Genomic DNA, 57671 nt, shown 5'->3' with positions numbered 1-57671 from the left:
GCGCTGAGGCCGGTTTCGCGGATATCGACCATTACGAACATGCCGCCGTCGGGCTTGAGCGCCTTGACCCCCGGGCACCCGGCCAGCTGTTCGCACACCAGGTCGCGGCGCTGGCGATAGGCGTCGCGCATCGCCTCAAGGGCAGGCAAGGGCTGATTCAAGGCCACCACGGCGGCGTCCTGGATGAAGTCCGGCGAGCCATACAGCATGCACAGCGCCAGGTTTTCCAGGTGCGTGGCGAGCTCAGGCGAGCCCACTACCCAGCCCACGCGCCAGCCGGTCATGGCGTGGGATTTCGACAGGCTGTTAAGGGTCGCGGTGCGCTCGGCCATGCCCGGCAGGCTGCCTGGGCTGACATGCTCGCCCTCGTACAGCAGTTCGCTGTACACCTCGTCCGAGATCAGCCACAGGTCGTGGCCGATGCACAGCTCGGCCAGCGCCTCCCAGGTCGACCGTGGCAGGCTCGCCCCCGAGGGGTTGTGCGGGCTGTTCAGGGCCAGGGCGCGGGTACGCGGGGTGATGCGCGCGGCCACATCCTGCGGGCACACCCGAAAACCGTTCTCCGGCTTGACCGGCACCGGTACTACCTTGGCGCCGCAGGCACCGAACACTGCCTCGTAAGTGACGTACATCGGCTCGGCGACAATCACCTCGTCACCTGGGTCGAGCACGCACTGGGCCACGCAGAACAAGGCGCATTGGGCACCGGCCAGCACCGTGACCTGCTCGGCACTGACGGCCTGGCCGCTGCGTTGCCGGTGGCGATCGGCAATGGCCTGGCGCAACGCCAGCTTGCCGCGTATATCGGCATAGTGGGTGTGGCCGGCACGCAGGCTGTCGATGGCAGCCTCGACGATGGGTGCCGGGGTGTCGAAGTCCGGGTCGCCCACCGACAACAGCACAATGTCCTTGCCCTCGGCCTGCATCGCCAGGGCGCGGTAGTGGATGTCCCAGGCGGCGGCGCCGTCGCCGGCGATGCGTTGGGTCAGCTTGGCGTAACGCATGGCAATCTCCCTTCAATACTGGGTCAGTCGACGAGAATTTTTGGGTTCGAGCTGCCCCACACGGTGTAGAGGTCGGCCAGCAATGCACCGTTGATTTCCTCCATCTCGCCTTGGGTGATCTCGCCACCGGCCTGCTTGCCGAACAGCACCACCTCGTTGCCGTTCTTGACGTCGGGGAAGTCGGTGACATCGACCATCAAGGTGTTCATCGACACCTTGCCCACCACCGGCACGCGGTGGCCGTTGATCAGCACATGGCCCTTGTTGGTGAACACCCGGCGGTAGCCGTCAGAGTAGCCAACGGTGATATTGGCCAGGCGCGAGTCCCGCGCCAGGGTGTAGGTGCGGTCATAGCCGACGGTGTTACCGGCCGGGTAGCTGTGCACCGCGGCCACCCGCGACTTGAACTGCATGGCGCGCTTGTATTCGGTGCGCTCAGGCACGGTGTCGCCGAACAGCGCACCGCCGGTGCGGACCATGTCCAGGCGCGCTTCCGGCACTTCCAGGGTGGCGAACGAGTTGGCCGCGTGCAGGGTCAGTTGGCGGCGGTCGAGCTTGGCATGCTTGATCAGCCAGTCGGCCTGCTCATTGAACGCTGCCAGGCCCTTGCGTACATCGTCCTTGTCTTCCACGGCGAAGTGGGTCATCAACGCCACCAGCTTGAGGTGCTTCTGGTCGGTGATCTGCAGCGCTTCACCGCGCCCGCTCCAGCTGGTCATCTCCACACCGTTACGGCTCATGCCGCTGGCGTTGAGCGCGAGGTGAATGCGCAGGGTCTTGCCATGGCGCTCGGCGATGGCGTCGGCCTGGCGGGCGAATTCGGCGCTGCCGACCAGTTCTTCCATGTCGTATTGCAGGGCATCTTCCAGCTCGCTCAGGCTGGCCAGGCGTACCCGCACCAGTTGCCCGGTGAAGCCGCTGGCACGCACCACGCGGGCTTCTTCGTTGCTGGCCACCGCCACGCAGGGCACGCCGAGGGCGATTACCGACGGCATCACCAGGCCGATACCGTGGCCGTAGGCATCGGCTTTGAGCACGGCGCACAACTTGGACTTGCCGCCCAGTTCCGCTTGCAGGGTACGGATGTTGTGTTGCAAGGCGCTTGCGCTCACCTCGACCCAGGCATTGCTGTTTTGCACGGTCATCGTGTTGCTGCCGTTGTCCATCGACAGCGGCGGTGCGGCATACAGCGGGGCTTGGCCGGTGATCAGCAGGGCCAGGGAGGCAGCGAGGAGCGTGCGGCGAAATTGCATGGTGGTTTCTCTTGTTATGGATGATGCGCCGCTGTCAGCAGACGCAGGTATGTTTGAGTTCGATAAAGGTCACGCCTGGCGTGGCGAAGCCGCTGGCCAGGTCAGCCTGCAAGGCATCCAGGTCACGCGGCTGACGCACCGCGCAGCCAAACGCACGGGCCAGGCCAATGAAGTCGGGGTTGCGCGGCAGTACGCCGACCGGCTCGATGTCCAGGCCGAGCATATCGTCGCGGATCTGGCCAAGCGCATCATTGTTCCACAGCAACACCACCAGCGGTCGGTCCAGTTCTTCGACTGCGGTGGCCAGCTCCTGGGCGGTGTAGAGGAAGCCGCCATCGCCCACCAGCACCAGGCCAGGGCGATGGTCAGTGGCGAACATGCCACCGATACCCGCCGGCAAGCCATAGCCGAGGGTGCCGTAACCGGTGGGGTGTAACCAGCTGCGTGGTGCCCGGCTGGCAAAGGCGTAGTTGCCGGTGTAGGCCAGCTGGGTCATGTCGCTGCTGATGACAGCGTCGTCCGGCAGCACTGCGTCGATGCGGTCGAGGATGGCCTGATGGATGGCCTGCAACGGCGCGTGCCCGGTGCGAATGGCCTGGCGCAGGGCGGCCACCGCGTCGATGGCCTGGCCAGGGTCGCGCTCGACTTCGGGCAGGTGCTCCAGCAAACCGGCGAGGGTCTGTCGAGCATCGCCGTGCAAGGCCACGGCGCATGGGTAGAAGTCGTTGAACTTGCGTGGGTCGATGTCCACGCGCAGCAACGCCCCGTTGATTGGCAGGCGCTCGCGCCAGAAGTCGGTGTCGGCCATTTCGGTCCCCACGGCCAACACCACATCGGCTTCGCTGATCATCTGCCAGCCCGGCGCCACGCACAGGCTCGAACCCGCATTCAATGGCGCCTCGGGGGGCAGCAGGCCCTTGCCGGCGACGCTGGTGAACAGCGGCGCTGCCAGGCGGGTGCTCAACTGTTGGAGTTGTGCGGCGGCCTGCAGTGCGCCACCGCCAGCGATGATCATTGGCCGTTTGGCTGCGGCCAGTTTCAGCGCGGCTTGGCCCAGCGTGTCACGGTCGGGCTGGCCGCGCCCGGGGCGGCGTACCACCTCGTGGCTCCAGTCGCGGGCAACCGGCGCTGCCAGCACATCCAGCGGGATCGAGATGTGCACCGGGCGCGGGCGTTCACTGTCGAACACCGCCCAGGCACGGGCAATCAGCTCGGGCAGGTCTTCGGCGCCCAGGGCCACGGCGGAGAATGCCGTGATCGGTGCGGTCATGGCGCGCTGGTCCTGGGTTTCGTGCAGGCAGCCCCAACCTTTGCCCAGGCTGGCAGTGTGGTTGACGCTGGAAATCACCAGCAGCGGGATCGAGTCGGCATAGGCCTGGCCAATGGCAGTGGCGGCATTGGTCACGCCTGGGCCGGTGATGACGAAGCACACGCCCGGCCTGCCGCTGACCCGGGCGTAACCATCGGCCATGAAACCTGCGCCCTGCTCATGCCGGGTCAGCACATGGCGGATGCCGCTACCGGGCAGGCCGCGGTACAGCTCCAGGGTATGCACCCCCGGGATACCAAACACGGTATCCACCCCATAGTTGGCCAGCAGCCGTACCAGCGCCTGGCCGGCGGTCATCGGTTGCTCATTCATGCTGATCTCCTTGCGGCTGGCCGAGGCGGATCAGCGCATCGACCGCGGTGGTGCCGTGGGCACCGACCATCAATGGGTTCACATCCAGCTCCAGCAAGTGCCCGGCATTTTCGCAGGCGTAGTCGGCCACGGCGCGAATCGCCGCCACCAGGGCATCCAGGTCGGCAGCCGGGCGACCCCGAAAACCGCGCAGCAGGCTCGCGCTGCGCAGGCCAAGCAGTGCTGCACGAATGGCGCTGTCGGTGGTGGGCAGCAACAGGCTGACGCTGTCTTTGAGCAGCTCCACCAGCACACCGCCAGCACCGATCACCAGGGCGAGGCCGAAGTCGTTTTCACGCTTGATGCCGACGATCAGTTCGGCCAAGGGCGGCGGCGCCATGGGTTCGAGCAATACCTGGTCAAACGGCACGCCCGGCGCATAGCCGGCGATGCGCTGACGCATCTGCACCAGGGCGGCCTGCAGCGCCGTGGCATCACGCAGGTTAAGCGCCACCGCTCCGGCTTCGGTCTTGTGCGGCAACTGCGCGCTGACCGCTTTGAGCACCAGCGGGTAGCCCACTCGCGCAGCATCCTCCAGCGCACGTTGCGGGGTACTCAACACCCCGGCCGGCACCGGCAGGCCAAACGCACTCAAAGCCTGTTTGGACTGCCATTCATCCAGCAACCGGCTATCGCCTTCGAGTGGCCGTGGGCACAGCGGCACCTGCGCCGCCTCGCCGCGCTCCAGCAAGCGCTGGCGATTGCGCTGATAGGCCACGATCCGCCCCCATGCCGCCAGGCCATCCTCGACCCCTTGCAGCGCGGCAATGCCTCGGGCATGCAGGCGCTCGCGGGCCGATGCCGGCAACAGTTCGGGGAACGCCGAGGTAACGAAACCGATCTTGCCGTGGCGCTCCAGGGCATCGCAGTACAGCGCCAGCAACAGGTCGCATTCTTTGCGTTCGCCAGTGAACTGCGCGGGGTAGTCGAGCACCAGCATGGCGGCATCCGCCTCGCCGCACAGGGTGCTGTCGAGCATGCGTTGCAGGGCCGCTTCATCGCCCCAGATCGCCGTGGTGAAATCCAGCGGGTTGACCAGGTTGGCGTAGGCTGGGAGCACCTGGGCCAGCGCGGCAACCTGCCCCTGCTCCAGGCTGGGCAGGCTCAGCTGGTTGCACTCGGCGTAGTCGGCGATCAAGCCGGCGTCACCGCCCGAACAGGCCAGCGCGAGCAGCCGGCCATTGGCGGGCAAGCGGCCACAGGCGGCAGCCTTGAGCGTTTCGACGAAGCTCACCGGGCCACTCACGCGGATCACACCCAGGCGCTGGAACAGGCTGTCGTACAACGCATCGGAACCCGACAGCGAACTGGTGTGGCTGAGCGCCAGTTCAGCGCCGATCTGCGACACACCCGTCTTCAGGGCAACGATTGGGGTGCCCTGCTGCAGTGCCTTGTACGCGGCGCGGGCAAAGCCAGGCACGTTTTTCAGGCCCTCCAGATGCAAGCCAATGGCGGTCACTCGTGGATCGTCGAGCAGCACGTCCATTAGCTCGGCGACGCCCAGCTGCGCCTGGTTGCCGACCGATGCCATGTAGGCCACCGGCAGCGAGCGGTCACTCATGGACAGGTTGTAGGCGAAGTTGCCGCTCTGGGTGAGGATCGCCACGCCCTGCTCCACCTGCTTGCCACCGTGGGCCACCGGCCACAGGGCCGCGCCGTGCAGGTAGTCGAGCAGGCCATAGCAGTTGGGGCCAAGCAAGGCCATGCTGCCGGCCGCCTCCAGCAAGCGCTGCTGCAACAAACGGCCTTGCTCGCCGCTCTCGGCAAAGCCCGAGGCATAGCAGATGGCGCCACCGGCGCCGAACGCGGCCAGTTCCTCGACACACTGCAGGGTCAGTTCGCGGTGGGTGGCGATGAACACCGCGTCCGGCGCACAGGGCAAGTCTGCCACCCGCGCCACGCAGGGGATGCCTTCCAGGCTCGCGTGCTGCGGGTTGATCAGCCATAGCGGGCCGGCGAAGCCGCCTTCGGCACAGCGTTTAAGGGCACGGGCCATGCTGCGCCCGCCAACGAAGGCCAGGTGCCGTGGCGCCAGCAGGCGTTTGAGGTTGTCACGAATCGAATGCGACATGCGGGTTCTCCAGGTCGATCAGCGCAGCAACGGGCGCAGCAGTTCGCGGGAAATAATGTGCCGCTGGATTTCCGATGTGCCTTCCCAGATCCGCTCGATGCGGGCATTGCGCCAGATGCGCTCGACCGGCCCCTCGTCCATCAGGCCCATGCCGCCAAAAATCTGCACGGCTTCGTCAGCGACCTTGCCCAGTACTTCGCTGGCAAACAGCTTGGCCATGCCCGCCTCGCCATCGGTCATGCTGCCCTGGTCCATCTTCCAGGCGGTGTGCAGGGTAAGCAGTTCGGCGGCGCGGATCTGCGTGGCCATGTCCGCCAGCTTGAACGACACACCCTGGTAGCTGCCGATAGGCTGGCCAAATTGCTTGCGGTCGGCGGCCCATTGCAGGGAGGCGTCCAGTGCTCGCTGGGCCTGGCCGACGCAGTTGGCGGCAACCATCACCCGGCCAGCGGTGAGCCAGGCGTTGGCCACTTCCCAGCCCTTGCCGACTTCGCCCAGCACGTTGCTGGCCGGTACCCGGCAGTCATCGAAGAACAACTCGTAGGTGTGATAGCCGCGGTTGCTCACGCACTTGGGCCCACGGCGGATGGTCATGCCGGGGGTGTCACGGTCGACCAGCAACGCGGTAACCGCATTGCGCTTGCGCCCGTTGTGTTCGTAGGTGTCGGTCACCGCGAAGACGATGGCGAAGTCGGCGTGCCCGGCGTGGCTGATGAAGTGCTTGCTGCCGTTGATCACGAAGTCATCGCCCTGGCGCACGGCGCGGGTCTTGATGGCGTTGGCGTCAGAGCCCGCGCCGGGTTCGGTGAGGGCAAAGCAATCGGTCTTTTCGCCCTGCACGCACGGCAGCAGGTAGTCGGTTATCTGCTGGTCCTTGCAGGCCATGAGGATCTTCGACGGGCGCGCGACGAACACGTGCAGCGCCCAGGACACCTTGGACAATTCGCGCTCGATCAGCGCCTGGGACAGGTAGTCGAGGCCACCACCGCCGACTTCTTCAGGCATGTTGAAGGCATAGAACCCGGCGGCGATAGCCTTGCCACGGATGTGCGCGGCCAGCTCTGGCGACACGGCATCGGCGCGGTCTACCGCCTCTTCATGGGGCAGCAGTTCCTTGGCCACGAAGCTGCGTACCGCATCCACCAACATTTCTTGTTCTTGGGTCAGTTGGAAATTCATCTGCGAAGGTCCTGAAGAGGTAACGGGTTATTGGCCGACGAAGTTCGCTGGGCGCCTTTGCATCGAGGCCCGGAGTGCCTCCGCGCCGTCCTGGCTGCGCCCGCACAGCAGGCCGGCCTGGCGCTCGGCCTCCAGTTGCGCGGCCAGGGTGCGCTGGGCGCCTTCGCGGATCAGCCGCTTGGTCTGCGCGTAGGCGAAGGTCGGGCCATTGGCGAGGCGGCTGGCCAGTTCGGCGGCCACCGCAGGCAACTGCTCGTCGGCACAGACCTCGCTCACCAGCCCTGCCGCCAACGCACGCTCAGCGCCCCACAGTTCGTCGAGGAACAACAGGCGTTTGGCTTGCTCGCTGCCAATCAGCCGTGGCAGGTGCCAGCTGGCGCCGGCGTCGGGGCTGTAGGCCATGCTGGTGTATCCGGCTTTGAAGCGTGCCGAAGCAGCGGCGATGCGTAGGTCACAGCACAGGCTCAAGTCCATGCCGCCGCCGACGGCGGTGCCGTTGATGGCGGCGAGGGTCGGTTTGTCGAGGCTGTGCAGGCGCAGCATCAGGGCGTGGGCGGTCTCGGTCCAGCCGTAGCTTTCCAGCGCCCCACGGGCTTCGGCGTCGGCCCACTCGGCCAGGTCGGCACCGGCACAGAAACTGCGCCCGCTACCGGTCAGCACCACCACGCGGACGGCGGGGTCGCTGTTGCAGGTGTCCAGCAAGGCGTGCAGTTGCTTGAGGGTGGGAATGTCCAGCGCGTTGCGCTGCTCGGGGCGATAGAGGGTGATCCAGGCAACGCCGGCTTCGACCTTGCTCAACACTGACGATGACGGGGTGGTCATGGGAGGCCTCACTGTTGTTGTTGGGGTTTGAGGACGTGACGAGGGAGATACTAAACGAGTGTTCAACAAGGCGGGATGCGTTGTTACAACTTCGCACAACTCGGGTGTGCCGCGAGAATGCTGGGGCCGCACAGCGGCCCCAGCTATCGATTGCCCCACGCTGCAATCAAACCCCAGGCGCACTCGGCGCAAAGGCCCCCTGCCGCCGGCGATTCACCACGTAATACGCTGCATAGCACAGGGCAATGAAGCCAAAGCCCCAGTACAACGACGGCCGCTGGGTCTCGTCGATGGCCAGGAACACGAACAGCGAACAGCACAAGGTGATGCACAGCAGCGGCACCAGCGGGTACAACGGCGCCTTGTACTTGAGGTCCTGCAGTTGCCCGCCATCACGCAGGTACGCCTTGCGGAACCGGTACTGCGCCAGGGCGATGACGATCCAGGTCACGGTGCCAGACATGCCGCTCACCGCCATCAGCACCATGAACAAGGTGTCGGCGGCCACGAAGCTGGTCATCAGCGATACCAGGGCAAAGCACAGGGTGATGCTCAGGGCACGCAGCGGCACACCGCGCTTGCTCAAGGGCGACAGACTCTTGGGTGCCATGCCGCTCTTGGACATGGCCCAGAGGATCCGTGTGGAGGCGTACAGCCCCGAGTTGCCCACCGACAGGATCGCAGTGAGGATGACGAAGTTCATCAGGTCGGCCGCATAGGGAATGCCGACCATGTCGAACACTTGCACGAACGGGCTTTCCATCAACCCGGCCTGCTCAAACGGCACGATGGCCGACAGCACGGCAATCGCCAGCACATAGAAGATCAGTACACGGAACACCACGTTGCGCACGGCGCGGGGGATGCTCTTCTCCGGGTGTTCGGTCTCGCCGGCCGCAACGCCCATGATTTCGCACCCCTGGAAGGCATACACCACGGTCATCATCACCGCGAACACCGCCGACAGGCCGTGGGGGAACAGCGACTCGCCCACCAGGTTGTTGAGCATCGGCGCCGGCGCGCCGTTGTTCAGCGGGATGGCACCGAAGATCACCAGCACGCCGACCACGATAAAGCCGAGGATGGTCGCCACCTTGATCCCCGAGAACCAGTACTCGGCCTCGCCAAAGGCCCGCGTGGCCAGGGCATTGAGGCCGAACAGCACGACCACGAACAACGCCGACCAGTACCAGATCGGCACCTCGGGGAACCAGCGAGTCATCAGCATGCCTGCGGCAGTGAACTCCAGGCCCACGGTGGTGGCCCAGCTCATCCAGTACACCCAGCCGATCATGAAGCCCGTGGCCGGGCCGATGAATTTGGTGGCGTGGGCCTGGAATGAACCGGAAACCGGCATCTGCACCGACAGCTCGCCCAGGCAGACCATCACCAGGTACATCAACAACCCCGCCACCAGGTAGGCCAGGATCGCCCCCACCGGCCCGCCTTGGTTGATGGTCACGCCCGAGCCCATGAACAGGCCGGTGCCGATCACGCCGCCCAGCGACAGCATGAAGATGTGCCGGCTTTTCAGCGCGCGGGTCAGCTGGATTTTGCCTTCGTGGGTGTCAGTCATGGTTCACCCCGCTGTAGCAGAGGGTGCAAAACGAGGGGGCTAGGACGGGCTGAGCGCTACGGCATGTCATTATTGTTATCTCCAATAAGCCTCATGGACCGCGTGCAACACGGTTGCCATCGATTATTGGAAACGGATGTAAGGTGCCGTTGTACGAACCGATCAAAGATGTAAAAAGTCGTAAGTATTTTGTACGTCAGCCCTGGATCAACTGTTTCAGGGTGGTACGGGCCTGTTCCAGCTGTCCCGTTAATGGCTCGCCGAGCGCCAGCAACGCCTTTTCATCGTGACGCTGGGCGGCGTCCTCAAGGCGGCGCAACACACAAGCCAAGCCAGCAAAGCCGAGGGAGTCGCAACTGCCCGCCAAACGGTGCGCCAGGTGCGACACCTCTGTGCAATCGCGTGCTTGCAAGGCATCGGCCAGCGCTGTGGCGTGCTGCTCGATCGACTGGCGCAGTACCGCCAGCAGCTGCTGCAGCTTCTGCTCGCCCAGCAAGCTGCGGTGGGTCTGCAGCAGTGACCAGTCCATGCATGAGCCCGGTGCGGCCACCTCGGCAGGCGTTACCTCGGCCAAGGCCTGGCGCAGCTGCTCCAACCTCAGCGGCTTGGCCAGCACGCCGTGCATGCCAGCGGCCAGGTAATCGGGGACTTGTGCCGGTTGCACCCCGGCAGTCAGCGCCAGGATCCGGCTGCCACGGTTTGGCCCAGGGGTGGCGCGGATCCGCCGGCACAACTCCACCCCGTTCATGCCGGGCAAGTGCACATCCAGCAGGATCAGGTCGAAGCGGCGCTGGGCACAGGCTTGCAGGGCTTGCCTGGCATCCTCGGCAAACTGCACTTTATGGCCATCGCGCAACAGCAACCCGCCCGCCACCTCACGGTTCAATGCCACGTCCTCGACCACCAGGATATCCAGGCTGGCCGACGCCGAGCGGGCCTGCTCATGGACAACGGCGGGTTGCCCACGCGCCATGTCGAGTTCGAACCAGAAGCAACTGCCCTGCCCTGGCACGCTGTCCAGGCCGATGCAGCCGCCAAGCTTTTCCACCAGGTGCTTGCAGATCGCCAGGCCCAGGCCAGTGCCGCCGTAGCGTCGGGCCACGGCTTCGCTGGCCTGGACGAAACGGTCGAAAATCTTCGCCTGCATGGCCGGCTCGATGCCGATGCCATTGTCACTCACCGACACCCGCAGGCGCTGCCCGTGCTGATCACTGGCCAACACCTGCACCCTGAGCGTGACCTGGCCGTGCTCGGTGAACTTGATGGCGTTGGCCAGCAGGTTGCTCAGCACCTGGCGCAGGTACTGCTCGGCGCCATGCTGATGCGCCGCCAGTAGCTCATCGACCTCCACGTGCAAGGTATCGCCGCGTTCCAGGGCCATCGGTTCGAGCAATGCCAGCACCTGCGCGCACAGCTGGCGCAGCGAAAAACCGAGCAATTCGGCGTGGCTCTCGCCCTCTTCGAGACGGGCAAAGTAGAGCACCTCGTTAAGAATGGCCAACAGCCCTTCGCCCGCCTTGTACAACGCCTCCAGGCGTTGCCGGTCGAGCGCATCGAGCCTGGCGCCACGCAGCAGTTCGGCCATGCCGAGGATGCCATTGAGCGGCGTGCGCAGCTCATGGCTCATGGTCGCCAGGAAGCGTGACTTGGCCAGGTTGGCGGCTTCGGCCTCGTCCTTGGCTCGGGCCAGGCTCGCGGTGCGCCGCTCGACCATGGCCAGCAGCTCGTCGCGCTTGTCCTGCAAGGCCACGCGGTCAAGCTCGCGGCGCGCGATGTCGCTGAGGATGGCCCGGCGCATGTCGTCCAGTGCATGGGCCACGGTGTCGATCTCATCGGCATGCGCCGAGCGGCGGCGGTCCAGCCGTAGCGGTTCCTGCCAGTGCCCGGCACCGATGCGCCCGGCAAACTCGGCCATGACTTGCAAATGGCGCGTGACCAGGCGGTAGAACAACCCGGACAACGCGACCGCCAAGCCACACAGAAACACCCCCATCCACAGCAGGCTGGCCAAGCCCGTGGCATAGAGCCGCCGGTGCACCGCCCCCAGGTCGATGCTCACCTCAAGCTCGCCAAGGTGCCGAGCCGGCCCCGACGGTGGCTGGTAATCCAGCGGGAAACGCTCGATGCGCAGTGGCCCCTTGGGCTCGGCATCGCCGCGTAACAGTGTGAAGTCATCGCTGAGCAGGCGTACCCGCGCCACGTCGGAAAAGTCCACCAAACCACGCAGCTGTACGTCCAGTTGCGCCTCGTCGAGGTCCCACAGGTTGCGCTCCAGGCTGGCCAGGTAACCGGCGCGGATCAACGCCATGCGCGCCTCGATGTCGCGCATCTCGCGGCGGTATTCGAAGTACAGCTGCACGGAACTGGCCAGCACCGTGAAGCACAGGCTGAACAGCAGGATGAACAACAGCAGGCGGCGCAACAGGCCGTCGGTGCGCAGGCGGATCATCGAGCATCCGCCGGCAGGTTGATCATGTCGCGGTAGGTCACTTCACTCTGCTCCAGCCAGCGCTCGATCTCGCCCGCCTCGCTCATGCGCCGCAACTGTTGGTCGATCTCGCCCATGTGCTGGCTTAGCGGTGACCGGCGCGACACCGCCACGCGCAGGTAGTCCACGCTCAGCGCGGCCGGCAAGGCGCGGATGTCTTCGGCGCCGGGCAGATGCTCGATGAACAGCTCCCCGGTGCGCCGCTCCTGGATCACGAAGTCGATGCGCCCACGGATCAGCTTGCCGAAGTTCTGCTGGCTGGACGACACCCGCTCGATGTTCTGGTGGCGGGCGACGAAACGGTCGAATTCGGCGCCATAGCTTTCACCGTAAAGCAGCCCGCCACGGTACCGGGCCAGGTCTTCCAACTGCTGGAACTGCACCGGCCGGCGGCGATTGAAAAACACCGCCACTTCTTCGCGTATCACCGGCACCGAAGAAAAGCGCATGCCTTGGTCGCGTTGGTCGCTGTCGTAGGCCAGCACCACGTCCACCCGCCCGGCGGCAGCGTCCATCAGGCAACGCTTCCAATTGCCCAGGACCACGGTCTGCACCTCTCGCCCCATGCGCGCGAACAGCTCACGCACCACCGTCGGCGCCAGGCCGCGCACCTGGTGGCCATCACTCCAGGAAATCGGCGGGTACACCGGGTAGTCGCAGTAGCGCACTGGCTCGCCCGCTGCCGCCTGCAAGCCCGGCATCAGCAACGCCACGGCCAGCAGGCGACCGAGGGTGTTCACGCCGCCACGCTGGCGGTGAACAGGTAGCCGGTGCCATGAATGGTGATGATCAGTTGCGGCTCGGCCGGGTCGTCATGCAGCTTGCGGCGCAGGCGACCGACCAGCACGTCGATGGAACGGTCGTTGGGCACCCACTCACGGTTGCGGATCTGGTCCATCAGCTGGTCGCGGCTCAGGGTATGCCCGCTGTTGCGCAAGAACACACTGAGCAGCTGGAACTCGCCGTGGGTCAGCAGGGTTTGCCCGCCACGGGGGTCGATCAGGCGCCGACGATCAATGTCCAGCGCCCAGTCGGCAAATTGCTTGAGCGACTGCGCGCAGGCTGGCGCCGGGTGCACCTCGCGGGCATGGCGCACGCGGCGAATCAGGTTCTTGGCACGGGACACCAGCTCTCGGGGGTTGAGCGGCTTCATGATGTAGTCGTCGGCGCCGCACTCAAGGCCGACAATGCGGTCGATGTCGTCATTGCGGCCGGTGATGAGGATGATGCCGACTTCCGAGCGCACCCGCAGCTCGCGGGTCAGGGTCAGGCCGTCCTTGCCGGGCAGGCGAATGTCCAGCAGCACCAGGTCGACGTCCTGGCTGCCGAGCAGGGCTTCGGCCTTTTCGGCGGTGTCGGCGCAGTGCACGTCATAGCCTTCCTGAGACAGATAGGCCTGCAGCAAGTCACGAATAAGCGGATCGTCATCGACGATCAATACCCGAGGCGTCATTGCGTGAAGTCTCTTTTTTTATTGGTTTGTTCTACACACTCGCGACAGCAGCGTACTCGTTACTGAACGGGCGATCAACAGCCCTTGGGCAGGCTGAAACGTTGCCGACCACCGGCCTGCAGGCCATCGACCCAGGCCTCGCAAATCTGCACGCCCTGGGCCGGTGTGAAGGTGCCTGGGTTAAGGCCCGATTCAAGCCACAGGCCATCGAGCAAGGCGCTCAGGCTGATCGCCGCCAGGTCGGCGTCAAAGCCTTGCCAGCCCTCTTCCACGGCCAGTGTGGCAAGCAGCCGGCTCAACTCGTTGCGGTATTCGCCATACGAATGGTCATGCACCTGGTTGATCGCATCGGCGGTTTTCACGGCACCCCAGAACGCCAGCCAGGCGTCGAGCAGTTGCGGGTCGAGCAGTTCGGCGCAGAACGAGGCGCGGAAGAACGCCGACAGCCGCTCACGGGCAGTGGGCGCGGCCTGGGCCATGGCTTCGCGCAACAAGCCCATGACCCGCCCGGTGACCGCCATGTAGGCCTCGGCCACCAGTTCGTCCTTGCCAGCATAGTGGTGGCTGATCAGCCCCACCGAGACCCCGGCCTCGGCGGAAATCTTGCGGATCGAAGCCCCCTGAAAACCATGGCGCTTGAGGCACACCAAGGTCGCCTCGACCAGGTTGGCTTTGCGCAATTCCGGCAGCATGCGGTGGTAGCGGGCTTCCTGGCTCATCGGCGATTCTCGGGCAGTTGACGGGGCTGAACGACTGTACAGCAAGCCGAGCGCCATGATAAACCCTAGTGGCCAATGCCCGGCGCTTACCCGGTTGCCGGGGCCAACCACAACAACAAAAGCGGCTGCCATGAACGACCTGATCACACGCGAGCTGGACCAGGGCCTGCTGACCCTGACCTTCAACCGCCCCGACAAGCTCAATGCCCTGAACATCGCCATGTACCGCCAGTTTGGCGACCTGCTGCAGGCGGCAGGTGATGACCCGCAAGTCGACGCGATCCTCATCACCGGCGGCCCGCACTGCTTCAGCGCCGGCAACGACCTGCGCGACTTTCTCGACAACCCGCCCAGCGACAGGGACAGCCCGGTGTTCCGCCTGATGCGCATTGTCATGGGCCTGGAAAAGCCGCTGATCGCCGCCGTCAATGGCGCGGCGATCGGCATCGGTGCCACGTTGCTGCTGCATTGCGACCAGGTGCTGGTCAGCCGCTCGGTCAAGCTGCGCATACCCTTTGCACCGCTGGGCGTGTGCCCGGAGTTCGGCTCCAGCCTGCTGCTGCCGCGCATGCTCGGGCATGCCCGCGCCGCCCGTTTGCTGATGGCTAACGCGTTACTCGATGGTGAGCAGGCGGTGGCCTGGGGCTTGGCCAATGAGCTGCATGACGATGGCGAACAGTGCCTGGCGGCTGCCCGGCAACTGGCGCGGCGGCTGCAAAGCTACCCGCAAGGGGCCCTGCGTATCAGCAAGCGCCTGCTCAAGGATGGGCTGCGCGCGGAGCTGGAGGCCACTGTGGAGCGGGAGAGCCAGTTGTTCATCGAATGCCTGCGTACGCCTGAGGCCAAGGCGGCGTTGCGGGGGTTGATCAAGGACTGACAAGCAAGCCCGCCCAGATTCTGTGGGAGTGGGCTTGCCCCGCGAAACAGGCAGCGTGGTGGATGGCACCGGCTTCGCCGGTGTTCGCGGGGCAAGCCCGCTCCCACAGGTCATGCGTTCATTTTTGCACAACGAGCAAGACTGTTGCCCCCACAATGATCCGTGTTCTCTGCGCGACTGCAGATCAATACCCGGTCATCTCCAGATACCCCCGGCCCCCCGCACTCCCCTGCAACCGCACCGGCCCCTCCCAGTAAGGAAACCGGGTGTTCATCCAGGCACGCGGCTCCACGGCATCGGCCTGCACATCGACCCCATACCGCGGCACCCGCACCTGCCAGCGCGTCGGCACGTCCTTGCCGTTTTCCTGCCGGGTCCAGGCCAACGCCTGAAGCTCAATCTGATCGCCTTGCAGCGCCACCACCTCGCCCTGCGCACTGACCCACGTCCCCGCCCGATACGGTAAACCCTGGGCCTCGCGCACCTGGAACAACATCAGCTTCGCGCCACTGTCCAGGTGCAGTGAAAACCAGTCCCACCCCGTCTGCCCGGCCGCCAACGGTTGGCTGCTCCACTCCCGGTCAAGCCAGGCCTGGCCCGTGACCGCGATGCATTGGCCCTCGTGCTGCACCTCACCCGTGACGCGATAAGCGGGTTGACTGTAGTAATACGAGGCCTGCCCCTTGCCCGACTTTTCGCTGTAACCCTGGCTGCCGTGCAGCACCAGCGGCTTGTCACTGCGCAGACTCAGGTCATAAGCAAAGCCTTCACCGACCGCCTTCATCTGCAACTGAGCGATGCCCTCCGCGCCCTGCAAAGACCAGCCATTGATCCAGGCCCGGAACGGCTCAGCCTCCACCCCGGCCTGCCCGACACCCCCGCGCGCCAGGGTCTCGCCAGAACGATGCCCGCCTGGCCCGGTCAAGGCCGCGTGCCCCATCCACAGGTTCGGGCTGTTCCAGCCGGCGGTCTCTGCCCCAGGGCGCAGGGCCGAACGGAACAGCGTCCATTGCGCGCCCCAGTCGCGCCCCTGGCGGTCCTTGAGGTTGGCCGTGACATACCACCATTCAATGCGAAAGCCATCGTGGGCACCGTGATCGCGAGGGAACACCAAGGCATGGTCACGCGTCACCGGGTTGAACCCGCTCGCCTGCTGGCCCAGCCCGGCAAAACTATCCGGTGCTGGCGCAGGCTGATCGCAACCGCTCAGCAGCGCGCACAACAACACACAGGCTTTAGCGTTCATCGGCAAACTGCCTCAACAGATCGCTGGGATGGCGCCGCGCCAACTGCCACAACGGCCAAGCGCTGGCCAGCAGGCTGGTGAGCAGGCCCAGCATGGCCAACTGCAGCAATTGCGCCGGAAACACATACAGCGGCAAACGCCAGCCAAACGCCTGCACGTTCACCACCGCCACCAGGCACCAGGCCAGCAAGACACCGACAGGGATCGCCAACAGCACGGTGAGGCTGCTCAACATGAGCGTCTGACCCAGCGTCAGCCAGACCAGTTGCGAGCGGCGCACACCCAGGGCCCAGAGCGGCGCCAACTGGCCCAGCCGGCTTTGGCTCAGGGTCAGCAGGTTGATGAACATGGCCACGCCGGCGACACCGAGCGTGAGGCTGTTGAGGGCGGCGGTGGCCGCAAAGGTGCGGTTGAACACCTCGGTCGACCAGCGCTTCAAGCGCGACTGCTCGACCACGCGGCTGTCATCCAGGGCGAAGCGCTGCTGCAACGCAGCCTTCAGCGGCGCCAGGTGCGTGGAGTCGACATCCAGGCTCAGGCCGGTCAGCGCCGCCTGCGGCCAGTGTCTGCGCAGCCAGTCGGCATTGACCAGCACATGGCCTTTGGGGTTGCCGTAGTCGGCATACACCCCGACCACCGTCATGGGCTGCGCGGCGCCTGCCGCCAGTGGCAATGTGTCGCTCACCGTCACCTTCAGGCGCCGGGCCAATTGTTCGCTGAGCATCACCGCCTTGCCCTGTGCCAACTGCTGCCAGGCCTGCGCGTGTTGGTCCAGCAAAGGCCAGCGCTCGCGGTAGGCAGGGTGGTCGATCACCCCCTGCACCTGCACCGGCCAGCCCTGCAGGTGCGTTTCCACACGCCAGCCAGGCAGCACCACCGTGGCCGCAGGTTGCTGCTTGAGCCACTCACTGATCTGCAGGCCTTGCGCGGTGTCCCGAGGCGTCACGAAGAGGTCAGCGGACAAGCGTGCATCAAGCCAGCCGACAAAGGTCTTGCGAAAACCCTCGGTCATGCTGCCCACGCCAACACTGGCGGCCAGTGCCAGCAGCAAGGCCATAAGCGCCAGGCTCAATGCGGGCAGTTGCTGGCGGCTGTCGGCGATGAACCACTGCGAGAGGGGCCGACGGCACCCACGTGCAGCCCAGGCCAACACGCTGTCGAGCAAGGCCGGCAGCAACAGTGCGCATGCCAGCAGCAGTGCCGCCACCGTGATAAATGCACTGACCAGGCCCTGGCCCAATTGCCAACAGCCCAGCATCCCCAGCAGCAAGAACACCGCCACCCAGCGCTGGCGTTTCAACCCGCGGCTTTGTGCCCACCGCCACGCCTGCGGTTGCGCCAGTGCCAACAGCGGCAGGCGGGCGGCCTGCATGACACTGCCCACACCGGCCAGCAGCGCCCCCAGCACACTCACCAGGACCCCCGCCAACCACCACCACGCCGGCAGGTGCAACACGGTGGCGACCTGAGCGCCATACAGGCCGCGCAAGCTGGCAGCGAAGTCCGGCAGCAGCAACACCGCCAGCCCATAGCCGCTAGCCACCCCGGCCAGGCCGCCCAGCACCGCGAACAGGCCCAGTTCCAAACCCAGCCCTAGTAACAGGCTGTTCAAGCTGACGCCACAGGCACGCAGGCTTCTGATCAGGCCCCGGCGTTGCTCCAGTGCCAGGCCAATGGCGGCATGGGCGATAAACAGCCCGACCACGAAGGCCAATAGGCCGAGGGCGGTGAGGTTCAGGTGAAAGCTTTCGGTCAGGCGCTGCAAGCCACCGTCATCACTGGGTGGCTGCAGTTCGAGCTGCGCGGCAATGGCCGCAGGCAAGGGTTCGGCAGGCCCCGTCAGCAACAGCCGCGACAGTCGCCGGGGGGCTTGCAGCAAGGTTTGGGCATGGCCGATGTCGACCACGATCACACCAGGCGCCAGCTCCGGCTTGAGCACAAAAGGCGGCAGTACCTGCCCCTCACTGCTCACGGCCCGGTCGGTAACGGCCTTGCCCAGCTGACGCAAGGTATCCGGCCCTACCCAGGCTTGCCCCGGCATACCTATAAAGGCCTGCAAGTCGAAGTCAGCCGCCCGCACGCCAGCCACGGCGGTGGTTGATGGCAGGCTCAACGGCTCGATGCCTATCAGCCGCACACTCACCGGCTGCTCGCCAGCAAACCGCAACCGCCCCTCCAGTACTGGAGCAACCGGCCAGCCCGACTGGCGCAGCTGCAGGTACAGCGCCTGATCGAACCGCTCACCGCCACGCGGTACCAGTTGCGCCTGCATCGGCCCCGCCAGCACCGCACTGGCGCGGGCATAGTCGCTGCGCGCCTGGCTGTTGAGCGCCTGCACGCCGGTCCACAACGCAGTGGCCAGCCACAAGCCGGTGAAAATGCTGAAGCACTGCACGCGATGACGCCGCCAATGGCTCAGCAGCGCCTGCAGGGTTAGCAGTAGTGGGCTCATAGCCCCTGCTCGCCCCGCACACGGCCCGCCTGCAGGTAGCAGCTGCGCGCGAGCCGCGCCGCCAGACGCTGGCTGTGGGTCACCATCAAAACGCCGCTGCCGGCCTCGGCGACCAACTGCAGAAACAGGCCCAGCACTGCATCGCTGCTGGCCTCGTCAAGGCTGCCGGTAGGCTCGTCTGCCAGCACCCAGGCTGGGCGAGCGGCCAGGGCACGGCCGATGGCGACCCGCTGTTGCTGGCCGCCGGACAACTGCTCCGGGTAGCGCGTCAACAGTTCGGCCAACCCCAGGCGCTGTGCCAGGTACGCCAGCCAATGGGGATCATGCCGGTTGGCGAGCCTTGCCTGAAACGCAAGGTTGGCCCCCACATCCAGGCTACTGATCAGGTTGTATTGCTGAAACACCAAGCCGATGCCTTCCCTGCGCCACCGCGCCAGTGACGCCTCCGAACGGCCATCGAGGGGTTCGTCGTCAATCAGGATGCGCCCACTGTCGGCACGGTCCAGGCCGGCAATCAGGTGCAGCAAGGTGCTCTTGCCACTGCCGGACTCCCCCATCAGCGCCAGGCTGCTTCCGCGCGCCAGGTGCAGGTCGATGCCCTGCAACACCGGCAGCGGGCCTTGAGGGGTGATGAATGACTTGTGCAGTTGCTCGACGACCAGCATCGGTGGACCGTCCCTTTACGGTTTGCATCCCATAGGCATAGCAGGTCACGGCTGCGCAAGGGTTACCAGAACACCATTCGGCGAACTGACCGAGGCTGTGAGCACGTTGTACCGCCTGAAGATTGAGCAGCCACCCGAGCGCCGGCATGAACAAATCTTCATATTGCCCGTGAACACCCTGATACCGGGGCCAACAGCTGATAACCCGCCCCTTAGCGAAACCCGCCTGCCTTGAGGGAAAAGGAGGGGTTGCGTAGCATCGCCGGCCCCGAAGCCGCCGCCCGGCCACGCCGTCACCCCCATAGAGCCACCGATGCCGCAACCCATCCCCCTCAAGGACCACGAAAAGGAAAAGCACCTGGTCAACCGCCGACTCCTGGCCTGCGCCACCCTGGTCTTCAGCCTGGTCGCCGTCCTGGTGGGCCGCCTCTATGTGCTGCAGGTTCTGCAACACGATCAGCAGACTGCCGTGTCGGAAAACAACCGCGTGCACGTACTGCCCATCGCCCCGGAGCGCGGGCTGATCTACGACCGCAACGGCGTGGTGCTGGCTGACAACAAACCCAGTTTCGACCTGACCATGACCCGCGAACGGGCTGGCGATTCGGCCAAGGTGCTGGACGCCCTGGCGCAGGTTCTGAGCCTCGGCGAGGATGACCGCAAACAGTTCGATAAAGACCTGCGCCGCGGCCGCAAGCCCTTCGAGCCGGTCACCCTGATGGTCGGCCTGAACGAAGAACAGATCGCCCTGATCGCGGTCAATCAGTTCCGCCTGCCTGGCCTTGAGGTAGAGCCGCAGTTCATTCGCGAATACCCGCTCGCCGAGCATTTCGCCCATTCGGTGGGTTACGTTGGGCGCATCAACGAGAAAGAAGCCAAGGCCCTCGACAGCACCGAGTACCGGGGCACGCAGTCGATCGGCAAGACCGGCATCGAGCACTTCTACGAAAGCCAACTGCACGGCCAGGTGGGCTACGAAGAAGTCGAGACCAACGCCCAGGGCCGGGTCATGCGTGTGCTCAACCACAAGGCGCCGATCCCCGGCAAGGACATCACCCTGAGCCTGGATGCCCAACTGCAACTGGCGGCCGAAAAGGCCCTGGGCGACCGCCGCGGCTCGGTGGTGGTGCTGGACCCGGCCAACGGCGATGTGCTGGCGATGGTCAGCAACCCGAGCTTCGACCCCAACCTGTTCGTCAAAGGCATCAGCTTCAAACAGTACGCCGCCCTGCGCGATTCCATCGACCGGCCGCTGTTCAACCGCGTACTGCGCGGCCTGTATGCGCCGGGCTCGACGGTCAAGCCGGAAGTGGCCATCGCCGGCCTCGACAGTGGCGTCATCACGCCCGGCAGCCGGGTGTTCGACCCGGGTTACTACGAGCTGCCCAACTACGCGCACAAGTACCGCAACTGGAACCGCAGCGGCGACGGTTGGGTGGACATGTACACCGCCATCATGCGGTCCAACGACACCTACTTCTACGACCTGGCGCACAAGCTGGGGATCGAGCGCCTGCACGACTACATGGCCGAGTTCGGCCTGGGCCAGAAGGTATCGCTGGACATGTTCGAAGAAGCGTCCGGGCTGATGCCATCCGCGCAATGGAAGCGCGCCACCCGGCGCCAGGCGTGGTTCCCGGGCGAGACCTTGATCCTGGGGATCGGCCAGGGCTACATGCAAGTGACCCCACTGCAGTTGGCCCAGGCCACCAGCCTGCTGGCGAGCAAAGGTGTGTGGCACCGCCCGCACCTGGCCATGACCGTTGGCGGCGAAACGCCGGTCGACCCCAACCCCATGCCCGACATCGTGCTGCACGACAAACACGCCTGGGACCAGGTCAGCCAGGGCATGCAGATGGTCATGCACGACCCCCGCGGCATCGCCCGCGCCTCGGCGGCCGGCGCCCAGTACCGTATCGCCGGCAAGAGCGGCACGGCGCAGGTGGTGGCAATCAAGCAAGGCGAGCGTTACAACCGTAACAAGACCCTGGAACGGCATCGCGACAATGCCCTGTTCGTCGGCTTCGCACCGGCCGATCACCCCAGCGTGGTGGTGGCGGTGATGATCGAGAACGGCGAAGCGGGCGGGCGCGTGGCGGGGCCGGTGGTGCGTGAGGTGATGGATGCGTACCTGCTGGATGAGCAGGGGCACCTGAAGCCGGAGTATGCGGGCAATACAGCGACCAAGGTGGTGCCGCACAGTTAGGGTTCGGGTTGCTTGGGGCGCTTCGCGCCCCTTTTCAGACCGGTCCGGCCCCACGGCGAAGCCGCTCCTGTAGGCCAGTGCCACCCCTCGTGAGTTCACAAAACAGCATAAGAATATAAATTCTTATTCTTTTTTTGTTATCCCGAAATCCTCTATAACTCTCCCAACTGTACAGCCGCCAACACCTGGCCAACTGTCTGCAGCGCAACACTCGATCAACAACCAGCGCCCACACGGCAACACCTACCCGCGCGCCGAATAATCGCAACACGTTGATCTCTAACAAGATTCAAAAACGGCACGACGATTGCTCCAGCAAAGTCCCCTGCTCACCAGAACCGGAGACTTGCCCATGAGCACCCCACTGAACGTCGTAGCCCTGTCTGGCGGCACTTCCCGCCCCTCGCGCACCCTGGCCCTGACCGAGGCGATCCTCGCGGAATTGGCCGAACACCTGAACATCAAGCCTCACCTCATCGACCTGGGTGACATTGCCCGCCCCCTGGGCAGCGCCCTGTGGCGCAGCGAGCTGCCGGAGGCGGTGGAGCAGCAACTGCGCCTGGTCGAAAAGGCCGACCTGCTGGTGGTGACCACGCCGGTGTACCGCGGCAGCTTCACCGGGCATTTCAAGCACCTGTTCGACCTGATCGGCCAGGACGCCCTGATCGACACCCCAGTGCTGCTGGCCGCCACCGGTGGCAGTGAGCGCCACGCGCTGGTGCTCGATCACCAGTTGCGCCCGCTGTTCAGTTTCCTCCAGGCCCTGACGCTGCCTATCGGCGTGTTTGCCAGCCAGGCGGAACTGGCCGGCTACCGCGTCTCCAGCGAGGCGCTGGCCGCGCGAATTCGCCTGGCCGCCGAGCGTGCCGTGCCGTTGTTCGGTGCCCACCACGCACTGCGCAAAAGCGCCTGAGGAGCGGCCATGAATGCACCTGTAAACACTGCTCCGCGCCCTGCCCTGGCCATCGCCCGCGCGCTCGCCGGGCAGTTCGCCCAGACCGCCGTCGAACGAGACGAACGCGGCGGCACGCCCAAAGCCGAGCGCGATGCACTGCGTGACAGTGGCCTGTTGTCACTGGCCATCCCGCAAGCCTTCGGTGGCCAAGGCGCCAGCTGGTACGACACGTTCGAAGTGGTACGCGAGTTCGCCCGGGTCGACAGCTCCATTGCCCACGTCTTCGGCTTCCATCACCTGATGCTGGCCACCGTACGGCTGTTTTCGCGCCCGGATCAATGGCAGCCGTGGTTCGAGCAGACCGCTCGCAAGCAGTGGTTCTGGGGCAATGCCCTCAATCCGTTGGACACACGCACGGTGGTCAAGCACTTCGATGGCTGGTGCGAGTTTTCTGGCAAAAAGAGCTTTTGCTCTGGCGCCAGCGACTCGGAAATGCTGATCGCCTCGGCCGTGGACGAACGCGCTGGCGGCAAGCTGCTGATTGCCGCCATCCCCAGTGGCCGTACCGGCATCAGCCTGCACAGCGACTGGAACAACATCGGCCAGCGCCAGACCGACAGCGGCAGCGCCACGTTCGAACGGGTGCGGGTCGAGCACAATGAACTGCTGCTCGATCCAGGCCCGCTGAGCACGCCGTTCGCGGCCTTGCGCCCGTTGATTGCCCAACTGCACTTCGCCAACCTGTTCCTCGGTATTGCCGAAGGGGCGTTTGAAGAAGCCCGCCAGTACACCCTCAAGGAAAGCCGGCCGTGGTTCCGCTCAAGCGCCACCAGCACCGCCGAGGACCCTTACGTGCTGCGCCATTACGGCGAGTTCTGGGTTGGCCTGGAAAGCGTGCGTTTGCTGATTGAACGCGCCGCCCGCCAGCTCGATGCTGCCTGGGCCAAGGAACATGCCCTCAGCGCCGAAGAACGCGGCGACCTGGCCCTGGCCATCGGCACCGCCAAGGTTGCCGCTAGCCGCCATGGCCTGGATATCTGCAACCGCCTGTTCGAGGTCACCGGTGCTCGTGCCACCCACGCCTCGCTGCGCTTCGACCGCCACTGGCGCAACCTGAGGACACAGACCCTGCACGACCCGGTGGATTACCGCATCCATGAACTCGGCGAATGGGCCCTCAACGACAAACGCCCTGCCCCATCCTTCTATTCCTGAGGATTGCCCATGCAACTGCTGACCCTCCCCCCGTCGCCGACACTGGCCACCTCGATCAGGGCGACTGCACAGGTCTTCGAAGACCCCCGATCACAGGCGCTGCTCGCCCACCTGCAACAGGTCGCGCCCAGTGAGGCCAGCGTGCTGATCATCGGCGAAACCGGCACGGGCAAGGAGCTGGTCGCGCGCCACATCCACAACCTCAGCGGCCGACGTAACGGCCCGTTCGTTGCGGTCAACTGTGGCGCGTTTTCCGAGTCGTTGGTCGAGGCCGAGCTGTTCGGCCACGAAAAAGGCGCGTTTACCGGCGCACTGGCAGCCAAGGCCGGCTGGTTCGAGGAGGCTAACGGCGGCACGCTGTTCCTCGATGAGATCGGCGACCTGCCCTTGCCGATCCAGGTCAAGCTGCTGCGCGTGCTGCAGGAGCGCGAAGTGGTACGGCTAGGTTCGCGCAAGAGCATCCCGATCAATGTGCGGGTGCTGGCGGCGACCAACGTGCAATTGGAGAAGGCCATCAATGCCGGGCATTTTCGCGAGGACCTGTATTACCGGCTGAACGTGGTGACCTTGCAGTTGCACCCGCTGCGTGATCGGCCGGGTGACATCCTGCCCCTGGCGCGGCATTTCATTCGCAGCTACAGCGACCGGTTGAGTTACGGGCCGGTGGAGTTGAGCTCGAATGCCCAGACAAAGCTGGTCGAGTATGCGTGGCCGGGCAACATCCGCGAGCTGGAGAACGTCATTCACCACAGTTTGCTGACCTGCGGTGACGGGTTGATTCAGGCGCACGACCTGCGCCTGTCCAACCTGCGTATCGAGCGCCAAGACGAGGAGCCTGGCAACAACCCTGTGGAGGACTTGCTGCAGCGGGCGTTCAGCCGCTTGTACGAGGAGCAGTCGGGGGACCTGTATGAGAAGGTCGAAAACGCCTTGCTGCGCTCGGCCTACCGTTTTTGCCATTACAACCAGGTGCATACCGCGCAGCTGCTGGGGTTGTCGCGCAACATCACCCGGACGCGGCTGATTGCGATTGGCGAGTTGGTGGTGAACAAAAGACGGGGGCAGGAGCAACAGGCCCTGGATAACCGGGTGGTGCGGTTGTCGATCTGAAGTGTGCAGTGTCGGTACCGGCCTCTTCGCGGGCAAGCCCGCTCCCACAGGTGTATCACTGCACTTGAAATCAGTGGTGTACCTGTGGGAGCGGGCTTGCCCGCGAAGAGGCCAGCAAGGCCAACTCAAATGCTAAGTGCGGTCACCGCCATGATCGTCTCCGACATCATGATCGGCACCATCATCCGCGCCATGCCCTACACCGTGGGCCTCACCCACATTGTGATTCGCCTCATGGTTGGCCTCATGGTTGGCCTCATGGTTGGCCTCATGGTTGGCCTCATGGTTGGCACCATCATCGGCCCCGTTACGACCATTGTCACCACGACCCGAGCTGGCATGCCCACCGCCGTCGCCACTGTGTCCGCTGCCACTGCCGCCATGGCCACCACCTCCGCCACCGCCGCTTCCACCACCATGACCGCCGCCACCTCCGCTGCCACCGTGACCGCCACCGCCACCGCCGCCATGACCTCCACCACCGCCACCATGACCGCCGCCGCCGCCGCCGCCACCATGACCGCCACCTCCTCCACCGCCACCATCCTTCGCATACGCGCTGGAAGCACCGCCAATGGAGTCAGGCACCAACACTGCCGACGCTGACAGAACCGCGCCGATCGCCAAAGCCAACAAGCATTTCTTGAGCATGATGAGCCTCCGCTTGGAGTAGCACGGGGTTACACCTGGTACCCCATGAGTTCCGGCCCCCCCATGGGGCGACCTGCAAACCAGTGCGGCCTTCCCTCTGCAGCGAGTGAACGAGATCCTTCAGGGTCATCTGGCCAGTTGTTGCAGAATATTTCTTACGTCCTGAGCGTAGTCAGGCTGTCCGGCTTGTCACCGACCAGTCATCCGAATGGCGTATTCGCGGGCAAGCCCGCGAATGGGTGGAATCACTTACACAGAAGCTGTCCGAGGCATCAAGTCATACGGGTGCTTCCATCCTGGCGTGCCCTTGATACGCGCTTTCCAGGCCTCAATATGGACAAATTCGTCCAGCGCGATACCCGTATCCTCAGGCATGAACACATACCCCGCCAACGACAGGTCGGCGATGGTCAACCGCCCACCGACCATGAACGGTGTCTTCGCCAAATGCGCATCAACGACGCGATAAGCGGCCGTCGCGCGATCACGCAAAAACTTGGTCACGTCTGATTCGCCCATCTGTTTCAGGCAATAGATGAACCGCAGCGCCGCGTAATAGCTGGTGAACTTGTGGTTGTCGAACAACATCCAGCGCCAGATCTCACGCTTTTCGTCCTCATCCCGTGGGCCGAACTGGCCGGTCTGCTCGGCCAGGTATTCAAGGATCAGGGCTGACTGGGTGAGGGTCTTGCCGGCGTGCTCCAGCACGGGCACCTCGCCCTGCTCGTTCACTTCATCGCGCCAGGATTGCTCACGGGTCTGGCCGTTGAAAAAGTCGACGAACACCGGCTGCCAGGCCTGGCCGGTGAGTTCGAGCATGAGGGCGGCTTTGTAGGCATTACCGGATTCTGCGAAGCAGTGCAGCGTGTATTCGGACATGGCAGACCTTCAGCTTCCTTTGAATGATCGAGGGGGTGCAGGGGCCGTTGCACGGGCCACTCACCGACAACCCGAGCAAATCACGAGCCGCTCGGCAAGGTCAATTCAAAACCTCCCACGACCCGTCACTTCCGTTATATGCCCCCCGCGCGCGCCATGCGACAGTGGAGAAAACAACACGGATAAAACCCATGTACAGAAACACCTCTACCCCCGCGGACGACAACGGTTGCGGCTGGTTCCACCTCAGCCCCATGCGCCAGCCACGCGCCGCGCACCGGGGGCGGAGCGAAGCGCGCTGGGTGGTGCTTGGCGCCGGCTTCACCGGCCTTGCCGCCGCGCGGCAACTGGCGCTGCATCACCCTGACGACGAGATCATCCTGGTGGAGGCCCAGGAAGTCGGCTTCGGCGCCTCGGGGCGCAACTCGGGCTTTGCCATCGACCTGCCCCACGACATCGGCGCACCTGACTACATCGGTGACCTGGCCACTGCGCGGATGAACCTCAAACTCAACCTGCACGCGCAGTCGATACTGCGCAAGCTGATCGACCAGCACGGCATCGACTGCCAGATCCGCCCGGACGGCAAATACCAGGCCGCCGTCGAAGACAAGGGCCTGGCTGTGCTGGAGGCTTACCGCAGCGGCCTGGAAAAACTCGGCCAGCCCTACCAACTGATCGATGCCCGCGACCTGCCCGAGCACTTCGGCACCTCGTTCTACCGCAAGGCGTTGTACACCCCAGGCACCCAGTTGCTGCAGCCGGCCGCCCTGGCCAAAGGCCTGGCAGAAAGCCTGCCCAGCAACGTGACACTGTACGAGCACACCACCATCACCCGCATCGAGCAGGGCACGCGCATCACCCTCAAGCATGCCCACGGCGAGATCGTTGCCGACCAGTTGCTGCTGACCAACAACGCCTTCGCCTCGTACTTTGGCTTTTTGCCGGGCCGACTGCTGCCGATTTTCACCTACGCCAGCATGACCCGCCCGCTGAGCGAGGACGAGCAGGCACGCCTGGGCGGCAAGGCGACCTGGGGCCTGATCCCCGCCGACCCGTTTGGCAGCACCTTGCGGCGCACGCCGGACCAGCGCCTGCTGGTGCGCAACAGCTTTAGCTTCAACGCTGACGGCCGCGCCCATCAGCGTCATTTGCAGCGGGCCGGTCGGCAGCTCCGGGTATCGTTCGAACGGCGCTTTCCGATGCTCTCGGGCACGCCGTTCGAGTTCACCTGGGGCGGCTCGATGTGCCTGTCGCGCAACCACCTGTCGCACTTCGGCACGCTGGCCCCCAATGTCCACGCCGCCTTGTGCTGCAACGGCCTGGGGATTACCCGGGGTACCGCCACCGGTACCCTGCTGGCCGATTGGCTGAGCGGCGAGCGCGACGAGCTGATCGACTTCCTGCTGGGCTCCGCGGGGCCTAACCGCAACCCACCGGAGCCGCTGCTGAGTATGGGCGTGAACCTGAACCTGCACTGGGGCCAGCGCCGCGCCGGCCTAGAAAGCTGAAAAGGAGGCAACATGCACAGCCTGGGCATTCTCGGGGTCGGCGAGCTGACCGAAAAAGTGGTAGTGGGCCTGCGCCGCAGTGGTTATGACGGCGCGATCCTGCTCTCGCCACGCAACGCCCAGCGCGCCGAAGCGCTGGCCCACTCGCAGGGTTGCCAAGTACTACCGAGCAATCAGGCAGTGGTCGATCAGGCCGAGCTGGTGATGCTGGGCGTGCGCCCACAATCGCTGACAGAACTGGCCAGCGAGGTGCGTTTACGCCCAGGGCAACGTTTGCTGTCATTGGCGGCGGGGGTGAACCTTGCGCAATTGCACAGGGCCTTTCCGGCGGCCCACTGCGTGCGCGTGATGCTGTCTTACGCGGCGCAACACAACCAGTCCACGGTAGTGGTTTGCCCGCCAGATGCACCGACAGAACAATGCCTGGAGGCCCTGGGCAATCTGGTGGTCCTGCAGGATGAGCCCGCGTTCGAGCTGGCCACGGTGGCCGCGTGCATGAATGGCTGGTTCTACTTCCTGTTGCACGATTTGCAGCAGTGGCTGACCGACAAAGGCCTGCCGGCAACCGAAGCACGCGCCTTGGTGCTGGGCAACCTGCAGGATTGTGTGACCAGTGCGCAGCAACAGCCCGAGCACACGCTCAAGGCCTTGGGGCAGGCGATTGCCACGCCGGGCACCTTTACCGCCGATGGGCTGGCCGTGTTGATGCATCAGCCGGTGGGGGCCAGTTGGGGGGCGGCCTGTGAGGTGGTGCTGGATGCACTGTTGACCCGGTCTCGGTAGGCGTTTGTGGGCGCGGACTTGCCCCGCGAATAGAGCCACGCGCTGCATGGCACCGGCTTGGCCGGTGTTCGCGGGGCAAGCCCGCTCCCACAAGCCCCCATACGCCACTCACACCTCGCAATGCCATCCCACGACCCGTCCGAACCGTTATAGGGAGCCCCTGCGGCCCGGTGCCATAGTGCCGCCACGCTCGTGCGTCAGGTAACAACAAGAGGTAAGTCCAATGTCTGTACCCAAACGCTCCGTCGAAGATGCGCCACTCAATGCGTTCCTGATCAACCGCTTGGGGCGGCGCAAAATGCTGATCCACAGCTTCCTCTGGTCGGGTATGTCGCTGGTGCTGCTGGGCGTGTTCCCCGACGCCTCGCCCACCACCGTGCTGGTGCTGTTTGGTGCATATGCGGTGCTGATCGGCGGCGCCCAGGTGCTGGAATATGTCTACCCCAACGAATTGTTCCCCACCGAAATCCGCGCCTGCGCCGTGGGCCTGGCGACCTCGCTGTCGCGTATCGGCGCGGCCGTGGGCACCTACCTGGTGCCTATCTCCCTGCACAGTCACCGTCCTACAAAACCGTCGTTCGCAAAGCCTGAAGGAGCCCAACCATGAGCCAAGTGCTAACCGTTGTCCGCAATGCCGCTGCCACCCCCCTGGGCACGCCAGCCCCTGCCCGCCTGCCAATCGGCGAACCGGTCGCCCAGGCCGCCACGGCACAGGACCAGACCGATGAAGCGGTCGGCGCCAGCATTGGCGTCTGGGAAAGCAGCCCCGGGGTATTCCGCCGCTACCTGAAAAACCGCGAGTTCAGCCACATCGTCAGTGGCAACTGCACCTTCACCCCCGACGGCGGCGAGCCGGTCGAGCTGCGGGCGGGCGACGCGGTGCTGTTCCCGGAGAACTGCGAAGGCGTGTGGGACATCCGCGAGACCCTGCGCAAGACCTACGTGTTGTTCTAAGGAGCGCGTTGATGATCGAACGTATCAACCCCGGCAAACGTGCCAGTCAGATGGTGCTGGTGGATGGCCGCCTGGAAACTTCGGGAATCGTCGCCCTCGCGCCGGGCGATATCGCCAGCCAGACGCGTTGCGTACTGGCACAGCTGGAGCAGTGGCTGGCGCAGGTCGGCGCTGGCAAGGGCAACCTAACCCGCGTACAGATCTGGCTGGCCGACATGGGGGAGTTTGCGGCGATGAATGAGGTGTATGACGCCTGGGTGGGTGAGCAGCCACCGGTGCGGGCGTGTGTGGGGGCTGCGCTGGCGGCGCCTGAGTATCGGGTCGAGATTCAGGCTTTTGGCCAGCTTTGAGCGCGCAGGGGCCGCGTTGCGGCCCATTCGCGGGGCAAGCCCGCTCCCACAGGTATGCACAGTTTCTCTAGCCTATCTGCGGGAGTGGGCTTGCCCCGCGAATGGGCCAGCAAGGTTTGATTACAGCTCCGGGTCCAACCCCACTTTGTCTCCATGCCAGTCGAACCGCTCCACCTCATGCCTGCGCTTGCGGAAGCTGTAAGGCGTCTCGCCGTACTGTTTGCGGAACCACAAGATGAAGTGCGACGCATCGGAAAACCCACACGCCAAAGCAATGGTGGTGATGTTCTGGCTGGTATTCACCAGCAAGCGCCGGGCATGGTCCAGGCGCAACTTGCGCCAGTAGTTGGCCGGTGGTTCCTGGGTGTTGGCGACGAATTCACGGTGCAACTGCCGCGGGTGGGTACCCACCGCCTCGGCCACGGCCTTGAGCGTCATCGATGCGTCCAGGTTGGCGCGCATGAAGGCGATGGCCCGCTGCACACGGTCGTTCTGGTAGACGCATTCGCTGGCAGCCTGGTCGTCTTGCTCATCGGCCCGCTCATCCACCAGCAGGTATTCCAGGCCTTTTTGCGCCCGCACCGCACCGCAATGCCTGCGGATCAGGTTGGCCGCCAGGTCGATCGCCGTGCCGCCCGGGCAGGTGATGATACCGCGGTCATCCACATAGCTCTTGTCGATAACGGCAGTGGACAGCGGGAAGCGCTCCTTGAACTCATCGCGCAAAGTGAAATGCAGCGCGCAACGCCGGCCATCGAGCAGGCCTGCCTTGCCCAGCACGAACGAGCCCGAGCACAAGGCGATGATCGGGATATTGGCCGCATGCACCTCACGCAGCGCGTCGAGCAGCCAACCTGGCGGATTGCGCGTTTCGCCCAGCAGCCCGCCCGCTAGCACGATGTAGTCGTACTGGGCAAACAGGTTGAGTGGCTTGGTCGGCGAAATGGGCATACCACAACTGGCGGTGATCGGCTGGTCGTCGAGGGTCATCCAGTCCCACTGGCAATACACCTGCTGGCTGCGGAACGACTTGTCGGCGGCAAAGCGCAACGAGTCGACCAGGCCGGCCACCGGGACCAGGGTGAACTGGTTGAGAAGGATGAAACCGACCCGCAGTTCGGGCTTGATCTGCGAGACGGTTTCGGAGGGCTGCGGTTGTTGTTGGTTTTGTAGGGCGACCATGGACGCTGCTCACATGACATCCGGAATGGATGTCATTCTAAGCGTCTGCTGGCGTCCGCCCTATCATATTCAGCACTAAAAATAGAAGATTTCAGACACAGCACCACCGCTATTGTTTACGTGTCTGGGCCCACGCCTGCTTCTCTCTATTACTGACGCCTTTCTCCTTGGGGTTGGCGCCCAATACACTGTTGTCGTCTTTGAGTTGTACAGCGAGGAGCTGCGTCTTGCCTTTGAAATTGAACTCATAGATCGGCCTGCCAGCTCTGCCTACCTGGGCACCTTGTATGCCAACAATCTCGCCATGGACTAAAGCTGTCATCACCGCCTCGATGATCTCTGCCCGTGTTTCGATGCCCGCATTCTTGAAGTGTGATCTGTGCTCGGCCGTAATATGCCTCAGGCCTTCTTTGTTGACGCCCTCTTCCAAGAAAACAACTTCTTGTTTCCCAGTCGTGGGATTTGGCCGTTGGCCAATAGCCACAATACTGTCCCCACTCGCCTGCCTATTTGTGGGTAACCGCGGTTTCAGCCTGTTATAAATGGGGCTGTCGAACCTGCCGAACTCCCTGACGGACGCGGCGCCCTTATCCTTGCCTTTTTCCGCCTTGCTTCCCTGCTTCTTCTTGCTGCTAGGCGCTTGGGACCAGCCATCGTCATCCAGTCCATCTGCGCCGGGCTGCTCTGAGCGAGAGGATGTAGCACCCGGGTGACCAACGTCACTGCCCGATCCTGTTGAAGTTGAGGCTGTGGCTGAAGCAGCAGGTTCGTTGCCCGCGCCATCGCTCTCGCTCGCAGTCGGTGCAGCTTGCACGCCGGAGCCTCCCGCCCCGCCTTTTTTCTTGCCCCCCCTTAACCCGTGCTCGTCAACCAGTGTCATCGGGTTGTTTCGCACCATTGCGAACAGGTTCAAGCCATCCACGGTGCCTGCAGGGTCCGCACTCAACCAGCGGCCCAGCCACGGTTGGTAATACCTATACCCGTAGTAATACAGCCCCGTCGCATCGCGCTCCTTGCCCGAATACCGAACGAACTTGTAGCGACCCTGCACTTCATTGCGTGCCGCCCATACCGCAGTACCACCGTACGGGTAGTACTCCTCTCGACTGAGCACCGCACCACTGCCGTCGACTTCCAGGCAACCGCTGCCCAGTTGGTCGGCATAGCTGTAACGTAATTGAGCATCGGCAAGCGCTGGCGGCTTGCCTGTGGCCCAGTGCAAGGCCCGCACCTGGGCGTGCCCGGCTTCGCCCACCAGCACCACCTGCAGCTGTTCGATCAGCGTGCCGCCCTGGGTGGTACTGCGCAGCTCCAGGCCTGGCAGGTACTGCACCCGCTGCGTACGCATGTGGTTGGCGGCCTTGCTGGTGCTGACCTTGAGCACGCGTTGGTTGCCGATGTCGTAGCGGTAGCTTTCGCCGTCGTCTGCCGCCCCTTCGCGCACGATCTGGGTGACCCCTTGTAGCTCACCGCGCGGCGTCCAGGTTAGCGGCTGGCCTGGCAACAAGGTCTTTTGCTGGCCACTGGCGTTGAACAGCGCCTCGACGGCCGCCGGGTCCCGTGTGAGCGCGCTGTCCACCGCCCGGTTGCTGCGGTCGCTGACGGTGATAGCGGTGGTGTAGTTGTGGTTTGTGGCAGGCGCGCTGTGGCGGATACGGGTCAGGTTGCCCGCCATGTCGTAGGTATAAGTGCGGCTGTAGCGGCTGTAGGTGACGTTATCCAGCGTTGCCATTGCCGGCAGCTTGACGCCCTGCTGGCCGGCGTTGGCCATCTCGCGCCCAGTGGCGCTGGCCAGTTGGTACAGGCTGTCGTAGACGTAGGTGCTAAGCGGCTCGACTTTCTGATTGCGCCAGAAACGGGTTTCTTCGGCGTCGTTGCGCACACTGAGCACATTGCCCACCGGGTCGTAGGCATAGCGCAGGTCTTGCAGCACCTTGGCCCCCTGCGCGTGCCCTGCCGGGCGTTCGGTACGCACCGCTGCCAGCCGCTGGGTACGCGGCTCGTAACGGTACAGGGTGACCAGGCCATTGCCGTGCTCCTCGCGCAGCTTCTGCCCGGCAGCCGAATAGCTCAGGGCTTTGAGGATGACCTGCTCGGGCCCGCCCTTGAGCGTGAGCCAGCTGCCGGTGAGCAAGCCCGCCACATCGTAGGCCTGGCGGCGCAGGTGGCCTGCAGCGTCACGCGTGCTCAGTGGTGCTCCGGTCGCGTCCACGGTGGTCAGCGTGGTGCTGGCCTCGGCCTCCGGTTGCAGCCGCGCATTCCAATCGGCAGGCTGCTCGCCTTGCCAATCAACCCCTACTTGCGGGTTGTCCGCCTCGGCCAGCAAACGTTGCGTGGTCGCAAGGGCATCGCCAGTCAGGCCAAGGCCATGGGTGTGCAGCAAACCGGCGCTGTGGTAGTGCAGGCTAGCCTGGCCTGCCAGGTTGTAGGCTTTTTCTGCGGCGCTGTTGCCGGCATAGACCAGCCGCTCCAACCGGCAAAGCGCGTGGCCGTTGACCTGCTCGCTGATGCCCAGCAGGCGGCCAGGCAGGTGGGTGTTTTCGTAATGCCAGGTGCGGGTGACCGCTTCACTGCGCACGTGCTCGCCGTGTTCATCCAGCGCGATCCGCGACACGGCCAGCAACGGGCGCCCAGCCGCGTCCTGCAGGTTGATCGACACCCCGGCGTCGGCGCTTTGCGTGCACACCGGGGTGCCGGCGAGGTCGGTCAGCCAGGCATAGTTGCCCCGGCCGCTGGCGTGCAGGCGCGGGTCGCTGCTGTGGGCCATATAACCCTTGGCGTCATGCTGCTGCCGGGTAATCCGTGGCTGCGTCAGGGCCGGCGCGTCCGGGTGGCGGTGGTAGTGGATAGTCCGGGCCACCAGGCCGCGGTTGTCCATCACCGTGACAGTAGGGGTATTGCGATGGACAGCGTTGTCCGTAAGAGCAGGCATCGCGTGCCTCCTGTTTTTGAATTCTGCATTGGGTTAAGTGGCATGGCGTGCGCCAGGTCGCGCACGCCATCGAGGTTGCACTCAGGCCGTGTCGTTCTCGTCTTGCGCGACCGTGAACCAGGGGTAGTACTCGGTGCGCCGTTCCCAGCCCGCGGCGGTGACGACGCGATAAACCCGCCCCATGGCGTCGTACAGCTGAGTATCGGCAAACAGCCCGGCGCGACCGCTGTCATCGCGTACAGGGCGCCAGTCGTCGAGGTAGTAAGGCAACCAGGTGCGTACGGGCTGGCCTTTGTTGTCGTACTCGGTCTTGCCAGTGACCGCCCAGCGCCGCACCGCCGGCTGCATCAGCGCAGTGCCATTGCGGTCGCGTTCGAGGCTGCCTGCGGCGGTACGCACCAATGCCTCGCCGGGCGCACTCAGGGCTGCGGTCTGCAACAGGCGGCCGGCGCCATCGCTGTGCGCCACGGTTACGCGCAACTGCTGTGCGGGGTCGCCGTCGTAGCGGTCGGTCTGCAGGCTGATGATGTGCGGCGGCTGGCGGCTCGCGCGGTCGTCCACACGCGGCAGGTTGTTGGCCTTGAGCAGGCGACGCAGCGCCACTTCGCCCATGCGGGTAGCCAAGGGGCGCCCTTGCCTGTCACGGGCCAGTGGCATCCAGCTGTCCGTCACCACGCGATGCGCCGTGGCCACAGGCACCTCGCCCCCCTTGAGCGCAACAATGCCCTCCACTGTTTCCGGGAGGGTGAATGCTTTGCCGCTGCGATAGCCGGCCAGCTGCCCTTGCTCCGTACCGTGGAAGCGGGTTTGCGTCACCCGACCCCAAGCGTCGAGGCTCACTTGTTGCAGGTTGTCGTTGGCATCGGTCATGGCGACGGGCGTGAGAAAACGCCAGTCGTGTTCGAAGCTAGCCTCCAGGCCAGCGGCATCGGTGACCTTCTGCACCTGCACGGCGTGCGGGCTCCAGTCAACGCGCAACTCGCCGAGCAGCTCGCTGGCACGTAGCGTGGCCAGGCGGTAGAACCGCTGTGCACCCTGGTACCGGGCCAGGTGCTGGCGGCTGATGTACACCTGTTTGCCGTCCTCGGCCAACGCGACCAGGTGGTGGCCACCATTGGCCTGCCACTGTGCCAGCTCGTGCGGCAAGAGCGTTGCCTGCAGCTCAGCCAGAGTGGCGTGTTCGAGCATGGCCGTCTCGCGGTAGGCCACCAGCGCCTGGCGGATCGGAACGGTGGTCAATGCCCCTTGGGCATCACACCATTGCTTGCGCTGGTAACCCGTTAGCGTGGCATCGCCCAGGCCCTCTAACGGGCTGCCCGGCGCCAGCAGGTGTTCCACGCTGAAGCCGCCCTGCGGTAGCGCGGGCGCTGGCAGGGCCAGCACATCGGTGCGGGTCGATTCGATCAGCCCGGACAGGTGATTGTGACCGCCTTCCAGATGACGTACCCGATGGCGCGTGTGCTCCAGCCACACCCTGTCCTGCTGAGGGTCGCGAGTATCGGCCAGCAGCCCTGCTGGCAGCGTGTCCGGATAAGGCGAAGGGGACACTGCAACCCGACGCGGGTAATGCACCTGCACCTGCTGCAGCACATGGCCATGCGGGTCCTGGCCCAGCACCAGCGTCTGGGTAATGACCGGGTCCTGGGCAATGCGCTCGGTGTTGAACGCCAGGGTCTCCAGAGCCGTTACCAAAGCGGCCGGCCGGTCGGTTTGCGCGGTCTCGTAGACCCGCACCTGCCAGCGTTGTCGGGCGATGCTGTACGGCACCTCGGCGCGCTCACTGCCGTCGAGGCCGTAGGTTTCACTGCGCACCTGTACCCCCTTCAAGGCACGCAGCAGCCAACGGCGGGCCGCACCTTGCGGCACGTAAGGCACATCGCGACCACCTTCAAGGCGGGTGAAGCGCACAGGTTGCAGGGCAAAGTCCGCTTCGGCGCTGCGCTGCCCGACAAACCCCAGGGGCGGGGTGCTGTCCAGGTGCTCGACGCCGCTAAGAAACCACTGGCGCACCTGCGCCGGTGGCGAACGTTCGGCGGCCGTGCCTTGCGCATCGCTCAGGGTGTCGGTCTGGATCAACTGCATGAAGCCGCGAAATTCGCGCTCGACTGGGTCCCAGACTGGGTGCCGGTAGCGCATGCCACTGACCGTGCGCAGGCCACTGATATCGTCCACCGTGGTCACCTGGGCCAAGGTGTGGACCGGGAACGGCAAACGGCTGATTGCCGCCTTGCCCTGCGCCTGCAGGGCACGTTTTTCATCCAGCCAGCCCTGCGCCGAGCTGCGGTAATCGAACAAGGTTCGGCTGCCCGTGTTGCTGCACACTTCGGCCAGCAACCAGGGGCGCCGGTCATTGAAGCGATAGGCCCAACTGCGTGGGGCGATGTGTGGCACCGTCAGCACCAGTTCTGCACTGCCCTGCCCGCGCAAATCAACCAGTTGCAGCTTGCAGCTGGCATCGAGCACGACCCCCTTCGGGGCGGGCACAGATTGGCCTTCGACAAAACGATTGCCGTTATGGCTGACGAACACGCGGATGCGGTCGGCGTCCACATACAGGAGATCGGTCGTGCCGCTGCCGTCGGTATCGCCCAGCAGAACCCGCGAGGCATTGAAGTGTTCGATGGCAAACCCGCTCATGCGCACAGGGTTGGCAAAGCGACCGTGGCCCAGCATTGGCCAGTAGGTGACGCCCTCGCCCGTGACCTCGATCAGCTGCTGCAGGCCGGTACCCGCGAGGTCGGCAAATGCCACCAGCCGGTGCTCGCTGCCAGCCAATGGCAACGTGGGGCCTGACACGACGTCAGTGGCGGGCTGCCACCCCGCACCCCGCACCCTGGCAGACAAGCGCACGCTGCGTGGCCCGATCATGACCAGGTCCTGTTGCCCACCTCCACTGAAATCGACCAGTTGCGCAGCGCCATGGGCCAGCTCGCTGGGCATGGCGTCGGCGGCGATGAAGTCACGCCATTGCCCCTCCGGCGTCAGGGTGAAGCTGCCGCGAATACCTGGCTGGTTGACCAGCCACTGCGGCTGACCGTCACCGTCGAGGTCGGCCAACATCCCCGTACCTGGACGTGGCGCGCCGGGCAAAACCTGTGCAGCTCCCCACGTGACAGCATCGCCACCCGCATCGCTGTCGCGTTCCGGCGCCCGATACCACCAGGCACCCGCATCCTGGTACAACAAGCCCGGCAGGCCCTCGCCGTGTAGATCGGCCATCTGCCAGTGCGGCGCGCTGAAGCCAGCGAGGCCGGCCAATGCCTCCCAGCCTGGGTGCTCACACCCGGGGCGAATCGGCTCGAATTCCATGGGCGGCAGCAACAACGGCGTGCCATCCGGTTCGTAGGCAACCTGTTGCGCGGCCACCAGCACCGATGCGACGCCCGACGCGTCATACGCCAGGTGCAAGCGCGAGACCAGCTCGGGGCGAGGGTCAGCCTTGCCGGCCATCATTTGCGTGCGGTGCCAGAGCAGTATCTCGTGGCAGAGCCGTCGCGTGCGTTTATCGAAGCCCCAGCGCCAGTACGAAAAACAATCCTGACGGACCGGCCAGGGCGTCTGCACCTGGAACGCGGGCGGGGTGTTCACATTTACGCCTCGCTCGCCGTAGTCCAGCTGCATCACGGTCATGAAGTCGTCCGGGCGAAATGCCTGCTGCGGTATCAGCAGCGCTGTGCTCGGGGTCGCATTCATGGCGTGGACAGCTACCAGGTACGTGTTGGCAACCTGCGGGTGCATGGCCCGTTCCTGCGCATCGCAACCGGCGTGGTCTTCGTTGCGGTACGTGTAGACCACATGTTCACCGGTGGCGCTGACAGTCTCTTCGGCGTACCAGCACGCGACATGCGCCGGCACACCGGGCTCGGCCAAGCGCGCCGAGGCCGACCAGCCGAACAGGGTGATGCTGCCGTCGGCGTGGTACTGCAGCCAGAAGCCCGGCGACTCAGGGCTGGCTTGCGCACGCCAATGTTCCAGACGCTGGTCGCGGCCGCCACTGCGCTGCACCCAGGTGGTTACTGTGTGGGCGGCAGGGGTAGCGGAGAACGGCAAGCTGGCGACACTGCGCAGCGCCCCCCGGTCGAGCAGGATTTCCTCGCCGTCGGGCCCCTGCCAACGGTCACTGTGGATGTATCGAGGGATGCCCAAGCGGTCCATCCGACAGATGAAAGGCGGGGTGCATTGCCAGCCTGCACCGAATGCGCCATTGCCCGCAGAAGACCGGTAATCCAGGCTCAACGACGGCGACAGGGCGCGGCCGACCGGCAAAGGCAATGGCAGTGACCAGCCTGCGGCGCCGTCGGCGCTGCCGACTGACAGCATGCCGCCGCCCGCCGAAACGGTACCACCGCCCTTGGGCAATGAGGGTGGGCTGAACACAGGTTCGCCGCCGGCACCCGAAGGGGTGACAGACATATCATTCATGGTGTTGCTCCTTGACGACCCTGGCACCTCGGCGACAGGGTCAGGAAATAGGAAGTCAGCCTCAGCGGGAGGGCACCAGGGTGCCCTCCCCCGGCGCTTAGCGGACGGTGAACTGCACGTGCAGAATGATGTCGCTCAACCGCTCCAGCAGGGCTTTCTGTTCGCCCTGGGCATGGGCAAAGTTCAAGGTCATCTGCGTCTGGTCGTTGCGGTCCTCCGCCTTGGCGATATTCAGCCCTTCGAACGGCAGCAACTGGTTACCTGGGCGCAGCGGCGGGTAACCATTGAGCTGGCTGAACTGGCCGTTGTCCTGCAGGGCATGGGAGATACTGGTCTGCTCACAGCCTGCTGGCAGGCCGCGGGCGCTGGTCAGCAAGCGCGCATGCACATCCTGGTAGGGGCCAAGCAACGCCGGCAGCGAGACCGCAATGCTGCGTATGCGCCGCGACGCCGCGGTTTCGAACCCTGCGACCAGGTTCAAAGCCTTCAGGCCGAACTGGATCGACAGCACGCCGCCAGCGGCCAGCGCAAGACTGCATCGCTCCAGTTTCGCGTCGACCTCAACCGTTCTACCGGCCAGCAGCGCCTTCACCGCATCACCCAGCGCTACAGCCTTGCCTTGCGTACTGAGTTTGCCGTCAAAGAGCTGGGCCAGTGACACCGTGCGAGTCACCTCCATTTCGCGTTTCTGCCACTTCACCCAGGCCGTTTCCATCTGCGCCAGTGACAGCATCAGCCCCTCGCCGCACAGCAAACCCGCCCAGGCGCTGTTCCAGGTCCCGGTACGCAGGTAGGTCTCGGTGTCACCTTTCTCCCATTGCAGAGCCTTTTGCGCCATCAGACAGCGCGATACGGTGAGGTCGTAGTAGGTGTAGAAGATGCTCGCCAGCCGCGCACGCAGCCAGCTGTACATGGCCTTACCGGTGAACTTGCCCTGGTGCAGGGCCAACTGCGCCTGGGCATGAGCGGATTGGGTCTGCAAATGCGCAATGTGCATCTGCGCGGACGTTTCGCGTACGGCCAGGGCATCGAGCTGAGCCTGTACCGTCGCCATCTGTTTCTCGGCCGATTCGTACTGGAACTTCCAATCAGCACGGCGACGGGCAAAGTGCGCCTCCTGGCCAAGGCGTGAAGCAGCAAGCCCTGCCACTTTCGATTGCGCACCAAAGCCATAGGCAACGGCTTTGAGTATGTCTTCCGGTTTGCCGCCACCATTGGCCAGGCCAAAGATCTTAGGGAATGCGGCTATGACCGAAGCCCCTGCCATGACACCTGATTCCGCCGCCGCTGCCGTTTCAGAAACGGTTCTTAGTTTCAGGGAAAGGCTCTCGCGGTCAGAAAGGTTGTTTTCGTAGAGTTTGAGGTAGTAATCACGACTGGCCGTGGCCGCCGTCAACGAGCTGTGCAACGTCACGCGGTCGGCTGCCAGTTCGTTGAGAGTCTGCCTGAACAATGCCACGTTGCTATCGGCAAGCTCCGCACCCTGGCTGGCCAGCAAGCCCGCCAACGCCTCGGCATCCTGGCGCTCGAGAATGCCTTGCAACGTGCTGCCAAACTGGATGAGCTGGCCGGCCATGCTGCGAGCACCGTCAAGCAAGACCGAAAAACGCAGTGCCGGCACATCAGTGATCTCAGGCAAGCCACGCTCGCCGCCGGCCTCAGCAGCGACAGCAGCAGCCAGCAGCGCCTTGGGGTCAGCCGGTGCAGCATACAGCGGCAAACTCAATGGCTGGCCATCAAGGGTCAGGTTGTGCCGCAAGTTGTACTGGCGCAGGCGCAACCCTTCCCAGTAACCGAGCATCACCCGGTTGACCTCCGGCAGGAACTGGCTTTTCCCAGGCGCAGCGGCCTGCCCCAGCATGGGCTCGATCCAACCAGTGGCCGGGGGCGTCCAGGGGGCGTCGCCTAGCAGGCTCAGGGCGCGCTGCTACCAGACGCTCGCTTCGCTGAGGGTATCGCGCTCAAGCTTGCGGTAAGCGGCATCACCGCGCCCAATGCAAATGTCCAGCAAGCGCATGAACACATTGAGCTTGTAATGCATCGGGTCATTCTGGGCCACAGCGTCCGGGTCGAGCGACTTCAGGGGGTCGTCGTTCCAGCAGCTGTCCTCTTCCAGCGGCCGCACATTCCACATCCGCTGCGCGCCCACACCGCCCTTGGCGGAACCTGCCGGGTTGAAGACATACTTCAGCCACTGTTCAGCAAGGTCAAAGCGTTCTTCCTGAAGAAATCGCTGCATTACCAACATCGGGGTGTAGTAGAACAACTCCCAGAAGTACAGGGCATTGGCGCCGGTGAAGTCCATGCGATTACTGGTGTTTCTGCCAAAGGCCTGCACGCTGTCGACATTGTCCCGGGACAGCTTTTTGCCCCCGACAGGAGCAACGTCCGCATCACGCACGATTGCCAACGTATGGCGATCAATCATGAGGCTGTGGCCGTCCTGGGCTCGGTTGTGGATGGCACTGTATTGAGTTTCGAGGTGATAGGTCTGTTGATCGCCATACACCTGCCCCGGCTCAAACATCATGTCGGCGAGTACCTTGGTGTTGGTGCTGAGCTGGCCCTCCCAAAGCAAGGTACGCGCGGACGCCGAGGTGGCAAGCCAGACCTTGGCCCAACGTTGTGCTCCATGGTAAGCCGACTTGTAAACCGGCAAGGTCAGGCGCACCACAACGCCAAGTTGCGGTTCGGGGATTTGCTGGGTGTCGTAGTTGAGAATACTGCCAATACCCAAAACAGCCTTTACTGTCAGTTCTCGGGCGAACAGGGTGTTAAGACGGGTTACCTGTTCTCTGTGTGCCAGATACTGGGCGCCTTGGTCGGTGTTGCCAATAATGGCGGTTTTGAGTGCGTCGGCATCTTTGTAGACCTTGACGGTGTAGCTGCGAGTGTTGCCGTTACCAAACTGGAACTCGATTCGGTGCAGGGCCTCGCTGGCGCCACCCCAATCATTGATGTCGCCCACCGGGGCAGTAGTGTTGAATTGAACCTGGAGGGGGCCTGGCGCAAGATCGTACTCTCGGTTTGCCTGTACGGATGACCTACGCAATCCATTGGCTTGGTATATGCGACAGGCAACCTGTGCGGCGGGTATCCTGCCCAACGGGTTCAGGTACTCCTTAGGGACGATGAGCTCTTGTGCGAGACCTCCTGGGTAGGCGAGCGCTTCAGTGACCCTGAGTACTTGAGGAAGGCCGATTGCCTTGTTCAAGACGAGGTTCATCTTGTTAAGCGGATAATCTGCTACTCCTATCCTGTAACGTGCGACAAAGGCTTTACCCGCGACAGTTGATACCTGCGGGAATTCCACCATGGCCGGGCTTGGTGTGTGATCACCCACTTGCAGCACGTGGTTTAACCCATGACCCTGCATCCGCTCTGAGCTGATGCACAGATATCCCCAATCCTGGCCATTTTCCTTACGCACCACAAATGCACCGTGGCCACTGCGCAGCAATGCGGGTATGGCGTTTGCCTCTGCCCCTAGTGCCGGGTAACGCTGTATCAGTGCCGCCATCCATTTGTTGGCGATGGCCGGCCGCTTGGCATTTACCGCCAACTGACAGCGCAACGACAAGCTGTAGATGTTCCCTTCTTCCCCTGAAACGTTGACAACCTTGACTTCATTGAGCTGCGCGTCAAAGCGTGTAAAACCCTCGGGTGTACGAGACCCGGCTGCAACCGGCATGCGGTTTTCAGCACTTGGCACACCCAGCCCTTCGAATACCGCACACGTGCCGGTATCGACAGCGGTATCAAGCCAGTGCTGAACCCGGCCCAGATACGGTGCAACCGTTGCCAGCTTGCGGCTGCTGAAGTTCTCGAAGAGGTGCAACCCGGCGAAAGCAGACGCGTCGGAAACGCTGGCCGCCCTGCGGTCATAAATACCCACGAGCAACCCATCGCGCTCCGGCCAGGCGGCGAGAAACAGCGAAAGGGTTTCCAAATGATCTTCAGCGGCAGGTTTGATGTCCAGCGGGTAGTCGATGGGCACACTCCATTTGCCGTCGTAGCGCAGCCAGGCAAGCTTGAACGACCAACTCCACTCACGCAGTTTCGGCTGCCCCTTGTCATCACGGGTGAGGATCTGCTCTTGGCGCTCGGCCCAACCCAGATGCAGACGCCCGCGGAACATCACAGGCCGTATCAGGCGCCCTTGCACCTGCGGAGACAGCTCGATTTTGGTCCAGGCGCTCCAGGCGTTGGCGGGCAGCACGCCCTCCGGGGCACGCTTGGCTTCGTCCACCGTGCGCCACCAGTACTGGTAAGGCTGAGTGGGGCTACGCCCGACGAACCACGTTTTACCCGTATCGGCTTCGCGGCTGTCGTGATAACAACTGATCGTTTCAAGGTTAGCCACTTCTTCGAACGCACAGAGGTAGCCCTGGAAAGCATCGCCCACCGTATCGTCATTGATCTGCGCCTGCCCCAGGGTTTGCAGCATGTCGTCCATCGCCTGGGTTTGCCCCAGGCGCACCGTCGGGTCGATGTAGTTCTCGGGGTAATACATCAGCATCTGCCCTGCAGCCCAGTTGGCATAGCTGGCGTTCCAACGGGTCCAGTCCAGGAAGAACTGGCGGCTCAGGGCCACATGGCGCACGGCGCCTGGGTCTTCGGGTGTCGACAGGGTACGGTGAATGAACTGCTGCAGGGCCGCCATTGCTTCAGCGATACGGCTGCTCATCACCTGTTCGGAATTCAGGGCGTCGACTAACAGGTGCTTGTTCAACGCTTCGACGGTGAGGTTCTGCCGGGCGCCCAGTACGCCGATGAGCGCAAGGCTAAGCGGCTGCTCCGTGGCGGCATGAGCCGCTTTTACCTGCGCAGGCTTCAAGCCCGCCTGAAAAGCGTCTGCCACCTGCCGCCAAGCGGCCCAATCGTCTTCCGGGGTCAGCAACGCTGCCAGCGTGGCGGGCATCACACCATAGATTTCGGCCAGTGTTGTCCACTGCACCAGCACCTCGATCTCGTGCCAGTTGTGCACGCTTGTCATCTCTTTCAGGTCATTGCGGCCATGGGCATGCGCAGCCGCCTGAGCCAATGCAGCGTGGGCGATACCCGTCGTCATCGACAGCTGCACCAGCGAAACACTCTTGCCCTCTTTCAGAGCCCCCAACAACGCGCCGCCCGCACCTGGTTGGTCCGGTAGTTTCCTTAGCCAATCACTGAAGTTATCCAGCGCCATGATGGCCTGGACATCACGCGCCAAACCAACGCTGCCGCTTGCCCCGGCCGTGGGTGACAAGAGCTGTGGTTTTTCCACCAGCAGTTGCAGGGTATCCCCTGTCACTGCGCATGCATGGGCAATCAACGCCATTTGAGCCAGGGCGTAAGCGAAGTCGACCAATGCACGCTGATACGGGGCCGACGGGCTTGCCATGCGCAGGCGTTCACATGCCTGTTGCAGTGTGAGCCCGCCGGGCTTTGCCCGATCCGCCCAGTTCAGCAGTGCCTGCGCCAGGGCATCGCTACTGAGGTTGAACGTGGAGGCGATCAAGGGTGATAGCACGCCCAGCAGAGCCTGTTTTGCCACTGGGTTGGGTAACTGTGCGGCGCTCACGGTGGTCTTCAGTTCATTGAGCAGGTTGCCGATTTCGGTACTGACCGGGATTGCCCCGACGCTGCGGCTCATCAATTGCAGATCATGCACGGTCCAACCACGTTCGCGCAGCCAGTCGGTGGTGCTGCGCACATCCGTCAACAGCTGCTGCCAGACACTGTTATCCAATGAGTGCATGGGGTGGGGGGCGCCTAGAATCTGCAACAGCTGGCGCAGCTCGCACGGCGTCAGGCCGTGATGCCGAGCCCACAGACTCAAGGTGTACATCGCAGACAAATGCGACAGACTGACATTGATGCCGATATCGGCAAGCGAAAGGCCGCTCATGAGCCGGCCCAGCTCATACAACCCTTCATCATCGGTGCGGCACGCCCGCTTGAGGGTTGCCTTGATGTCGGCATGCTCGCTGGCGCGATCGGGGTGCAGCCGCAGCCGCACATTGTTGATGCTCAAACCGCCCTCGACCAACGATGGGTCATTGAACAGGCGATCAAACTGGCTTTTCTCACCAGCGCCGGAGGCCTGCGAGATCAACCCCCTGGCCATGAGCAGCGCTTCCTGATGGTCGATACCGTAACGTTTTACCGAATGGGCCGTTCGAAAAATGACCGCCAGCGTCTGGTTGGTGATCCGGCTTGGATCGACGCTATCGATGATGTCCTGCAGGGCCCGTGGTGCAAGACCGGTGGCCTTGTGCAGGCGAACGATCTTGTTCAGCGAGAGCAGATAGGCCGCGACCGAGAAACGCTTGCAGGTAACCCTGAACGCGTGGTTGTGGCCTCCACTTCCACCAGCAGGTGACTTGGTCCAGTGCGTACTGACAGTAAATGCGGTGGGCACATCCTGCCATTCAAAACGCTGACGGTACTCGGTGTTGGGCAGCAGTTCGGCAATGCCAAAATCACTCGCCCTCATGGCCAGTGAGAAAGCGCCGGTGACATTGAATCGAGCAACACGGCTAACTTTCAAGTTGAAAGACAGTTGCCAAGCATTGTCGCTCAACGGAAAAAGACGAACATAGTTGATATAGGGGGATGGGGCACTCAGCGTCAGTTGCACGACTTCGTTGCCGACCCGGGTAGTCAGCGTTCGCCCCTTGTATTGCGCGTTATCCAGCGCCTCCATGAAACCTTGCAGTTCAGCGTCCGGCAGCCCGAACCAACTGCGCAGCCGTGCGGGCGCCATCATCGACTCAGGTGTCATGCCAGGGAAATACTCGGCAAACTTCTGCTCGGCGTTTGTCTCGTTGATTTCGTCTGTCAGCAAGCGTCGCAACGTGGGCGGGAGGTCATAACGAAGGCAGGCCAGCGAAGCGTCGTCCAGATGCCTGGCAAACCCAGGCGCCGCCAGCAACTGCGATAAGTCTGCATCGCGCTGGACAAACACCTGGCGAAGCCGATCGTGGTGATGATGGTAGGGTGTACCACTGGTCCCAGCATCGGTTGAAAGTGCCTCAAGCAGCTGATCATCGCTCAGCGCTGGGGTGTTCGGCATCGCCATGGCGGTACGCGCCCGGCTCAGCAGAATTTCGTTGGAAAGGCTCAGGGCGCTTATCGGGGTGTCCAGGTTCTCCTGACCGAGCAGCAGTTGCTTCAAGTCTGGGCGGCGCTTGTCGATGTGCCAGGGGTTTTGCTCGGGGTACAGCACCTTCGCCTGTCGGTACAACTCTGTCAGGTAGGCCGCCGGCGAAAACATCGAGGCCACATCCCCAGGGGCGCAATATCGCCGTGCGCGCTCCTTCTGCCAATTTTCATCGAGCGCGATATTTCTAGCTGTTGCTTCAACCGGCTCATCGTCAACGGGTTGAAGGCTCTCCGGTACAAGGGGCGAGTGACGGATAATGGCATTTTTCTCATCGAGCATGGCACGGTCACATGCCCTTCTTACTTCATCGTGCACTTGGCGGGCATCGTTAATATCAACCTCATCGCCCAATTGCTCATGCAATTCCTCGACAGAAAGCTCGCCCACACAGGCCAGTGAATCAGCGCCCAACTTGTCAATGAGGGACTGAAATGTTTCAGGATAGTTTTGCATCATTTGTCAACCTTGCCGCACGGCAGCTTTCAATTAATTAACCCCACTCTTCAGGTGGGCGCTCATTGAACTTTTTGACCAAATTCAATGGCGGCGACAGTAATTGAAGGCCCCCTTTAAATAACCTCTCAGATCTACTAGCCAGGAAACAAATCCAGAGGAAATACAACGCCAGCTTTATACGAACTTCGTGTAGGCCCTTTCGCTACGCAAGCGCCGACGTCCTATCAATTGTCATGGCTGTAATATCACCCCCTCGCTGCGCTGAGCATCATGTGAGCACAAGACAAACATGCTCAGAGGCACCCCTCATGTACCGTGGATTCTGGTATGCCCAGGCGCTGGACCTGGACAGCGACCTCGCCCCTGCCCTGCAGGAATCGATTCAAGCCGACGTGTGTATCGTCGGCGGTGGCTTTCTTGGCCTGTGGTCGGCCATCCGCCTGAAGCAGGCCCACCCGGAAAAAACCATCGTCATCGTCGAACGCGACCGTTGTGGCTCGGGTGCCAGCGGGCGCAACGGCGGCGTTGCCACCAACTGGTGGGGCAAGTACCTGTCGGTGCGGACCATCTGCGGCGACGTCGAAGCCCGGCGCATCTGCGAGGCGGCCGAGTCGGCCATCGACGAAATCGGCAGCTTCTGCCAGGAACACGGCATCGACGCCCAGTACCGCAAGGATGGCTGGCTGTGGACCGCCACCAACCAGCGCCAGATGAACTCCTGGCGGGTGCTGACCGACGGCCTGCAAAAACTCGACGTCAACCCGTTCCAGGAGCTGGACCGCCAGACCATCCGCGGACGGGTCGGCTCACCACTGGTGCTGGGCGGCATCTACGACCCTAACGCCGCCACCGTGCAGCCCGCCATGCTCGCGCGTGGCCTGCGCCGGGTGGCGCTGAAACTTGGTGTGCAGATTTTCGAGAAATCGCCGTTCACCCACCTGCAGCGTGGCACCAACCCGGTGGTGCACACCGCCAAGGGCCACGTGAAGGCCAAGCAGGTGGTATTGGCACTCAATGCCTGGGGCGCCCAGTTCCCTGAGCTGCGCCGGATGATCGCGATCATGTCCAGCGACATGGTGGCAACAGCGCCGGTCAAGGCCAAGCTCGATGCCATCGGCTTCAAGGGTGGCGAATGCATGACCGACTCGCGCACCGTACTCAACTACTGGCGCAACACCCCGGACGGGCGTGTGGTATTCGGCAAGCCGCTGGGCCAGTTCGCTTATGCCGGCCGCATCGGTGACCTCTATGAAAAGCCCTCGCCGGCTGCCGACAAGGTCACGACCGAACTGCGCCGCCTGTACCCGCAACTGCAGGACGTGCCGGTAGTCAGCAGTTGGACCGGCCCCATCGACCGGGCCATGAAGGGTTTGCCGAACTTCGGCTACCTCGACCACCACCAGAACATCAGCTATGGCATCGGTTTTTCTGGCAACGGCGTGGCCACTACCGTATTTGCCAGTCGCATCATCAAGTCGCTGGTCGAACACGCCAATGACGAATGGGCCAACTGTGGCCTGGTCAACCAGACGATGAAGATGCTGCCGCCAGAGCCGTTCCGTTTCTTTGGCGCGCACATGGTGCGCGACGCACTGGTGCGCAAGGAATCCCTCGAAGACCACGACCAGGATGCCGGGTTCCTGACCCGCCGCCTGGTGGCCATGGCCCCGGCCGGCTACGTGCCCGCCCAGAAAAAATAAGGACCGCACCGTGAGCGAACATATCGTACTGCTCGACGACGAGGGCCTGGCACCCTCCACCCGCCTCAAGCGCCCCGACTGCGAGCACACCTGGCAGCAGTTTGCCTACACCTACCCCGAGCAGATGCTCGAACACCTGAAAGACGCAACCATTGCCTTTACCTGCAGCGTCCCGCTGCGCGAGGAGCACCTGCGCCAGTTGCCGAAGCTGAAGATGATCTCGCTGGCCCTGACGGGCCGCGATATCGTCGACGTCGATTATTGCGACGCCCATGGCATTGAAGTCGCCAGCGTGCCGGGCTATGCCGCCAACACCGTGGCCGAACACAGCCTGGCGATGATCCTCGAACTGTTCCGCCGCCCGGCCGCCTTCACCCGGCTGATGCGCCAGGTGCATGCCGGCGAGAAGCCCCACCAGAACATCTACTTCAACCACCGCATCCGTGACGTGCGCGACAAGCAACTGGCGATCATCGGCAGTGGCCCGATCGCCTTGCGCCTGGCCCACCTGGCGCAGGCGTTCGGCATGCAGGTGCTGTTCGAAGATCGCGGTGGCAAACGCCAGGGCCCGGACTGCCGCCCCCTGGCCGAACTGCTGCGCAGCTGCGACGTGCTGTCGATCAACTGCCCGCTGACGCCGGACACCTACAACCTGATCGATGCCGCACAGTTAGCCGTGATGAAACCCGATGCCGTGGTGATCAATACCGGCCGTGGCGGCGTGGTCAACGAAGCCGCACTGATCCAGGCGCTACAAGACGGCCGCTTGGGCGGCGTGGCGCTGGATGTGGTCGAGCATGAGCCGCTGCACCCAAGCAACCCGCTGTTCCAACTGATCGAACGCGACGACTTTCTGCTCAACCCACACATCGCCTGGAGCAGTGAGGACGCCATGCAGCAGTTGATGGACAGCGCCGTGGACAACATCAGCGACTTCGTCGCCCGCCAAGCCAACGTAAAAAGGATTCGAACCGCATGACCCTGGTCACCAAGAGCAGCTATGTCGATGGCGCCTTCGCCGCCCAGGGCAATAGCGATGTGCTGGAAAACCGCAACCCGTCCAACCCAAGCGAGGTGGTCGAGCGCTTCGCTCGCGCCGATCAGGCACTGACCGAACAGGCTCTGCTGGCTGCACGCCGCGCCGCCCCCGGTTGGGCGCGCAGCAACCCGCAGCAACGCGCCGATGCGCTGGACTTCATCGGTAGCGAAATTCTCGCCCGCCGCGAAGAACTGGCTACGCTGCTGGCCCGTGAGGAAGGCAAGGTGGTACGTGAGGCATTGGGCGAAGTCGAGCGTGCCGGCCGTTCGTTCAAGTTCTACGCCCAGGAAGCCCTGCGCGCCGAAGGCGAGAAATACGCGTCGGTGCGCCAGGACGTGAGCATCGATGTGTTCACCCAGCCGCTGGGTGTGGTCGCCATCATCGCACCGTGGAACTTCCCGCTTGCCATCCCGGCCTGGAAGATCGCCCCGGCACTGTGTTTTGGCAACTGCGTAGTGTTCAAGCCGGCCGAACTGGTGCCCTCCTCGGCCTGGGCGCTGGCCGAAATCATCTCGCGGGCCGGCCTGCCTGCCGGGGTGTTCAACCTGCTGATCGGGCCGGGCCGCAGCGTGGGTGACACCCTTATCCGCTCGCCGCTGGTCGATGGCATCAGCTTCACTGGCTCCGAGCACACCGGCCGGCAGATCGCCAGGCTGGCCGCCGACGGCATGAAAAAAGTACAGCTGGAAATGGGCGGCAAGAACCCGTTGATCGTGCTGGACGATGCGGACCTTGAGCAGGCCGTGGAGGTGGCATTGAACGGCTCGTTCTACAGCACCGGCCAGCGCTGTACCGCAAGTTCGCGGGTGATCGTTACCGAGGGCATTCATGACGCCTTCGTGGCACGCCTGGCGGAACGGACCCGGGCGCTGAAGGTGGGCGATGCGTTGCAGCCCACCACCGACATCGGCCCCGTGGTCGATAGCCGGCAGCTGGAGCAGAACCTGTCGTACGTGGCCTCAGGCCTTGAGCAGGGGGCGACACGGGTGTGCGGTGGCGAACGTATCGACAACCCGGCCGGGGCGTACCTGTTCACACCGGCGCTGTTCACCGAGGTAACGCCGCAGATGCGCATCTACCGCGAGGAAATCTTCGGGCCTGTGTTGTGCGTGCTCAAAGTGCGTGATTACGACGAGGCGTTTGCGGCGGCCGAGGACACCGCGTTTGGGTTGTCAGCCGGGATCGTCACCACGTCGCTGCGCCATGCCGAGCACTTCAGGCGCAACAGTTCGGCGGGAATGGTGATGGTCAACCTGCCCACGGCGGGGGTGGACTACCACGTGCCGTTTGGTGGCAATGGCGCGTCGAGCCTGGGCTCGCGGGAGCAAGGCACCCATGCAAGGCAGTTCTTTACCCGGGTAAAGACGACGTACCAGTTGGCCTGATCGGGTACAGGGCCGCAATGCGGCCCGCCCCCCAAAATTGAACTACTCGCACGCCCCGGCTCTCTTAAACAGTGAGTGGTTTATTTCCTTGGGCTTCACGCTACTGGAGAACACGCTATGCGCCACCTACTCCTCGCCCCCGCGCTGCTGCTCCTGCTGCCTGCCGGTGCTGCCCTGGCCCGCGTCGATGCGGGCGACGTGGCCACCTCGGCCGGTGTTTCCGCTTCGCTGTATTCGACCTTCAAGGACGACAAACGGATCATCCCTGCCCGTGACGAGCTTTCTGCCTTCGTCGCCAGTGGTGGTGCGATTCGTGGCGCCTATGTGGAGTCGGCGCTGGAACAGGCCCGCAAGGATAACCCTGGCCTGCAGGCCAGTGATGAAGAACTGGCCCGGGCCATTCTCTCCCAGGACGACCCTGTGGCCCACCATTGATACCCCGCCCTGAACACACCCGCCCCTGCCCCCTTTTCCAAGCGTGCGCAGGTGCGGGTTTGTGCGGCAACGATTTCCTCAGGGCTCGCAGCGGGCTGAAGGGGTGGTAGGCTTCCAGCAACAATAATAATTGCCGCCTGAGTGAGCCCCATGAACATCCTCTACGACGAGCGGGTCGATGGAGCGCTGCCTGACGTGGACCTGCCCGCCCTGCTGCAGGCCCTGCGTGAAGCGCTGCCGGACCTGGCGATTCTGCACCGCGCCGAAGACCTCAAGCCCTACGAGTGCGACGGCCTTTCGGCCTACCGCACAGTGCCGCTGCTGGTGGTGCTGCCCGAGCGCCTGGAGCAGGTGCAGACCCTGCTGCAACTCTGCCACCAGCGCGGTGTACCGGTGGTCGCCCGGGGTGCCGGCACCGGGCTGTCCGGCGGCGCCCTGCCATTGGCCAAAGGCATCCTGCTGGTGATGGCACGCTTCAACCGCATTCTTGAAATCAACCCCCAGGGGCGCTTCGCACGGGTCCAGCCTGGGGTGCGCAACCTGGCCATTTCCCAGGCTGCCGCCCCCATGGCCTGTACTACGCGCCCGATCCTTCGTCGCAAATCGCCTGCTCCATCGGTGGCAATGTGGCCGAAAATGCCGGGGGCGTGCATTGCCTCAAGTACGGCTTGACCGTGCACAACCTGCTCAAGGTGGACATCCTCACGGTCGAGGGTGAACGCCTGACGCTGGGCAGCGACGCCCTCGACAGCCCAGTCTTCGACCTGCTGGCCCTGTTCACCGGCTCCGAGGGCATGCTCGGCATCGTCACCGAAGTGACCGTCAAACTGTTGCCCAAACCCCAGGTGGCGCGGGTGCTGCTGGCCAGTTTCGACAGTGTCGAGGACGCCGGCAGCGCCGTGGCCGAAATCATCGCCGCCGGAATCATCCCCGGTGGGCTTGAGATGATGGACAACCTGGCGATCCGCGCTGCCGAGGATTTCATCCACGCCGGCTACCCGGTGGACGCGGCGGCGATTCTGCTGTGCGAACTGGATGGCGTCGAGGCCGATGTGCACGACGACTGCGAGCGGGTCGCGGCGGTGCTGAACCAGGCAGGCGCGCGCGAGGTTCGGCTGGCCTGCGACGAGGCCGAACGCGCGCGTTTCTGGGCCGGGCGCAAGAATGCATTTCCGGCCGTGGGGCGTATTTCACCGGACTACTACTGCATGGACGGCACCATCCCGCGCCGTCAACTGCCCCGGGTGCTCAAGGGCATTGGCGAACTTTCTGCGCAGTACGGCTTGCGGGTGGCCAACGTGTTTCATGCCGGCGACGGCAACATGCACCCGCTGATCCTGTTCGATGCCAACCTGCCTGGTGAACTGGAGCGCGCCGAAGCCATCGGCGCCAAGATCCTCGAACTGTGCGTGGCAGTGGGCGGCAGCATCACCGGCGAGCACGGCGTCGGACGGGAAAAGATCAACCAGATGTGCGCGCAGTTCAACAGTGACGAAATCACCCTGTTCCACGCGGTAAAAGCGGCGTTTGACCCCCAAGGGTTGCTCAACCCCGGCAAGAACATCCCCACCCTGCACCGCTGCGCCGAGTTCGGCGCGATGCATGTGCGCCACGGGCAGCTACCCTTCCCCGAGCTGGAGCGCTTTTGATGAGCATGGACCGCGACATGAGCCAGGCCCTGCTGGAGCAGGTCAACCAGGCGCTGAACCTGGGCACACCGCTGCGCATCCAGGGCGGCAACAGCAAGGCCATGCTTGGCTGCCCGGTGGCCGGGGACATTATCGATACCCGCAGCCACCGCGGTATCGTCAGCTACGACCCGACCGAACTGGTGCTGACGGCACGCGCCGGCACGCCACTGCTGGAAATCGAGGCAGCGCTGCACCAAGCTGGCCAGATGCTGCCTTGCGAGCCCCCGCACCTGGGCGCCGAGGCCACCCTTGGCGGCGTGGTCGCCGCAGGGCTGTCCGGGCCACGGCGGCCCTGGGCCGGGTCGGTACGCGATTACGTACTCGGCACACGCGTCATTACCGGCCACGGCAAGTTGCTGCGCTTTGGTGGCGAGGTCATGAAGAACGTCGCCGGGTACGACGTTTCGCGCCTGATGGCCGGTAGCTTCGGTTGCCTGGGGCTGCTCACCGAGGTGTCGCTCAAAGTACTGCCGCGCCCACGCCGATGCCTGAGCCTGCGCTTGCCGATGGGCCGCCAGCAGGCACTGGCGCAGCTCGCCGAGTGGGGCCAGCAACCACTGCCGATCAGCGCCGCTTGCCATGACGGTGACGCGCTTTACCTGCGCCTGGAAGGCGGTGAAGGCTCGGTGCAGTCGGCACGCCAACGCCTGGGGGGCGACGTGCTCGACAGCCGCTTCTGGAGCGACCTGCGCGAGCAGCGCCTGGCCTTTTTCGATGATCCGGCAGCGTTGTGGCGGCTGTCCGTGCCCATCGCCAGCGGCGAGCTGGACCTGCCCGGGCACCAGCTTGTCGACTGGGGCGGCGCGCAGCGCTGGCTGAAGTCGACCGAGTCGGCGCAATCGATTCGCGCGGCGGTTGCCAAGGTCGGCGGCCATGCCACCGGCTACGCGCCCGGTGAGCACAGCAGCGCACCGTTGCCTGCGGCCCTGCTGCGCTATCACCGGGCACTCAAGCAGCAGCTCGACCCCCAGGGTATTTTCAACCCTGGCCGCCTGTACCCGGACCTGTGAGGCCATGCCATGCAAACCAACCTGAGCGAAGCCGCCAAACGTCTGGCCCGCGCCGAAGAGGCCGAAAGCATTCTGCGCAGCTGCGTGCACTGTGGTTTCTGTACGGCCACCTGCCCCACCTACCAGTTGCTCGGCGACGAACTGGACGGGCCACGCGGGCGTATCTACCTGATCAAGCAGGTGCTCGAAGGCGCACCGGTCACTGCCAGTACCCAACTGCACCTGGACCGCTGCCTGACCTGCCGCAACTGTGAAACCACCTGCCCTTCGGGCGTGAAGTACCACGACCTGCTGGACATCGGCCGCGCCGTGGTCGAACAGCAGGTGCCGCGCCCGCTTGGCCAGCGCCTGCTGCGCCAGGGCCTGCGGGCGGTGCTGCCGCACCCCGGGTTGTTCAAGGCCCTGTGCCGCTCCGGCCAGGCCTTGCACCCGGTGTTGCCGCTGGCCCTCAAAAGCAAGCTGCCGGCCCACGTGACCGCGCCCGGCGAGCGACCGGCGCCGCGCCATGCACGCCGGGTGCTGTTGCTCGAAGGCTGCGTGCAGCCTGCGCTGTCGCCCAATACCAACGCCGCCGCCACGCGCCTGCTGGACCGGCTGGGGATCAGCGTCGAACCGATCCGCGAGGCCGGTTGCTGTGGCGCGCTGGATTACCACCTCAATGCCCAGGCCCAGGGCCTGGAGCGTGCCCGGCGCAATATCGACGCCTGGTGGCCAGCCATCGAGGCGGGGGCTGAAGCCATCGTGCAGACCGCCAGTGGCTGCGGCGCGTTCGTGCATGAATATGCTCACCTGCTGGAGAAGGACACGCGTTACGCCGCCAAGGCCGCACGGGTCAGCGCCTTGTCCCGCGACCTGGTGCAAGTGCTGCGCGAAGAGCCGGTCGAGCAGCTTGGCGTGTGCGCCGAACAGCGCCTGGCCTTTCATTGCCCCTGCACGCTGCAACACGCACTCAAGCTGGGCGGGGCGGTTGAAAGCCTGCTGACCCGGCTGGGCTTCACCCTCACGGCGGTGCCGGACGGGCATCTGTGCTGCGGCTCGGCGGGTACCTATTCGCTGACCCAGCCTGAGCTGTCGCGCACGTTGCGCGACAACCGCTTGAATGCCCTGGAAAGCGGTAAGCCGCAGATCATTGCCACCGCCAACATCGGCTGCCAGACCCACCTCGACGGGGCGGGGCGCACGCCGGTGCGGCACTGGATCGAAATTGTCGATGCTGCTTTGAACCTGGAGGGCCGTACAGGTACGCCTTGAGTTTTCGGGCGTCTGTGAGATCGAGCGCCGCGCGGGCGGCGCTCGATCTCACAGACGCTGCAAAACCCCAAGCCCTGCACCTGGCGCCCCCTGCTGCTCCCCCAGCATCCACTGCTGCCCCGCTGCTGCTCCAGCAGCACCCCGCCCATCTCCCGCAGCGCAAACCCCCACCCTGCAAGCCGCTCCCTGCGCATGGCACAGCCGTTGCACCACGCTCCGCACTCGCACAACCTCCCCATCAGGAGCCCCCATGACCACCGAATTCTTCTGGCGCCTGCCCCTGGGCACCGATGGCCCGCAGCTGTCCACCGACCGCCACAACCGCGGCAACCCTCACCACCGCCCTGGCAATATCGCCCCCGGTCGCCTGCCCAACGGCGAAAGCGACGGTTTCACCTACATCGACTACATCGCACAGGTGGCCAAGGCCGCCGAACTGGCAGGCTTCGAGGGCGCCTTGCTGCCCACCGGCCCCGAGCCGTGGATCGCTGCCGCGGCGCTGGCCCGCGAAACCCGTCGCATACGCTTCCTGATAGCCTTCCAGGCTACCTGGACCCTGCCCGCCTATGCCGCGCAGCAGGCCGCCATTCTGCAGAACCTGAGCGGCGGCAGGCTGGATTGGAACATCATCACCGGCGGTAACCCGGCCAGCCAGCGGGCCAACGGCGACTTCCTCGAACATGACTTGCGCTACAAGCGCACCGGCGAATTCCTCGATGTGATCCAGGGCCTGTGGGAGCAGGAAACGTTCTCCTACGAAGGCGACATCTATCGCCTGGAAAACGGCAGCCTGCCACCCGGCCTGCAACACGAACGCAAGCCGGGCGTGTACTTCTCCGGGTTTTCCGATGCCGCATTGGAAGTGGCGGCGCGCCACGCCGATGTGTACCTCAACTGGGCCGAGCCGATCGACAAGCTCAAGCCCCATATCGACCGGGTCAGGGAGCTGGCCGACAAACAAGGGCGCACGGTGCGCTTTGGCCTGCGCGTCGATCTGTTCGCCCGCGAGACCGAGGAGCAGGCCTGGCGTGAACTGCGCCAGCAGTTCGAGCGCCTGGAAGGCAAAGCCAGCGCCTCGGCCAAGGGTTTCGTGACCGGCTCCGACTCGGTCGGTGGCGCCCGCCAGGCGGCCTATCACCAGCACCTGCAGGGGTTCGACGAGCTGATTCTGGCGCGCAACCTTTGGGCCGGTTTCGCCAAGGCCAAACCCGGCCCGACCGTAGGCCTGGTGGGTAGCCACCAGCACATCGCCGAGCGCCTGGCCGAATACCGTGATGCCGGTTTCAGCACCTTCATCCTGGCCGCCAACCCGCACCTGGAAGAAGCCCTGCGCATCGGCCAGGAAGTGCTGCCGCTGGTGCAGCAGGCTGCGGCCACTCCCCCTTTGAAGGCCAGCGCCTGAACCCGACCGGAGCATGAACATGAGCCAACCCCTCGATACCCTGTGGTACACCCGCTGTCCGGTGCCCACCGGCCTGGGCATCGCCGTGCAGCAAGGCTGGCTGCAGGACGACCTGGCCAGCCTAGGCACCCAAGTGCAGTCGCTGCGCGAGGCGGACCAGCAGGCGGTGCGCGAATCGCACTTCGACCACAGCCTGCTCAACTCGGTGCGCCACGGCGGCAGCATCCCGGCGATCTGGGCGCGCGCCCAAGGCCGCGAAACCCGCGTGATCGGTTTGTCCTGGGCCGATGAGGCGCAGTTGATCCTGACCCGTCCGGGCAGCGGCATCGACACGGTCAAAGACCTCAAGGGCCGTCGCTTCGGCCTACCCGACTGGGCCTCGGCGCAAATCGACTTCACCCGCGCCCAGGCCCTGCGCGGGCTGGAAAACGCCTTGAAACTCGAAGGCCTGCAAGTGGGTGACGTGGAACTGGTCAACTACCGTTACGACGGTACCTTCAGCGACCGCCCGGTACGCAATGTGGCGGGTACACCGGTGTCCAGCACGCAAAGCGAAGGGCGTAACCTGGAACTGGCCGGGCTGCTGCGTGGCGAGGTCGATGCGATCTTCCTCAAAGGCGCCAGCGCCGTGCAACTGGCCCATGCCTTTGCCTTGCACACGGTGATCGACACCGGCAGCCACCCCGACCCGCTGATCCGCAGCAACAACGGCACGCCGCGTACCCTGGCGGTGGACAGCCACCTGCTTACGCAACACCCGCAGGTGGTGCGCACCCTTCTGTCCTCCGTACTGCGCGCCGAACGCTGGGCTCATCAGCACCCGGACGAAACCCGCCGCTACCTGGCCCGGGAAACCAACAGCAGCGAATACTGGGTCACGGTCGCGTACGGCGCCGATGCGCATTTGCGCCTGAGCACCCGCCTGGATGACCAGGCCATCGACGCGCTGCAGGATTTTGTCGAGTTTCTCAAACGCTGGCGCTTCATCCCCAACCGGTTCGCTGTACATGACTGGATCGACCGCCAACCCCTGGACCACTTGCTGGCCCCCACTCCCCTGGACAGGAAGCCCGTTACCCCATGACCAAGCCATTGGAAACGCTCTGGTACACCCACAGCCCCGTGCCAACCGGCCTCGGCATTGCCGTGCAATCCGGGCGCCTGGCCGAGGCCTTTGCGCCGTTCGGCACCAACATCCAGTCGTTGCGCGAGTCCAGCGAACGGGAGGTACGTGAAGCCCACTACGACCATCACCTGCAAAACTCCGTGCGCCACGGCGGCAACATCCCGGCGATCTGGGCCTACGCCAGTGGCGTCGAAACCCGCGTGCTGGGGTTGTCGTGGAGCGATGAAGTGCAGTTGATCCTGACCACCGAAGAGAGCGGTGTGCGCAGTATCCGCGACCTCAAGAACCGCCGCTTCGGCCTGCCCAAGTGGGCCAATGTGCAGATCGACTTCACCCGCGCCCAGGCCCTGCGCGGGCTGGAAAACGCGTTGAAGCTCGAAGGTTTGAACGTGGCCGATGTCGAACTGGTCGACTACCCCTACGGCGGCACCTACAGCGACGATGCCAAGCAGC

The 57671-nt window shown here is 64.3% G+C and carries 39 protein-coding genes and 2 pseudogenes (2 of these 41 running past the window's edge); 21 read left to right on the top strand and 20 right to left on the bottom strand.

All coding sequences use genetic code 11. From position 1 onward, the window contains the following. From ACSSU5_RS21490 to ACSSU5_RS21440, 11 genes are all read right to left on the bottom strand, one after another. On the bottom strand, positions 1 to 1004 hold the 5' portion of the coding sequence (locus ACSSU5_RS21490; protein WP_492559766.1) for a pyridoxal phosphate-dependent aminotransferase. Its footprint begins 184 nt before the window's first position; only the first 1004 of its 1188 coding nucleotides appear in the window; its start codon is at positions 1002 to 1004; its stop codon lies beyond the left edge, outside the window. Positions 1005 to 1027: 23 nt separating this feature from the next. Further along, the gene (gene alr, locus ACSSU5_RS21485) at positions 1028 to 2257 is read right to left on the bottom strand and encodes an alanine racemase (RefSeq protein ID WP_264313724.1); all 1230 of its coding nucleotides are present in this window, start codon (positions 2255 to 2257) and stop codon (positions 1028 to 1030) included. 34 nt (positions 2258 to 2291) lie between these two features. Next, entirely contained in the window at positions 2292 to 3899 is a 1608-nt protein-coding gene (locus ACSSU5_RS21480; protein WP_492559765.1) for a 5-guanidino-2-oxopentanoate decarboxylase, read from the bottom strand. After that, complete coding sequence (locus ACSSU5_RS21475) at positions 3892 to 6009, bottom strand: acetate--CoA ligase family protein (RefSeq protein ID WP_492559764.1); 2118 nt, start codon at positions 6007 to 6009, stop codon at positions 3892 to 3894. Before ACSSU5_RS21475 ends, ACSSU5_RS21480 begins: the two co-directional genes overlap by 8 nt. Positions 6010 to 6027: 18 nt before the next feature. Continuing rightward, positions 6028 to 7188, bottom strand: a complete 1161-nt coding sequence (locus tag ACSSU5_RS21470; protein WP_264313727.1) for an acyl-CoA dehydrogenase family protein — start codon at positions 7186 to 7188, stop codon at positions 6028 to 6030. Between the two features lie 27 nt (positions 7189 to 7215). Then, on the bottom strand, positions 7216 to 8010 hold the full coding sequence (locus ACSSU5_RS21465) for an enoyl-CoA hydratase/isomerase family protein (RefSeq protein ID WP_492559763.1): 795 nt from the start codon (positions 8008 to 8010) through the stop codon (positions 7216 to 7218). Between the two features lie 166 nt (positions 8011 to 8176). Continuing rightward, positions 8177 to 9586, bottom strand: coding sequence for an amino acid permease (locus tag ACSSU5_RS21460; protein ID WP_264313729.1), 1410 nt, complete (start codon positions 9584 to 9586; stop codon positions 8177 to 8179). Positions 9587 to 9782: 196 nt separating this feature from the next. Beyond that, a complete protein-coding gene (locus tag ACSSU5_RS21455; protein ID WP_492559762.1) occupies positions 9783 to 12035 on the bottom strand; it encodes an ATP-binding protein in 2253 nt (750 codons plus the stop codon). Further along, positions 12032 to 12775 carry a substrate-binding periplasmic protein gene (locus tag ACSSU5_RS21450; protein WP_264313936.1) on the bottom strand — a complete coding sequence of 248 codons (744 nt, stop codon included), beginning with the start codon at positions 12773 to 12775 and terminating at the stop codon, positions 12032 to 12034. Before ACSSU5_RS21450 ends, ACSSU5_RS21455 begins: the two co-directional genes overlap by 4 nt. A gap of 35 nt (positions 12776 to 12810) precedes the next feature. Further along, a complete protein-coding gene (locus ACSSU5_RS21445; protein WP_264313731.1) occupies positions 12811 to 13527 on the bottom strand; it encodes a response regulator in 717 nt (238 codons plus the stop codon). 74 nt (positions 13528 to 13601) lie between these two features. Continuing rightward, positions 13602 to 14246, bottom strand: coding sequence for a TetR family transcriptional regulator C-terminal domain-containing protein (locus tag ACSSU5_RS21440; RefSeq protein ID WP_027593676.1), 645 nt, complete (start codon positions 14244 to 14246; stop codon positions 13602 to 13604). A gap of 130 nt (positions 14247 to 14376) precedes the next feature. Between ACSSU5_RS21440 and ACSSU5_RS21435 the strand changes: the two genes are divergently transcribed. Further along, complete coding sequence (locus ACSSU5_RS21435; protein ID WP_492559761.1) at positions 14377 to 15123, top strand: enoyl-CoA hydratase; 747 nt, start codon at positions 14377 to 14379, stop codon at positions 15121 to 15123. 184 nt (positions 15124 to 15307) lie between these two features. On the opposite strand, the gene ACSSU5_RS21430 is transcribed toward ACSSU5_RS21435, so the two are convergent. The 3 genes from ACSSU5_RS21430 to ACSSU5_RS21420 are packed head-to-tail and all read right to left on the bottom strand — an operon-like array spanning position 15308 to position 19486. Beyond that, positions 15308 to 16369 (bottom strand): lipocalin-like domain-containing protein, encoded by a 1062-nt coding sequence (locus ACSSU5_RS21430; RefSeq protein ID WP_492559760.1) that lies wholly within the window; start codon positions 16367 to 16369, stop codon positions 15308 to 15310. Beyond that, positions 16359 to 18821: an ABC transporter permease gene (locus tag ACSSU5_RS21425; RefSeq protein WP_492559759.1), complete on the bottom strand. Its 2463-nt coding sequence runs from the start codon at positions 18819 to 18821 to the stop codon at positions 16359 to 16361. The genes ACSSU5_RS21430 and ACSSU5_RS21425 overlap by 11 nt, the downstream gene beginning before the upstream one ends. After that, complete coding sequence (locus ACSSU5_RS21420; RefSeq protein ID WP_264313735.1) at positions 18818 to 19486, bottom strand: ABC transporter ATP-binding protein; 669 nt, start codon at positions 19484 to 19486, stop codon at positions 18818 to 18820. Before ACSSU5_RS21420 ends, ACSSU5_RS21425 begins: the two co-directional genes overlap by 4 nt. A 313-nt stretch (positions 19487 to 19799) precedes the next feature. Here ACSSU5_RS21420 and mrdA point away from each other — a divergent pair, with 313 nt between their 5' ends. From mrdA to ACSSU5_RS21395, 5 genes are all read left to right on the top strand, one after another. Next, positions 19800 to 21692 carry a penicillin-binding protein 2 gene (mrdA, locus tag ACSSU5_RS21415; protein WP_492559758.1) on the top strand — a complete coding sequence of 631 codons (1893 nt, stop codon included), beginning with the start codon at positions 19800 to 19802 and terminating at the stop codon, positions 21690 to 21692. Positions 21693 to 22044: 352 nt separating this feature from the next. Then, positions 22045 to 22605 carry an FMN reductase gene (msuE, locus tag ACSSU5_RS21410; RefSeq protein WP_492559757.1) on the top strand — a complete coding sequence of 187 codons (561 nt, stop codon included), beginning with the start codon at positions 22045 to 22047 and terminating at the stop codon, positions 22603 to 22605. A gap of 9 nt (positions 22606 to 22614) precedes the next feature. Next, on the top strand, positions 22615 to 23802 hold the full coding sequence (locus ACSSU5_RS21405; RefSeq protein WP_492559756.1) for an acyl-CoA dehydrogenase family protein: 1188 nt from the start codon (positions 22615 to 22617) through the stop codon (positions 23800 to 23802). Positions 23803 to 23811: 9 nt separating this feature from the next. Beyond that, positions 23812 to 24912 carry a sigma54-dependent transcriptional activator SfnR gene (gene sfnR / locus ACSSU5_RS21400; protein ID WP_264313739.1) on the top strand — a complete coding sequence of 367 codons (1101 nt, stop codon included), beginning with the start codon at positions 23812 to 23814 and terminating at the stop codon, positions 24910 to 24912. Between the two features lie 129 nt (positions 24913 to 25041). After that, positions 25042 to 25518, top strand: coding sequence for a hypothetical protein (locus ACSSU5_RS21395; RefSeq protein ID WP_492559755.1), 477 nt, complete (start codon positions 25042 to 25044; stop codon positions 25516 to 25518). Between the two features lie 294 nt (positions 25519 to 25812). Here the strand turns inward: ACSSU5_RS21395 and ACSSU5_RS21390 are convergent, their stop codons facing one another. Next, entirely contained in the window at positions 25813 to 26442 is a 630-nt protein-coding gene (locus tag ACSSU5_RS21390; protein ID WP_264313740.1) for a glutathione S-transferase family protein, read from the bottom strand. Between the two features lie 191 nt (positions 26443 to 26633). Between ACSSU5_RS21390 and ACSSU5_RS21385 the strand changes: the two genes are divergently transcribed. The 5 genes and pseudogenes from ACSSU5_RS21385 to ACSSU5_RS21365 all read left to right on the top strand — a co-directional run bounded on the left by ACSSU5_RS21385 (position 26634) and on the right by ACSSU5_RS21365 (position 30040). Then, entirely contained in the window at positions 26634 to 27953 is a 1320-nt protein-coding gene (locus tag ACSSU5_RS21385; RefSeq protein WP_492559754.1) for an NAD(P)/FAD-dependent oxidoreductase, read from the top strand. A 12-nt stretch (positions 27954 to 27965) separates the two neighbouring features. Next, positions 27966 to 28736 (top strand): NAD(P)-binding domain-containing protein, encoded by a 771-nt coding sequence (locus ACSSU5_RS21380; protein ID WP_492559753.1) that lies wholly within the window; start codon positions 27966 to 27968, stop codon positions 28734 to 28736. A 259-nt stretch (positions 28737 to 28995) separates the two neighbouring features. Beyond that, a pseudogene (locus ACSSU5_RS21375) lies at positions 28996 to 29292 on the top strand (MFS transporter); the annotation flags it as partial. Positions 29293 to 29339: 47 nt separating this feature from the next. Further along, a complete protein-coding gene (locus ACSSU5_RS21370) occupies positions 29340 to 29690 on the top strand; it encodes a cupin domain-containing protein (RefSeq protein ID WP_492559752.1) in 351 nt (116 codons plus the stop codon). Positions 29691 to 29701: 11 nt separating this feature from the next. Further along, positions 29702 to 30040, top strand: a complete 339-nt coding sequence (locus tag ACSSU5_RS21365; protein WP_264313744.1) for a RidA family protein — start codon at positions 29702 to 29704, stop codon at positions 30038 to 30040. 120 nt (positions 30041 to 30160) lie between these two features. Here ACSSU5_RS21365 and ACSSU5_RS21360 read toward each other — a convergent pair whose 3' ends face one another. The 5 genes from ACSSU5_RS21360 to ACSSU5_RS21340 form a co-directional block, all read right to left on the bottom strand. Then, positions 30161 to 31222: a GlxA family transcriptional regulator gene (locus tag ACSSU5_RS21360; protein WP_492559751.1), complete on the bottom strand. Its 1062-nt coding sequence runs from the start codon at positions 31220 to 31222 to the stop codon at positions 30161 to 30163. Positions 31223 to 31331: 109 nt separating this feature from the next. Then, a complete protein-coding gene (locus ACSSU5_RS21355; protein WP_492559750.1) occupies positions 31332 to 34154 on the bottom strand; it encodes an RHS repeat-associated core domain-containing protein in 2823 nt (940 codons plus the stop codon). A gap of 81 nt (positions 34155 to 34235) precedes the next feature. After that, entirely contained in the window at positions 34236 to 38576 is a 4341-nt protein-coding gene (locus ACSSU5_RS21350; protein ID WP_492559749.1) for a SpvB/TcaC N-terminal domain-containing protein, read from the bottom strand. Positions 38577 to 38673: 97 nt separating this feature from the next. After that, on the bottom strand, positions 38674 to 40437 hold the full coding sequence (locus ACSSU5_RS21345; protein ID WP_492559748.1) for a Tc toxin subunit A-related protein: 1764 nt from the start codon (positions 40435 to 40437) through the stop codon (positions 38674 to 38676). A gap of 66 nt (positions 40438 to 40503) precedes the next feature. Then, on the bottom strand, positions 40504 to 46179 hold the full coding sequence (locus tag ACSSU5_RS21340; RefSeq protein WP_492559747.1) for a neuraminidase-like domain-containing protein: 5676 nt from the start codon (positions 46177 to 46179) through the stop codon (positions 40504 to 40506). Between the two features lie 308 nt (positions 46180 to 46487). Here ACSSU5_RS21340 and ACSSU5_RS21335 point away from each other — a divergent pair, with 308 nt between their 5' ends. From ACSSU5_RS21335 to ACSSU5_RS21290, 10 genes and pseudogenes are all read left to right on the top strand, one after another. Next, on the top strand, positions 46488 to 47879 hold the full coding sequence (locus ACSSU5_RS21335) for an NAD(P)/FAD-dependent oxidoreductase (RefSeq protein ID WP_492559746.1): 1392 nt from the start codon (positions 46488 to 46490) through the stop codon (positions 47877 to 47879). Between the two features lie 10 nt (positions 47880 to 47889). Then, complete coding sequence (locus ACSSU5_RS21330; RefSeq protein WP_492559745.1) at positions 47890 to 48858, top strand: NAD(P)-dependent oxidoreductase; 969 nt, start codon at positions 47890 to 47892, stop codon at positions 48856 to 48858. Beyond that, positions 48855 to 50303, top strand: a complete 1449-nt coding sequence (locus ACSSU5_RS21325) for an aldehyde dehydrogenase family protein (protein ID WP_264313750.1) — start codon at positions 48855 to 48857, stop codon at positions 50301 to 50303. The genes ACSSU5_RS21330 and ACSSU5_RS21325 overlap by 4 nt, the downstream gene beginning before the upstream one ends. Before the next feature lie 117 nt (positions 50304 to 50420). Next, positions 50421 to 50738 carry a DUF2388 domain-containing protein gene (locus tag ACSSU5_RS21320; protein WP_264313751.1) on the top strand — a complete coding sequence of 106 codons (318 nt, stop codon included), beginning with the start codon at positions 50421 to 50423 and terminating at the stop codon, positions 50736 to 50738. A gap of 150 nt (positions 50739 to 50888) precedes the next feature. Continuing rightward, positions 50889 to 52387, top strand: a pseudogene (gene glcD / locus ACSSU5_RS21315) (glycolate oxidase subunit GlcD). Continuing rightward, positions 52387 to 53439 carry a glycolate oxidase subunit GlcE gene (glcE, locus tag ACSSU5_RS21310; RefSeq protein WP_492559744.1) on the top strand — a complete coding sequence of 351 codons (1053 nt, stop codon included), beginning with the start codon at positions 52387 to 52389 and terminating at the stop codon, positions 53437 to 53439. The pseudogene glcD and the gene glcE overlap by 1 nt, the downstream one beginning before the upstream one ends. A gap of 9 nt (positions 53440 to 53448) precedes the next feature. Further along, positions 53449 to 54690: a glycolate oxidase subunit GlcF gene (glcF, locus tag ACSSU5_RS21305; RefSeq protein ID WP_264313754.1), complete on the top strand. Its 1242-nt coding sequence runs from the start codon at positions 53449 to 53451 to the stop codon at positions 54688 to 54690. Positions 54691 to 54940: 250 nt separating this feature from the next. Then, the gene (locus tag ACSSU5_RS21300) at positions 54941 to 56092 is read left to right on the top strand and encodes an LLM class flavin-dependent oxidoreductase (RefSeq protein ID WP_264313755.1); all 1152 of its coding nucleotides are present in this window, start codon (positions 54941 to 54943) and stop codon (positions 56090 to 56092) included. A 19-nt stretch (positions 56093 to 56111) separates the two neighbouring features. Then, positions 56112 to 57176, top strand: a complete 1065-nt coding sequence (locus ACSSU5_RS21295; RefSeq protein ID WP_492559743.1) for an ABC transporter substrate-binding protein — start codon at positions 56112 to 56114, stop codon at positions 57174 to 57176. Further along, positions 57173 to 57671, top strand: partial view of an ABC transporter substrate-binding protein gene (locus ACSSU5_RS21290; RefSeq protein WP_264313757.1) — the start only. The gene runs 560 nt beyond the window's last position; only the first 499 of its 1059 coding nucleotides appear in the window; the start codon lies at positions 57173 to 57175; its stop codon lies off the right edge, out of view. The genes ACSSU5_RS21295 and ACSSU5_RS21290 overlap by 4 nt, the downstream gene beginning before the upstream one ends.

This window comes from Pseudomonas sp. E1MeOHC2, from assembly GCF_058745025.1.
This window is presented reverse-complemented; position numbering and strand designations above follow the sequence as displayed.

Coding starts and splice junctions, on each gene's coding strand:
- mrdA (WP_492559758.1), top strand. CDS start 19,800: ATGCCGCAACCCATCCCCCTCAAGGACCACGAAAAGGAAAAGCACCTG.
- ACSSU5_RS21350 (WP_492559749.1), bottom strand. CDS start 38,576: ATGAATGATATGTCTGTCACCCCTTCGGGTGCCGGCGGCGAACCTGTG.
- ACSSU5_RS21335 (WP_492559746.1), top strand. CDS start 46,488: ATGTACCGTGGATTCTGGTATGCCCAGGCGCTGGACCTGGACAGCGAC.
- msuE (WP_492559757.1), top strand. CDS start 22,045: ATGAGCACCCCACTGAACGTCGTAGCCCTGTCTGGCGGCACTTCCCGC.
- ACSSU5_RS21300 (WP_264313755.1), top strand. CDS start 54,941: ATGACCACCGAATTCTTCTGGCGCCTGCCCCTGGGCACCGATGGCCCG.
- ACSSU5_RS21355 (WP_492559750.1), bottom strand. CDS start 34,154: ATGCCTGCTCTTACGGACAACGCTGTCCATCGCAATACCCCTACTGTC.
- ACSSU5_RS21405 (WP_492559756.1), top strand. CDS start 22,615: ATGAATGCACCTGTAAACACTGCTCCGCGCCCTGCCCTGGCCATCGCC.
- ACSSU5_RS21295 (WP_492559743.1), top strand. CDS start 56,112: ATGAGCCAACCCCTCGATACCCTGTGGTACACCCGCTGTCCGGTGCCC.
- glcF (WP_264313754.1), top strand. CDS start 53,449: ATGCAAACCAACCTGAGCGAAGCCGCCAAACGTCTGGCCCGCGCCGAA.
- ACSSU5_RS21470 (WP_264313727.1), bottom strand. CDS start 7,188: ATGAATTTCCAACTGACCCAAGAACAAGAAATGTTGGTGGATGCGGTA.
- sfnR (WP_264313739.1), top strand. CDS start 23,812: ATGCAACTGCTGACCCTCCCCCCGTCGCCGACACTGGCCACCTCGATC.
- ACSSU5_RS21325 (WP_264313750.1), top strand. CDS start 48,855: ATGACCCTGGTCACCAAGAGCAGCTATGTCGATGGCGCCTTCGCCGCC.
- ACSSU5_RS21390 (WP_264313740.1), bottom strand. CDS start 26,442: ATGTCCGAATACACGCTGCACTGCTTCGCAGAATCCGGTAATGCCTAC.
- ACSSU5_RS21385 (WP_492559754.1), top strand. CDS start 26,634: ATGTACAGAAACACCTCTACCCCCGCGGACGACAACGGTTGCGGCTGG.
- ACSSU5_RS21475 (WP_492559764.1), bottom strand. CDS start 6,009: ATGTCGCATTCGATTCGTGACAACCTCAAACGCCTGCTGGCGCCACGG.
- ACSSU5_RS21395 (WP_492559755.1), top strand. CDS start 25,042: ATGCTAAGTGCGGTCACCGCCATGATCGTCTCCGACATCATGATCGGC.
- alr (WP_264313724.1), bottom strand. CDS start 2,257: ATGCAATTTCGCCGCACGCTCCTCGCTGCCTCCCTGGCCCTGCTGATC.
- ACSSU5_RS21480 (WP_492559765.1), bottom strand. CDS start 3,899: ATGAATGAGCAACCGATGACCGCCGGCCAGGCGCTGGTACGGCTGCTG.
- ACSSU5_RS21320 (WP_264313751.1), top strand. CDS start 50,421: ATGCGCCACCTACTCCTCGCCCCCGCGCTGCTGCTCCTGCTGCCTGCC.
- ACSSU5_RS21455 (WP_492559762.1), bottom strand. CDS start 12,035: ATGATCCGCCTGCGCACCGACGGCCTGTTGCGCCGCCTGCTGTTGTTC.
- glcE (WP_492559744.1), top strand. CDS start 52,387: ATGAGCATGGACCGCGACATGAGCCAGGCCCTGCTGGAGCAGGTCAAC.
- ACSSU5_RS21345 (WP_492559748.1), bottom strand. CDS start 40,437: ATGCTGGGGCAGGCCGCTGCGCCTGGGAAAAGCCAGTTCCTGCCGGAG.
- ACSSU5_RS21340 (WP_492559747.1), bottom strand. CDS start 46,179: ATGATGCAAAACTATCCTGAAACATTTCAGTCCCTCATTGACAAGTTG.
- ACSSU5_RS21465 (WP_492559763.1), bottom strand. CDS start 8,010: ATGACCACCCCGTCATCGTCAGTGTTGAGCAAGGTCGAAGCCGGCGTT.
- ACSSU5_RS21425 (WP_492559759.1), bottom strand. CDS start 18,821: ATGAGCCCACTACTGCTAACCCTGCAGGCGCTGCTGAGCCATTGGCGG.
- ACSSU5_RS21370 (WP_492559752.1), top strand. CDS start 29,340: ATGAGCCAAGTGCTAACCGTTGTCCGCAATGCCGCTGCCACCCCCCTG.
- ACSSU5_RS21445 (WP_264313731.1), bottom strand. CDS start 13,527: ATGACGCCTCGGGTATTGATCGTCGATGACGATCCGCTTATTCGTGAC.
- ACSSU5_RS21380 (WP_492559753.1), top strand. CDS start 27,966: ATGCACAGCCTGGGCATTCTCGGGGTCGGCGAGCTGACCGAAAAAGTG.
- ACSSU5_RS21360 (WP_492559751.1), bottom strand. CDS start 31,222: ATGGTCGCCCTACAAAACCAACAACAACCGCAGCCCTCCGAAACCGTC.
- ACSSU5_RS21450 (WP_264313936.1), bottom strand. CDS start 12,775: ATGCCGGGCTTGCAGGCGGCAGCGGGCGAGCCAGTGCGCTACTGCGAC.
- ACSSU5_RS21365 (WP_264313744.1), top strand. CDS start 29,702: ATGATCGAACGTATCAACCCCGGCAAACGTGCCAGTCAGATGGTGCTG.
- ACSSU5_RS21420 (WP_264313735.1), bottom strand. CDS start 19,486: ATGCTGGTCGTCGAGCAACTGCACAAGTCATTCATCACCCCTCAAGGC.
- ACSSU5_RS21460 (WP_264313729.1), bottom strand. CDS start 9,586: ATGACTGACACCCACGAAGGCAAAATCCAGCTGACCCGCGCGCTGAAA.
- ACSSU5_RS21430 (WP_492559760.1), bottom strand. CDS start 16,369: ATGAACGCTAAAGCCTGTGTGTTGTTGTGCGCGCTGCTGAGCGGTTGC.
- ACSSU5_RS21440 (WP_027593676.1), bottom strand. CDS start 14,246: ATGAGCCAGGAAGCCCGCTACCACCGCATGCTGCCGGAATTGCGCAAA.
- ACSSU5_RS21435 (WP_492559761.1), top strand. CDS start 14,377: ATGAACGACCTGATCACACGCGAGCTGGACCAGGGCCTGCTGACCCTG.